Raw genomic sequence first — 57,671 nt, forward strand, 5'->3', positions numbered from 1 at the left:
GTTTACTATTTGATTGCAACTTAAAACCTTGAAAGAATTTACTATCTGGTTTAAGCATAAACACAACTTCATTTTTACCATTAAAGCTTTCTTTATATGAATTCATACTTTTTAAGAACTCGTACAATGGTATAGAGTTTGCATAAGCTGCTGTAAATATTTTTGCAGCTTTACCGTCAGCTTCTGCTCTTATAGTCTTAGATTCTTTCTCAGCTTGCGCTATAGTTACCGTAACTTTTGCATCAGCTGATGCTTTTATTTTCTCAGCTAATTGTACACCTTCTGCTCTTATAGAAGAAGCTACTTTATGACGCGAAGACTTCATTCTCTGGTATATAGAATCTGTGACTGTATCAGGTAAATCTATCTGTTTCACTCTCACATCAACTACAGATACACCTATTTGTATAGCCTGTTTTTGTACACTCTTAGTAAGTGCTATCATAAGCTTATCGCGATTATTATTTATAAGACTTTGAATATCATTATTACCAACTTCTGCACGCAAAGATGACTCTAAGAATTGCTTAAGCAATGTCTCAGCTCTGTCAACATTACCACTTGTACTTGTAAAGAATTTAGAGATGTTATCAATTTTCCATACAACATAAGCATTAATCAACACATCTTTTTGTTCTTTAGTAACAACTCTAGCCGAATCTGCTTCTAATATACGGTTACGCATATCATAAGTTTTAACGGTATCTAAAAGTGGAACTTTAATATGGATACCTGGTTCATACTCGATAACTTGTCCAGAACTATCTTTTTTAAGTTCACCAAGCCTTAGTATAACCGACTCACTACCTTGTTTTACTATAAACTTAGTACTTAAAATAACAATAGATGCAACAACTACAACCACTAAGAATATTTTTAAAATTTTATTCATTTTTTAGTTACTCCCTTGACTGTTTGCATCTAAACTTGGCATTAATGCTTTTTTACTGTTTTCACCTAAACCATAAAATATATTTTTCGCACCATCACCATCAATCAAGAAAATCTTATTATGCTGAAGTACATCTGAAATAGTATTAAAGTACATTTGGTTTGTAACAATGTCAGGATTTTTCTTATAGATCGGTAATAACTGCTCAAATTGGGCTGTTTCACCTTGAGCTTCAAGTACAATTTTTTGCTTATAAGCATTTGCTTGATCAATAATTCTTTGCGCTTTACCCTGTGCTACTGGTACAATTCTATTTGCATAGCTTTCAGCATCATTTTGCTCTCTTTCACGATCTTCACGGGCTTTAATCACATCGTCAAATGCACTTTTCACAGCATCTGGAGCTTGAGCTGGTTGCATAATCACTTCACTCACATAAATACCAGTATTATACGTTTGAAGAAGGTTTTCCATTTCTTTGCGTACTTGTTGAGTAATTACAGCTCTATTGGTTGTAAGTATTTCCTCAAGCTTATTTTCACCTACAACCTGTCTTACAGCACTTTCTAAAGTCTGTTGAAGTAGTTTAGTAGGGTTATTATTTGCAAACAAAAATTTCTCTAAATCAGATATACGGTATTGTACTGTAAATGAAATATGCACTATATTTTCTTGAGAAGTAAGCATATCTCTTTTTAAAGAAATAGTTTTTAACTCTTGAACATTTTCTTTATAAACACTATCAAAACCAAGCGGATACCAATGAAGTCCTGGCTCGACCATTTTAGAAAACTTTCCAAGTCGTAAGACTGCGGCTTGCTCTGCAGGTTGCACCACATAAAAACCAAAACCTACCCATGCAGCTATAATAACTGCAATAACTATACTAGCTATTTTTTTTATTGGGAAATTCTCTAATGTTGGTTGGTTTTTATCCGCATTTTTTGAATAAATACTTTCACTACCATCACCGCTATCTTTTTTCTTTTTCCCAAAGAACTTCTTTATCATTTCCTCTAAGTCTGGTGGGCCTTGCTCTGAGTTTTTATACCAAAACAACCTTTTTTTCATTTTTTCTAACATTAGTTATTCCTATAATCTATAAATTGATATTATTTTGTACCATTCATATTATATATAAAAATATCTGTAATTTTTAATTATCTACAACATAATATAGCAAAGCTAGTATATCTTTATTGAATAACTCTAAATATCATTCTACAATCTATATATAAAATATAAGTTTTATCACATTGAAGGAATAATTATGAAAATAGCAATTAATGGTGTTGGAATCGCTGGTCCTACTTTAGCATGGTGGCTTAAAGAATATGGTTTTGAACCGGTGTTATTTGAAAAAGCTCCTGAATTTAGAACCGGAGGTTATTTAGTTGATTTTTGGGGAGCTGGATGCGAAGTACTCAAAAAAATGGGGCTGTTTGAGGAACTAAAAAATAAATCTTATAAAATCAAAAATATTCATTGTTTTAATGGTAGAGGTAGAAGATCTTCAAAAGTAAATATCTCATCTCTTATAGAAGATAATTATGGCGAATTTCTAAGTGTTAAACGAGGAGATATTTCCTCCGTTATTTATAATGCTTGTGGTGAGATCGAAACTCGTTTTGGTACTTTTGTAACAAGCGTAGAAAATAATGATGATAAGGTTATCGCTCATCTCTCTGATGGGACGAAAGAATCTTTTGACTTAGTTATAGGCGCTGATGGACTACACTCACACACAAGATCTTTGGCTTTTAGTGATTCTGAATTTAAAGAACATGACCTAAATACTTTTGTTGCAGCCTTCTCATTAGAAGACTACAAGTTTCATGAAAACTACACCTATGGACTGTGTGTAGAAGACGATAGACAAATCTCTCGCGTAACATTAGAAACTGGGGAAACTTTAGTTATGTTTACGATGAGCTCTAATCTTGTTGATAAAATTCCTGCAACACTAGATGAAAAAAAAGAAATCATTAGATCAGTATTTAAAGATATTCAATGGGAAGCACCTGAGCTTCTATCAAGATTAAATGATGTTGATAATATTTATTTTGATAGTGTTACTCAAGTAAAGATGAATAACTGGTATAACAATAGGATCGCCTTAGTTGGTGATGCTGCATCATGTCCTTCCATACTTATGGGACAAGGAAGTATATTTGCTATTATTGAGGCTTATGTATTAGCTGGTGAGCTTTATAAAGCTAAAGGTGATTACAAAGTTGCTTTCCCAGCATGGCAAAATAAGCTAAAAGATATAATCGACAGAAAGCAAAAACTTGGGCTAATGAATCTTTCAACATCAGCACCTGAAGAAGTTTTCAAAAAATATCTTTCTACTATTACTGTAAATATCTCTTCGACGCCAATAGTATCAAAATTTATTGGTGCTGGAATATTTCATAATGAAATAGATGTTTCAGACTATAAATAATTTTAAAAAATCTAATATCTTTTATTATATGAAAACTGATCTTATAAATGTTGTAGATACTGAAACTTTGATATATTTGCAACAAACCTATAGTCAACTAGAATATTCTATTTCAGCGTCTAAAAAGAAATTACTTTATAAAAATAATCAATTATCACTATTAACTGATTCAAAAAAAATTTATATAGATTTTTCTGATAATGACATAGCTTCTAGGATAAACCCAAAATTAAAAAAATGTAGTGTTGTCCAAGCTGTAGAGGGAAGAAAAAAAGATAAAATGCTAATTCTTGATTCAACAGCTGGATTAGGTAGAGATTCATTTACACTTGCAGCAAGAGGACATAACGTAGTTTCTATTGAAAAAGACCCTTACATATTTTTACTCTTAAAAAATGCTCTAGAAAGAGCTAAACAGATTGAAGACTTAAAAAACATAGCAGATAAAATAACTCTTATAAACCAAGATGCTAATGATTATATAAAAAACAATAGCTCTCTAATTTTTGACTGTATTTATATTGACCCAATGTTCCCTGAACGTAAAAAAAGTGCCAAAGTAAAACAAAATATGCAAATTATGCATGATATTGCATTTATTGATGAAAAAGGAAACAGCCTTTTGGTTGAAAATTCAATACAGTCACAAAAGACTAAAAAGCTAGTAATAAAACGACCAGTTAATGCTGAATTCTTATCTGCTAAAGCACCCTCTTCACAAATAAAAGGCAAATCAAATAGATTTGATATTTATAGCATTTAGATTAAGTTTTTCTTAGCTCTTGTATATGCTACAACTAAAAATACTCCTGCCAAAATCATACAGCAAGCACTTACAAGAAAATATGGAGTAAATTCTTTTATATGTGCAGGAGCACTACTAATATCAGCTATAGTTTGGCTATAATAAAATGACTTACTAATAAACACTGTAGCTAGAATTATTAACCCTATCGATAATCTAAATGCGACAAATATACATCCCAATACAAACAGCATATATATAAGATAATCAAACCCAAATAGCATTTTTAAATTTAAGATATATGGGTTAACAAAAAAATACATTAATAGTACCCATATAACTAATATTAAGAGGCTTACAATAATTGCAAATATCAGTCTTATTTTATCAACAGCTTCAAACATAGGTTTAATAAACCAGCTAATACCTACTATAAGCACTGCAACTATCTGAGCTGACATGAAAATTAAAGCTGTTGATATACTATATTTTGCCGATAAATAAGTTATTATGAGAATATTTAGTATAGCAAATGACCATGCTAGCCTATTTTGTTTGTAAAGTAAGATGGCAAATATAAAAAACATTAAATTGCCAAAACATTCTAACATTACATCATTAAGTGTAATCATATAAATTTATACCCCGGTATGTTTTGTTTAATCAAAAGAATATATACTACTATTATCTGACAATATATAAAGTAATATTATGAAGTCTTTTAAAAAGCAGCTCACAATTTTTAGTTTATCACTGTTCGTAACTAACAGCTTATATGCTCTTGATAGCGTATACAGTTGGCAAGATTCTCGAGGCAATACTGTTTTTTCTCAAACTGAACCCTTGTTTGATAATGAGTTTGAAGAAATTGGAGTGCATGTTAGTCAAGATGATCATGAATCTTCTCCGATACTAGAACAGCTAAACTCAATAAAAGCTAATAACTTATATATTAAATCTGAAGAAACTCAAGATCAGCCTCAAAAAAGCTCTCAAAGTAGAGAGACTATTAATGTAAGGGTTATATCTCCTGCACAGGGTGATAAGGTATTTGCTCATGGAGCTAAACTACCAATAATACTTGAGCCTACTCTTACTGCTGAAGACCATCCTGTTTTCCTTATTAATGACATTTCCACTCGAGGTCATTATGAAAATGGCGTTTGGATGGTTTATAGACCTAACCCTGGAGGGGTTAGTATAAGTGTCCGAGGTACTACCCACGATCACAAGATCATAAATTCATCAAGTGATAGTCAAATCTACATAAGAAATGTTATGGGAAGATAATTTCTTTATTACTTTCATAACGCTTTCGTAAGCTAAGTATTTTCGTTATAATAAATTTACATAAAGTATAGGTTTATTATCATCTCATGAATAAAATAAATAAAATCTTAATAACTTTAACCATGGCTAGCTCATATTCTATCGCTCTTGCTGATTCTCAACAAGTTTATTCATGGAGATCTGAAAATGGTAATGTAGTGTTTTCAGAAGAAAAGCCCGCTGACAATGTAGACTATAAAACAATAAATGTTGGAAAACCAACCGTAGTTGATACAAAAGCTTCCAAAAAATCGACTAAAGATATTGAAATTGGTCAATCTGATATAGAAAAACTAGCGAACTCTAAGCTTGCTGAAAATAATAAGCAGGAACTAGATAGTGCTCAAAGTCAAATTCTTGAGGTAACAATAACCTCTCCATCAGAAACAGAAAACAAGTTCTCTAAAGAGGAGCAAATTCCTATTACTACAGATCCAGCAATTACTGCTGATGATCATCCTGAATTTCTAGTAAATGGTTCTAAAGTTCCTGGTAATTTCCAAAATGGTTCTTGGACAATACCTAGACCAGAGCCAGGTCAGAACAAAATTACAGTTGCTGGAACTACAGCCGGTGGTCAGCAAATAAAATCCTCAAATGAAGCAACTCTAGGCATATTTAACGGCACGATTCAACAGATGAAAAATACTGGCAACTACCGAAGAGCTGCTGCAAACTAAAAGCTTATTATTAGACAGTTTCAAACAATTAACTTTTTATATTTTATACCAATATGTATGACCATTTATCATGGATTTATATTGGAACTAACATTACTTCTAATTGAACCAATTAACCTCTATAAACTTCTCAGCATTTTTTTCTTTTAAATGATCCAAGTTAGGACACTTCGTAGTATGAATAACTACACCTTTAGATACACTCATATACCCCTCAATAGCATCTGGGTATTCTGGCTGACAACATTTTGCCATTTCATATTTCATACCATCAAAACCTGAAACTAAAATCTTTTTAACGTTAGACTTTGAGTTTGCATTTTTGTTTTGATTTTTCTTGTTTAAGGTCTCTTCTGCCGTATAAACATCAATTATATGATTAACAGCACTCTTAAGCCTAATATTACCATTCTCAATAGCTGCAAATAAACTCTCAACTGATTGAAAATTAAATTTTTGAGCAACTTCAAGGTAATTAACCTCTTCAACATCATAGCCTTTTAACTCTTTAAGAAGCCTCTCCTTTCCAAGAATCACATTATCTTCTTTATTCTGCTCATTAAACCACTTCGTTACACGCGAACGATTTTTAGCTGATGATAAATACCCCAATGATTCAGATGCCCACATTTTGCTTGGATTTGGTTCTTTCTGTGTAAGAATCTCAACCCTATCGCCTGTAACCAATTTTGTTGTTAAAGATACTATTTTCCCATTTATCTTCGCACCTTTAGTTCTATGACCAACCATTGTATGGACAGAATAAGCAAAATCTAAAACTGTAGATCCTTCAGATAAATCAATTAACTCATTTGCTGGAGTAAATACATAAAGTCTATTATTTAATTCTTTTGTAATATTGCTTTCTTCTTCATTGATCTCTTGTTCCCATTCAAGAAGAGATCTAAGCCAAGCTACACGAGCCTCATAAGAAGCATCAAACCTAACACCCTCTTTATAACGCCAGTGAGCGGCAAAACCTAATTCTGACTGCTCATGCATTTCATGAGTTCTAATCTGAATCTCTAGGTTTTTACCATTTTTTCTAACAACAGTATGTATTGATTTATAGCCATTTGGTTTAGGGTTTGAAATATAATCAGTAAACTCTTCATGTACCGGTGAGTATAAATTATTCACTTCAGCAAGAACTTTATAACACTCATCAATATCACTAGTAATAACTCTTACAGCTGTTATATCAAAAAGTGCATCAATGTCCTTATAACCTTTATTGCGGAGCTTTTTATAGATACTATAAATATGTTTAACACGACCTTGCACACCAGCATGAAAATCATATTTTTTGAGGGTTGTTTTTAAGTCTTTAATAACATCTATGAGAAACTGTTCTCGTTGTACCCGAGTCACACCTAGACTTTTTGCTATTTTTTTATACTCTTCTGCTTCAAGAAAGAAAAAAGCTCTATCTTCTAGTTCCCATTTGATACTACCTAAGCCTAATCTATTTGCCAACGGCGCATAAATATCTAGCGTTTCACGAGCTATAACTTGCTGCGTTTCGGCTTTTAATGACTTAAGGTGTCTTATGGTGCAAAGTTTATCTACAATTTTTACTAATACTATCCGTACATCTTCAATAATTGTTAAGAGCATTTTTCTAAAGGTATCTATCTGCTCTAATGATATAGAAGATGATCTATACATTCTAATCGCAGACATTTTACGCGTACCTTGTAAAATATGAAGCACAGTCTTACCACAAGAAGCTTCTACTTCTTCATCTGTTATATCAGCAAAATTATATAGCTCATATAATATGCCTGCAGCAACAGACTCTTCATCAGCACGAATTTTAAATAGTATATACGCCATTTCAATCGCGTATAAAAAAGAGCTAATTCCTGTTGGATGTCTTATACTTTCAGAACTTTTATCTTTGAGTAAATTTAATGCTGAATTTATAATTCCAAACTTATCATCAGAATAGAAATCACTTAACTCAGCTATAAGCAAATCATCCTTTATTTGGCCACTACTATTTAAAAGTTTTGAATCAATAACTTGCATAAATACTCACTAAGTAAAAAATATAAAGTTGGTCTATAAGCCGGGTTCTGTAGTAAACAGTCATTTATCTAGGTATGTTATCACTAACATACTCAAGCAACCTACCCTGCCACAGTACGAGCAGTACTATAGTGACGCTATTTGGTCTTGCTTTAGATGGGGTTTACAATGCCATTGAATGTTACCACCAATGCGGTGCGCTCTTACCACACCTTTTCACCCTTACTCTGCTATGCAAAGCGGTATATTTTCTGCTGCACTTTCCGTAGGCTCACGCCCCCCAGATGTTATCTGGCATCTTGCTCTATAAAGCCCGGACTTTCCTCACTCTCTAAACAAATAGATAAGCGCGACTGCCCGACCAACTTTATAAGTTTTAGCCTTCTCTAAGTCGGGCTAACTCTAACTTATTGTTTGATTTTACAGAATTATATTCTTCCTGCAAAGCAGTTATTCTAGCATTATAGTGTTTTTTTAATTTTATGACCTCTGATTCAAGGTTCATACGATCATTATTAAGCTTTTGCCTAGACTCATTATATAGTTCTTGAAAGTTAGTTCTATCATACCTAACTGCTTGAATCATTTTAAAAAGTTCAATTACATCACCTGATTGAGTTTGCAACTTTTTGTTATCAAACTCACTTGTATAGTCAACAACCGGCTTACCTTTAAAACGACTATTATTGTTATTATGGTATCTTTTCTTGTGTTCAGAATGTGGTTTTTTCATAGGAAATAAAACTATAGAAAATTATAAGTGTTAATCTACCAAAGCCTACTAGTAAATGCAATATTTGTATCCGTTTATATCTTGTTTATTAGTTACTTTTAGTAAAATTTATAGTTTTGAGTAAACATAGCACTTTCAAAAAGTTTAAATCAATAGGAAAAGAATGTATTATCTAACCTATTATATTTTCATAATATTTTATAATTAATGCAGTATAGAAAAGATATAGATGGATTGAGGGCTTTTGCTGTTATTTCAGTAGTTTTATTTCATCTTAATATCAGCTGGGTAAAATCTGGCTTTTTAGGTGTCGATATATTTTTTGTAATTTCTGGTTATTTAATAACAACTATTGTTATTAGAGATTTAGAAAATCAAATGTTTTCTATCAAAAACTTCTATTTAAGAAGAATAAGGAGAATACTACCTGCATTAATAGTTGTATTGTTCTTCTCAACTTTTTTTGCATGGTTAATACTTCTGCCTCAAGACCTAGTCAACTATTCAGAATCAGCTACTAGTGCAATTGCATCATTTTCTAACCTTTTCTTCTTTATTAAGCTTGATTTTGGCTATTTTGGAGCTGATTCAGCAACTATACCTCTCTTACATACCTGGTCATTGGGTGTTGAAGAACAATTTTACATCGTATGGCCAGTGATTTTAGCAGTTATGTATAAGGCTAAGATTTCTGGCAGAAAATCTCTACTTACTATCTCAACGATACTATTTATAATTTCTATATTATTTTTCTTATCAGTAAACTCAAACATCTATATTTTAAATTCTCAAAGATGGTACTATTTCCCTCTCCATAGAGCATTTGAACTACTTTTCGGATGTATATTATCGATAATACTAGTTAAATATAAATCCTATAGCTCAAACAAAATTTTACTAAATACTCTATCTGTAATTGCCGCTATTTGTTTAATCACTCCGGTATACTTTGTGGAAGTACCTTTCCCTAGTTACTGGACAATAGTTGCTTGCTTAGGTGCTAGTTTATTTATATATAGTGGCAGTGGCGAGGTTAAACCTTTTTGCAACAGGTTACTATCTTTTAAGCCTTTTGTAGCTATAGGTCTTATATCTTATTCCCTGTATTTATGGCACTGGCCAATCATAGCTTTTGTTAACTACCTAAGCATAGATAAAACATCTCTAGTTTGTTTTGCTATACTCGTTATTAGCATGCTTATTGCAACATTATCTTACTTGTTTGTAGAGAAACCTTTTAGACATAAATACAAGTTTAGTTTCTCCAAAAGTGTGTTATTTTTATGGATAGTTCCAATTATATTTTTTGCTGTATTTTGTTTGTCAGCAAAGTATCTTAATATTGGTTTTAATCAGCCAAAAACAAATCAAAATACACTAACTTATTCATATAAGTTTGACAGCATTGATAACAATAAATGTTTTTTGATGAGACAATCTGCTGAACTGTACTCAAAACAACTACCTAACCCTAAATACTGTACTTTTGGTGATGCTGATTCTAAACAGACCAATTATCTAATTATAGGTGATTCACATGCAAGATCTGAAGTACCAATGCTTCAAATATGGTTGAAAAATATTAATCAAAAAGCCTTTGTTGTGACTCAAAAAACGACTCCTTTTCTTTACAGCTTAGCTAATATTATTGAGGGCGTATCCGCCCCTGATAGAAATAATGCTATAAAGAACCTGATAAAATCAAAAAAATATAAATACGTTGTATTATCTGGAGAATGGTCTAAAGACATTTATTCTGATTATATAAGTTCATTAAAACAGTCTGTAAAACTAATTATAGATAATGGCTCAATACCAATACTAATACTAGATACTCCTATACTTTCCCCTAGCATGAATAATCTTTGCTCATTAGAAAAACAAAGCTTACCATTTCTTTTCAAAGAAAATGCTTGTCAACTTGATGTTAACTATGTATCTCAGCAACAACAATCTTTTATAAATTTGGTGGGTAAAATTAAAAAAGATTATCCCCAGCTGATAGTTATAGATCCTAAAAAAGCACTATGCAACGATAAATACTGTAATACTGAAATAGATAACACACCGGTATATGCTGACTCAAATCACCTTAACTATATTGGATCTGAATTACTAGGAAAAGAATATCTAAAAAAATTTGGCAATCCGTTGAAAAACCTTTAAACTAGAGTACAAAATTATTAAATTTTAATTAAAAAAATAAGGAAGCAAAATGTTATCAGATAAACTATTAAATGCTCTAAATGATCAGTTCAATTACGAATTAGAATCAGCGAATATTTACTTAGCTATGGCTGGATATACAGAGGACCTTGGACTGGGTGGTTTTACAAATTGGTTTATGGCTCAATATGAAGAAGAGTTATTTCATGCCAAAAAAATAATGAAATATATCAACGATAAAAATGGTCGCATTGAAGTGCAAGCAACTTCGGCACCTCAAAATCATTTTAACTCGCTACTTGAAGTTTTCGAAGAAACATTAAGACATGAGGAAGATATAACATCAAAACTTTATCACCTAATGGATATTGCTTTAGATGAGAAAGAGCATGCAACTAAAAGCTTTTTACAATGGTTTATAGATGAGCAAGTTGAAGAGGAAGCTACAGTCTGTGACATGATTAATAAAATAAAATTAGTGAAAGATAGTGGTTTATACTTACTAGACCAAGAAGCTGCTAAAAGATCTTTCTCTCCTGAAACTTTATAGTTTCACATCTATCTATATTTTCAAAAAACTTATTTCAATACTTATATTTAATACTAACCGCACCTACTATTAAACTAATAGTCCATGTTTTGCAGTATTAATAAATATCACTCAAAACATTGTTAAGGCTACTCTACTTCTAGCATAATTGTTATAATACTTCTCAAGAATTATTTAGCAGATTTAAAACATGAAGCTTTATGTATACCACCACTGTCCTTATTGCATTAAAGTTAGACTTATTGCAGATTTAAGTAGTCTAAGTTATGAGTTAGTCTTTCTAGCTAATGATGATGAAAAATCTCATATAGATAAAATAGGCTCAAAACAAGTTCCATTTATTGAGCTTAATGATGGTAGCTTTATAAAAGAAAGTGATAATATTTGCAAATATATTGCAAAACTTAAAGATTTTAACATTGAGAACTCAAACATTGATAATTCAGTAAAAGAAAACTTAGCATTATTACCAGAACATTATCGCAGAGTAGTATATCCTAGGATCCCTTATCATCCTGCAAATGAGTGTGATTTTCCTACCCAAAGTGCTAGAGAATATTTTATAGCTAAAAAATCTCAATATATTGGCGATATGGATGCATTACTTAAAAATCCTCCGTATGATGCTGTACTAGCTATAAATAAAATACTTAAAGAAATCGACCCTTTTATAAACACTCCCTTTATTAATGGAGATAATTTTTCTTGGGATGATATAAATATTTTTCCGACATTTTTTATACTAACAATGGCAAAAGGAATGATTGAATTTCCTGAAAACATAGCTAAATACATACAAAATATTGAAAGTAAAACAAACATAGAACTATACTAAGATGATAATATCCGTAGAATCAATAGATAAAATACTACCTCAAACTCAGTGCCAAAAATGTACTTACGATGACTGCTATAGTTATGCTAAAGCTATTACAAATGGTGAATCACATAACAAATGTATAACAGGTGGTGAAAAGACATTAAAAGAATTATCACAACTTTTAAACAAACCTGAGATTCCTCTTGATAGCTCTCTTGGAGAGCATAAAGCTCGTGCTAGTGCAGTTGTCGATGAATCAATGTGCATTGGTTGCGAAAAATGCCTTTTAGCCTGCCCTGTAGATGCAATAGTTGGCTCTAAAAAGCTTATGCATACAGTTATTGAAAGTGAGTGTACAGGATGTGAGCTGTGTATAGAACCTTGCCCGATGGATTGTATTTCATTAGTTGATATTGCAACTGAAAGACAACCAGAAAATTTAACCGATAACGAATACGAAAATCAAAAAGATCATTATCGTGATAGATATGTCTATCATAAAGATAAAGAAAAGCATCAAAAAGAACAAAAACGCCAAGCTTATACAAACATAGCAACTGCCAAAGATATGGATAAAAAAGCTTATATTGCTGCTTCATTAGCTAGATATAAAAACAAGAAAAAAGTTACTACTCGCAATGAATAAAGAAAAACGCACTAAAATATTTGAGATTTGGCGTGAAAATGACCCAAAACCAACAACAGAGCTAGAGTTTAACTCTACTTTTGAACTTTTAATTGCCGTGATACTATCTGCTCAAGCGACTGATGTTTCTGTAAATAAAGCTACTGAGGTTTTATATAAAGAGGCAAACACTCCAGAACAAATATTTGCACTTGGTGAACAAAAATTAGCTACATATATAAAATCTATTGGACTATATAAGACAAAAGCCAAAAATGTAATTGCTACCTGCAAAGACCTTATTGATAAATTCAATTCTCAAGTGCCTGATGATTTTGATAGTCTAATATCTCTAGCCGGTGTTGGTCGTAAAACAGCAAATGTAGTTTTAAATACTGCTTTTGGTAAACCTGTTATGGCTGTTGACACACATATTTTTAGGCTTGCAAATCGCATACCTTTAGCTAAAGGAAAGACTGTTAATGAAGTTGAGAAAAGATTAATGCGCGTAATTCCTAAAGAGTTTTTACAAGATGCTCATCATTGGATAATCCTTCATGGTAGATATATTTGCACTGCTCAACGCCCAAAATGCCGTAACTGTATTATATATGACTACTGTGAATTTAAAGATAAGGAAAAATATATATGATATTTTCTAATGATAGAGTTGAATTGCGAGGTATGATAATATCAAGCTGGCAAAAATTTATAGCTAATCAGCAACTTACAGCCATAGAAGAACAAATTGCTAGAATCATAGAGTTACACCCGGAGTATCATAATCAATTTACTATGCAAAATATTGACACTGACTACTCGCCAGATATGGGACAAGTTAATCCTTTTTTGCATATAAGCTTACACCTTGCTATTATTGAACAAGTACAAACAAATCGTCCCGCTGGTATTAATCAGGTTTATAAAGATTTACTGGTAAAATACAACCATGATGAGCATAAGGTTCATCACACTATGATAGACTATCTAGCTGAAGAAATGTGGAGTTCACAAAAATATAACTGCGCTCCTGATGAATCAAAATATTTAGCAAATTTACAAGGATTAATTACTAAGTAAATATGATGAAAAGATTAATCTCAAAAAAAATATCAAAAGCTAATATAGATTTTAAACAGCCTCAAGGCTTACATATTATCGCAATAATTACTTTTTGTATTTGTATGAGTGTTGCTCCATTTATAGCATTACAAACCCAGCATGGTGATATTAACTTTTTTTATAATCGTAATGACCAAATCTTTGTAATTTTCTTTGCTGGTATTTTTGGTTGTATAAGCAACTATTTTCTTGGCTCAACCAAATCCATAGTCCATGGGCTTCAATTTATAGTACTGGCATTATTGCTATCCTTTATTAGAAATATCGAATTATTTAGTTCTGCAGTTTTATGGGTTGGTCTAGCTATTGTAATTGTGAACTTACTTCTCAACCTTAGTTCTTTTTATCTTAAAACTGATTTACGTCGATTATATGGGTTTGTAGGTGTTTATTCGAGTGCCATACTTGGTATTGCATTTGGCATTTTACTTAAGTTTGTTCTGTTTAATAGTTTCTTTCATTTCAAGATATTTTATTTATTATTAACTATTTCATTGTTAATGTTCTTTTTAAAAAATAGTTATAAACTAAACACTTCTTTAACTAGCCAAACTGAAAGAATAGAAATAAGCTTTTATGGGGTATTTGTTATATATTTAACGTTTGCATTGACTCTTTTTTACCTAATGATTCACATAGGGTTATTTAGTATAATAAATCTTCTGATTTTACCTATTTGCCTCATTATCTTACATGTTTTAACCCGTGTAAATAATAAAGAAAATGGTTCAATATTGCTTAAATATGTATATTTTAGCTTAATTCTACTAATTGTTAATAAATTCTTGTTCTTAAGCTTTTTAAGATATGAAACTGGAATTGATCCAGACTACTTAAACTCACCAATTAGCACCTTCTTATTTTTACTTCTAACTTATGTATTATGTTTATGTATCTATGTAGGTTGGAGGTTTAAAATTATAACGCTAAAAGTAGAGTCTATAACAAATTCTAGTCTTATGAAGACTATGCTATATATAGAAGCTATAAGAATAGCAATTTTGGTAATATCAATCCTTACTATAAATGAGCTTGTAAGCAATATTATGATTATCTTTGCAACAGTTTTAGGGCTTATTTTAAATATTTTCATAACTCCAATTTATTTCTCACTAGGAAAAATATTAGCTGGTGGTAAAAATGAAATCTTCACAACCACCCTACTATTTATGATATTTTCATCATTAATATTTGTGTCTCTTCTCTATGATTTTTCATGTAGTGTAAATATGCCTTGTAATTTTTAGGTCTTTAACCCATATATGAATTAAATAGATATGATATAATGCTCATTAATAAGATTTCTAAGTAGTATAAAATGCTACTTAAGTATCTTAATGATTTTAAATGCTGAATAAAACAAAATACCTCAAAGGAGAAAAAAATGAATCAATTTAACAATAACACTCGTGTTATAGACTCACTAAGTCCAGAAATGGCTTTAAGAGCAAATAAAGTACTTAAAAATACTTACTTGCTACTTTCAATGACTTTACTATTTAGTGCTTTCACTGCTTATATAGCTTTTGTACAAGCATCTAATGGTGCTGGCGTTATGCTTAACCCAATCATCATGATTGTAGCTTATATCGGCTTACTATTCGGTATTAATGCAACTAAAAATTCTCCTTGGGGCATAGTGTTAACTTTTGCTCTAACTGGACTTTTAGGCTACTCATTAGGCCCTATATTAAATATGTACATCAAGCAGTTCACAAATGGTGCTGAGCTTATTATGATGGCATTTGGTACTACTGGACTTATCTTCTTAGGACTATCTGCAGTAGCAATGTCTCCAGCGAGAAACTTTAATCGTGTAGGTTCTTTCTGTGCAGTTGGTGCTATTGTTGCTATCGTTGCGATGGTACTTAACATATTCCTACAAATTCCAGCGTTAGGTTTTGTAATATCTTTAGTATTTGCATTTATCTCAGGTGGTTTCATCCTTTGGCAAACAAATGCTATCGTTAGAGGTGAAGAAACTAACTACATATTAGCTACTGTTAATATATTTGTTTCTCTATTTAACATCTTTATTACTTTATTACAAATCTTTGGTGCGGTTGCTGGCAACAGAGACTAATTTATATTAGAATCTAATCTAAACTACTTCTTTCTAATTATTCGCAAATGCTTTCAAATCAAATATCCGAAAAAGATACTATCGTATCTAATGCCTACGGTGCATCTTTTAGTATACTTTTAAATGAATATGCAAAGTCAAATAATGACTTTAACCTAATAATTACAGAAGACTCACAACAAAGCTACAAAGCTTATAAAGAATTGCAGTTTTTAGCTCAAGATTCTAAGCTTGAAATACTCTATTTTCCAGATTTAGAAATTCTTGCTTATGATAGATTTTCAACTTCAATAGATATTATCTCTCAACGTCAACGCATACTTTATAAGCTAACTAAAAACCCTAAAAAAACGATACTAGTAACAAGTATCGCAACAATTTTAAAAAAACTTCCTCCTGCAAACTTTATCAAAGAACATAGTTTTATTTTAAAGGTTGAGGATACTTTAGATATTACAAAACAAAAGACTCAACTTGTAGATGCTGGCTATACTCTAGTAAATAATGTTTTTGAAAAAGGTGAATTTAGTATTCGTGGGAGCATTATAGATATATTTCCAATCGGTGCAAAATGTGCTTACAGAATAGACTTATTTGATGATGAAGTTGATAGTATTAAAGAGCTAAACTTAGAGACTCAACGCTCTGCAAATGAAGTTAAACAGATTGATTTAATGCCTTCTCATGAGTTTATTTATAATAATGAAAACACGGAATTAGCCTTTCAACAATTAGAAAATTTATGCTCAACTGAAGCTCTTAGCTCAACAATATGTAGATACATCGAAGATAATGAGTATTTTAGCGGTATAGAATTTTACCTACCTTTATTTTATAAAGAGTTAGCGAGTATATTTGATTATATTCCAAATAATACAAAAGTACACTTACTTGGAAATACTACAAGCTCAATAAGTGCTTTTTCAGATGAGGTAAAACAAAGATATAATGATCTAAAATTTGATATTGATCGCCCTATTTTACATTTTGATAATCTGTATTTATCACAACAAGAAATTAGTCAATCTGTAGCTAGGTTCAGTCCGATAAAATGGCACATAGAATCTAAATCAAAATCAAAACAATTAGCAATAAAACCTTTAGAGAAGATTTCAGCAAATTATAAACTTAGTAATCCATTTAAAAACCTACAAGAACTTATTGCTAAATCAAAGTTTGAAAAAATAATATTTTCAACAGACTCGAATGGTCGAGCAGATTTACTTTTAGAGCATTTAAATAAACTACATTTAAACATAAAAACTGCCAAAAGTTTTGAGCAAGCGCTAAATAATAACAATCTTTACAACATGATAGTTTCACCATTTGAAGATGGTGTAATTATTGAGGATAAAGTTTTATTTGTAACAGAAACAGATCTTTTTCCAGAGCATATAACCAAATCAAAAGCTAGCGAGCATGATCATCACCCTACGGTTGATCTCAAAGATTTAGCCGAACTAAAACAAGGTATGTATATAGTACATATTGATCATGGGATAGGTAAGTATATTGGTCTTGAAACTATCGAACTCAATAACAAAAAAGATGAGTTTATACTGCTTCTATATGCAAATGATGCCAAGATTTATGTACCAATCACTTCACTAAACCTGATCAGTATATATAATTCTTCTGCTAATGATAGTATTGCATTAAACAGGCTTGGATCTGATAAATGGCGTAAACAAAAAGAAAAAACCATCAAAAAAATTGTCGATACTGCAGCAAATTTACTAGAGATCTATGCCAAACGAGAAATGCGACAAGGCTTTACAAACTCTCTTGATGAAGAAGAATATTTACGCTTTTGTGCTGACTTTCCTTATGATGAAACACCTGATCAATTAAAGGCTATATCTGAAGTATTTAGAGATATGATTTCTGCTAAACCTATGGATAGACTTATATGTGGTGATGTTGGCTTTGGTAAGACAGAGATTGCCATGCGTGCAGCTTTTTTAGCCACTCAAAACCAAAAACAAGTTGCGATACTTGTACCTACAACTATATTAGCACAACAGCATTTTAATAATTTCCGTGATAGATTTGCAAACACTGCTGTAAACATAGATGTTATTACTCGCTCAAAAACTACTAAAGCACAAAATGAGTTATTCGATAATCTCAAAAAAGGCACTGTAGATATAATTATCGGCACACATAAGCTTATATCATCAAAAATTGATTTTAAAAACCTTGGATTACTTATAATAGATGAAGAACATCGCTTTGGTGTAGCTCAAAAAGAGAAACTCAAAGCGTTAAAGGCTGAGATAGATATTTTGACAATGTCTGCGACACCAATTCCTCGAAGTTTGAGTATGGCATTTTCAGCTTTGCGTGATTTGTCGATTATTACATCGGCACCTGCGAAAAGATTATCAGTAAAAACATTTGTCAAAGAATATGACACCTCAATTATCCGTGAAGCTGTAAGTCGTGAAACTATTCGAGGTGGGCAAGTTTTTTATCTTTATAACAATGTTGAGACTATCGAAAAGAAAAAAGAGATTATTCAAGAGATATTTCCTCGCCTGAGAATAGCTGTAGCACATGGGCAAATGAGTGAAAAAGAAATTCAAAAGATTATGTTTGATTTTAAGCATAACAAATATCATATATTACTTTGTACTACGATTATTGAAACGGGTATCGATATACCAAATGCTAATACTCTAATCATTGAAAATGCTAATAACCTAGGTCTTGCCCAACTACATCAAATTCGTGGTAGGGTTGGTCGCTCTCATCACCAAGCTTATGCGTATTTGCTAACTCCTGAACTTGGTATAACTAAAGATGCGACAAAACGCCTACAAGCTATCGGAAGTACAGAGTCACTTGGTGGTGGATTTACATTAGCAAACCATGACCTTGAGATTCGTGGTGCTGGTGAAATACTTGGTAAAGAACAAAGTGGTAATATCAATGGTATTGGACTAAATCTCTACATGGAGCTTTTAGATAAAACTATTGAAAACCTCAGAACAGGTAAAAAACTAGATATTGAGCAAATTGTAAGCTCAAATACTTGTGAAATAGAGTTAAATATTCCTACACTAATACCTGACCACTATATTTATGATGTAAATACTCGTTTGAATGTTTATAAAAGAATCTCTAAAGCTGATCATCAAGAACTCATTAATATCAAAATAGAACTAATAGATAGATTTGGAAAACTTCCTCTTGAAGTATTATATCTACTTAAAACTTCTCATATTCGTCTTGATGCGTTAGCAATTGGCGTTGCTCAGATTAAGATGTTTGCAACAAGCGGCAAGGTCGTATTTGCTGATCCTGAAAAAGTTGATTTACAGAAACTTATTAAGCTAATACAATCAAAATCAACTGATTTTAAACTGACTAAAGATCACGATTTACAAATCACGAAAGCAACCAAAATTGCTGAACAAAGAATAGAATTTATCGAGAAATTTTTAAAAGAACTTAAGTAGTTACAAGTTTTTTAATCATAATTAAGAAAGACACATTATAGTAATTTCCTGATTTTAGTAAATTAAGGTTTTACTATAATAACTCTATATATTTTACTAAATACTATAGCTAACAGCTATAACCTTATGAAAATTTACATCTAGTCATATAGAGTTTTGATTAGCATTTATATTCGCAGCTAAAGATTTTTTAATAATAGTTTCGAGAAGTTCTTTATGTTTGTGTTCAGGGTTATGCCTTAGACAATCAAGAGCATATTGCTGTAATATAACCAGTGGCAAGGTTATATTATCTCTCATCCGAATAGATCTTTCCTTTATTGGATTAGCATGTAAAAACTTCTCATTTTTACCAGTTATTGTAAGTAAAAACTTCTTAGCTAGAGTATATTCATTATATATCTGTTGCCAAAAGTCTTTATATTTAACATCTTTACTTATATGTTTGGTAATATTAAAGTTAGTCTGTTCTATACTTTGTAGAGCATTATCAAAAATCCCCTTAATTATGAGTGAATTTTCATATATTTTCTTTAAAGCTATTAAGTTGTCATCATTTCTGTTTACTATTGTGTTTATAGCAGTGCCAAGACCATGAAATGCTAAAATACTTTGGCGCATTTGTGCCCAAGCTGCACCATACGGAATAGCACGAAGATCATCAAGTCTGATTTTCTCTCCGGAATTACGTTTTGATGGACGAGAACCAACTTTCATTTCACTAATATACTTTAATGGAGTAATTTCTGTAAGATAGTCGATAAATTCTGGATGATTTTTTAGGTCAGAATATGTGTCAAATGATAGTTTACCTAGCTCATCAATAAGTTCTACCTCTATAGGAGTTAATTTTGGAGCATTATGTAGATTTAGCTTTCCGTATAATCCTGAGGTTAAAATCTGCTCGAGATTATATTGTGCGCTATCAGTATTGCCAAATTTCGCAGATATAGTTTGGCCCTGAATAGTCACTTGTACATCATGGTTAGAAACTACATTTGATAGTCCTTTATAGAATAAAAACATATCTCCACCGCCTCGAGAAGGAGGTCCACCTCTACCATCAAAGAATATAGGCTTAATTCCTTTAGAATTAAAATATCTACTAAGCTCTCTTTTGGCTTCAAGAATAGACCAGTTAGCCATAAAATAGCCACCATCTTTTGTCCCATCAGAAAATCCTAGCATAATCGTTTGTGTATTATCCCAAATAATTAGGTTGTCGGTGTAAAGTTTTGTCTTAAGTAGTTCATCAATTATTTTAGTTGAGTTGGTTAAATCTTCCATTGTTTCAAATAAGGGAACAACTTCAATTTTGATTTTTTTATTATTTGTTTTAATATTTTTATTGAAGAGTCTAAATATTGTTAGAACTTCTAATATGCTTGCAGCAGAGTCTGCATTACTAATAATATATCTTTCAATAGCATTATAGCCATTTTGAAGTTGGACATATTGTATTGTATTAATAGTTTCTAGTAGTTCTTTAGCAAGATCACTACTAAAATCTAGTTCAACTAGACTTTTTTCTTTACTTAATTTTGTTAAAAGTTTAATTTTTTCAGCATCATTGAGTGTTTGATAATCAAGGTTATAGTTTTCTTTAAAAATTTCATTAAAGAATAAATTGTGTATTTTAGCATTTTGACGAATATCTAATTTTGTAAAATGAAATCCAAAGATTTTAACCTTTAAAATAAGGCTATCTAGCTTATCAACAAACAAAGAATCATATTTATCATCAACTACATTTTTTACTTTTTTAAGAGAATTTATAAAATCATTAGCGCTAATATATTTATTTTCTTTTAGTTTTTTTCTAATTTTTGTGAGTTCTTCGTGTACACCTTCAAAAGTAAGTTTTTTAATAAGTCTTTTTAGATCTTTATTGTAGCAGCTAAAAATATTGCTTCTTAAATGTTTAGAGACTTTCTTAGTTACATTTGCTGTAACAAATGGGTTTCCATCTCTATCTCCACCAGGCCAAAACCCTATTTCAATATTGGTATTGTTGTTTGTTAATTTATGCTGAACTTTAGGGATGATATTATAAAAAATATTGTTTAAGTACCATATAATAGATATAGCTTCACCTTCAGGAGTTGGTTTGGTTTTATTACTAAATCTAGTTTTTCCCATTTGTAGAAAAATATCTCTTATTTTATTTATATCGTTATCGATGATAGCTTTTTTAAGGTCATGAATGATAGGTAGTACAAGTTTTGCATAGAATTGAGTCGGATGAGCAGTAAGGACAAGTCTCGTTTTATATTCATTTAAAGCACTTGTTAGAGCATTTTCTTTACAATTTCTTTCGACTCTTCTTGTCAGCCTAGTAATACTATATTCACCATTTAAATCATGAGTTTTCGCATAAGCAGCTTCTTCAATAGCATCTATTAGAACTATTTGTCTTTCTATATAACGTATGAATTTTATAAATATTTGGAGTTTTTCTTCTTCGGGCATATCAGGATATAGACTTCTTATAATTTCTATTGGATCTTTACCTTTCGCTAATTCATTCTCACAAATATTAGAAAATGTTGCTAATCTTGAGGTTGCATTATGTTCTTTATCTAAAGGAGTACTTAAAAAAAGTCCATTTAGCATTTTATATTTAAGCTCAACTTCGGATTTATAGTTCTCTAGAAGCTTATTTTGGATAGAGTAGAATGACATCAAAACCTCCTTGAGTCAGGATAATCTTTTATTACTTTTCATGGATCTAGTTAATAATAAAGCTTAAAAAAAACTTATGAAATATATTCTAGCAAACATTTTGGTTAATGTATCAGAAACAGCTAGCAACCCTTATTCTTCTCAGCTAAAAGTTTATCGTAAATCTCTTGTATACCTTCAGCTTCATTTTCAATTTTATATTTTGAAGTAACTAAGTTATAACCATTTTGTGCTATTTGATTTCTTAAACTATCATCACTCATTAAGATTTCTAATTTCTCAACTATCTGCTCAGATGATTTTGTATCTACAAGATAACCATTTTCACCATCTGTAATAAACTCAGGCCAAGCTCCAGCTTTAGTTGCTATAACACTACATTTAGATGCCATTGCTTCTAATGCTGGTAAGCCGAAACCTTCATTATGACTAGCACAAACGACTATATCTATAGCTCTATACCATTTAGGAATTTCTGCAGAGTCTTTCAAAAATCCTGTAAATACTATTCTTGACTCTAACCCTGCTTTCAAAACTTTATCTTCGAGCATTTTTTTAAATTCTAAATCTTTTGATGTAGCTTCACCTATAACAACAGCACCCCAGTTATCACGATGTTGTAAAACTTTTATAACAGCATCAATAAACTCTTCTGTGCCTTTTGACTTTCTTATTCTTCCAAAAATGCCTATTATATTTTCACAAGGCACTACAATATTCTCCAACTGTTTATCTTCACTAGTTGATGGATAAAATATACTAGTATTAACACCATGAGGGACAATATTTGGCTTATGCTCTAGATATGATGCAGAAATATTTGATGGGCAGATAATCTCTGACATTTGATTTATGTAGAATTTAGTCAAACTCTTATGATAACGCTGTGCTACAGAAGTAAATACTAGGACTATCTTATATCTAAAAACATATTTTAAAATAATACCTGTTAACATATCTATATTTCTACGCGCATGCCAAATACGCCATTTATCTCGCCAACAACCAAATAAAAACTGTTTAAATGAAATTACTGGAACTTTATTAGAGTCAAGATTGAACCCAAGCCCTACGATACCAGTTAACTTGGTCTGTTCAGGAATTACTGCCATCATACTAGCATTTATACCAGAAAATCGACGCCCTAAAGAAGGGGCTATTACATCTATTTTTTTAGTGTCTACTTTACTCATTATCTTATATTTTAAGAGACTATTTATTCATTATATAAGATTTGAAACAATTTATTTACTGCTTTTAAAACATTTGTTTATCAAATACAAACTAGGTACCACAAAAAGTAAACTCTACATCTTCATCGTGTGATGCTGATTGATTATAAAATTTAGTTTTTTGATTAATTCCATAAGGTTTTTTTAAAGTCGCAACAAAGTTATTTAAAAAACTATAATTGCCATCTTCAGCAAGTTTTATGGCTTTATTTACTTGATGATTTCTAGGAATAATAGTTGGGTTAGAGTTTTTCATCACTTCCAAAATTGGTTGCCTCGTATGAGTTAAATCAATAAATGAATTTGTATAATCTAACTCTTGTGATTGCATTTTAGCTAAATACTCAGACACTTCTTTATCATCAAAACTTTCAAGACCAAATTTATTTGACATCATTCGTTGCCATTTTTTCGTATATAATCCAGCGTAATTATCTAAGCGTTGTTGAGCAGTTTCTACAGCTTTATCTTGGTTAGAGTCAATCAAAGGCAATACACTTTCTGCTAACCTTGCAATATTCCAACCCGCTATATTTGCCTGATTTGCAAAAGCATAACGCCCTCTTCTATCAATAGAGCTAAAAACTGTTTGAGGGTCATACTTATTTATAAAAGCACATGGACCATAATCTATAGTTTCACCTGATATTGTCATATTATCAGTGTTCATCACCCCATGAATAAAGCCTACTCGTTCCCACTCTGTTATTAGAGTACTTTGTTTATCAATTACAAAATCTAGTAAGCCTAAAGCTTTATTATCTTCATAAGGAATATTATGTCTTTTAATCGTATAGTCTAAAAGCTCTTGAGAGTGATTTTCGCTTAGTGTAGCTGCATATTGAAATGTCCCAACACGAACATGACTGCTTGCAACTCTTACGGCTATAGCTCCTTGCTCTAAAGTATTTCTTTGAATATTTTCACCTGTAGTGATTACAGCTAAAATTCTTGAGGTTGGTATTTCTAAATTATACATTGCTTCACTCACAATATACTCCCTAAGCATCGCTCCTAATGGAGCCTTACCATCTCCACCGCGTGAATATGCTGTTCTACCCGCTCCTTTAAGCTGGATATCTACACTGTCTCCTTCACTATTTTTACACTCTCCTAAAAGTATAGCTCTACCATCACCAAGAGTAGTGAAATGCCCAAACTGATGTCCCGCATAAGCTTGAGCTATTGGCTGTTTTGCAGAATATCCTAATAAAAAATCAAGTTTTTCTTTAGTACTATAATCATCAAATTTTATACCTAATTCTTTTGCAAGTTCATCATTAAATATTACTATTTTTGCATTTGGATACTTATATACACCTTGCGGAGTATAAAACTCTTGTGATAATTCTTTATAACTTTGGTTCAAATCAATCATAACTCTATTAAACTATACTAAATTGGTATAATTGTAACAAAATTTATAAAATCTGATAGTTTTAAGATAAAATATATTTATTGATAGTGCTTGGTATTGTGTATTATGGAATATCTTAAATTAGCTATTGTTGACTCTGAGAACTATAATAAGTTTGATGCTATTGCCGAAGGTAACTTTGATAGAGCTATAGTGTTTACTAATAGTCAAGAACTAGACCCAAACTTCAAAAAGACTCAAATCCATAATAATTTTGAACTTGTGCCTATTATTTATGGTGAAGGTAATAAGGACAACATGGATGGTTACATTTGTGCTAAAGTAGGTGAGTATGTTGAAAGATACAAAGATTATAGAACATACCTGACTATTACAATTTTTAGTAATGATAGAATTTTTAAAGGAATTGCAGCCTACTACACTCGTAAAGGCTTTAACATATCAACATCAGCGCCAAATGCTTGTAATATAGGTACAAGTAACACAAATCCAAAAGTTAGAATAAAACACTTCTTAGAATGCTTTAATGAGGTTGTAAATCAAAAGTTTAAAAGACAGACTAATGAAACTGAAAAAGAGGCTTTTTATAGACTTATCACAAGGAACCTTGATAAAGACATTCCTCAAGCAATAACAGATAGTTTCATTGATAGTGGTATAGTTACTTTTGCGGAGAGATCTCGAAGTATTGTTTTTAATAAACATAAATACTCAGTATAAAGATCCCTCTCAATATTTTATTTGATAATCCTATTATAAACCCCAGCAAAATAATCAAACAATAATAATCAAATAGAATATAATATACATTAATATTAATAAGTATACTCAAACAGTAATACAACATGGTAAATATTGATTTAATTAATAGTAGAATAATAAGAATACTAGGAAATTTAGTTAAGGGTATATCTATAGCTTTTCATAAAATATTTCCCAACAAAAGGTTTACAATTCCTGAGTATAGTGCCCCACTAATAAAATCAAAGAAACAAACAGCAATACCAAAAATCATATGGCAAACAAATTTCACAAATCAGGTGTCATTACCTATTTATGTTAATTATCTATTTAATAGAGTCATTGCTCCAAGTTATGAGTATAGATTTATTTTAGATATTGACCAGTATATCAAAGATAATTATTCATATGCATTTGATGCATACTCTAAGCTAACTGTTGGAGCATCAAAGGCTGACTTGTGGCGTCTTCTAGCTCTACATGAACATGGAGGTATTTATATTGATATGGACGGTTGCTTAGTTGCTAAACCATCAAAAATATTAAAAGGTAAAACTGAAATGTTTATAAAAGCAAAACAGTTATATATTACAAATTATTATTTTGCGGTTGCCCCTAATAATGAAAAAATTAAACAATGTATCAACACTATAATAACAAACATAGAAAGTGGTGATACAAGCTTAGGAGTATGGAACCTCACAGGACCAGGTGTAATGGATAAGATCATGAATGATGAAAATACAACATGGAGGTATGCTAGAGAAACTTGTGTTCAAGGGGCTTTCACCAATGAATATTTTCAATATATAGATAAGTCCGAAGGTAAATGGACAAGAGTAAAAAATGATGATATTTTAAAACGCTAGATATTTTCCTATATATCAAAGACTATTTATTTAACCATATTATTTAACAAAACAAGATGGCTGAGCTAAGTCGAAGCCTCGGAGTTCTTATACGAATCTCAATATAAAATAACACGTTTATCGCAAAAGAGTTTATACCTAATTTAATTTTTTGATATACAAATAATAGAGCAATAACTGTTAGCAGAAATCATAGAGCTAAAGAAGGTAGATAAATAGCAAATAATTTTAATAGGCTAAATAGACTTTTACGATTAAACCAACAGAACTAGGATTTTATAAATCTAATAGTGTAATTATCCACTAGAAACTAGCTTTATACTCACCTAAAACCTTAAAAATTTCAGATTCATTATCAAGCTGATTTAACTTAGCTCTGAACTCTCGTGAGTTTGGCATATCTTGTAAATAAAAACTAGCATGCGTACGAATCTCTCTAACAGCTACTTTTGCAGTTTTTAATTTAATAAGCCTTTTTAAATGCTCTCCTAACACATCAACTCGCTCAAAAGCCGTTGGTGGTGGGATTATCTCACCAGTGTTTAAGTATTCTGCAATTTGCTTAAATATCCAAGGATTTCCACGAGATGCACGCCCTACCATCACAGCATCCACACCTGTATGATCCATCATAGCTTTTGCACTTTGTGGGCAAAATACATCGCCATTTCCTATTACTACTGTATCTACAGCTTTTTTCACATCTCGGATAACATCCCAATTTGCTTTACCAGTATACATCTGCTCACGCGTACGACCATGTAGTGCTATAGCACTCACTCCAGCATCTTCGCAAGCTTTAGCCACCTCTATAGCATTTATACTCTGATCATCCCAACCAATACGCATTTTAATAGTTATAGGCTTATGTACTGCTTTTACTACAGTAGTCAAAATTTCATGAATTCTATCTACATCTTTTAAAAGTGCCGCACCAGCCTGAAGCTTTTTAGCAATTTTAGGCATTGGACAACCCATGTTTATATCAAGAAAATCACACTCAGTATTTTCAGCTATATATTTAGTTGCTTCAACAAAACTATTTAGATCTGTACCAAAAATCTGTACACCAAGAGGCTTTTCCGAGTCCTCCATATATAACATTTCCATGGTTTCCCAATGTTTGTCAACGACACCTTTATTATTTACCATTTCAGTGTATATCAATCCAGCACCATGCTCTTTGCAAAGAGTTCTAAAGGCACTATCGCAAAAGCCTGCCATAGGAGCTAACACTACATTATTTTCTATTTCAATATCAGCTATTTTAAAAGACATGATAAATTAAATACCTTATGGTTAATAGTGGTTTTTATAAATAAAAATTTGCATTGAGAAAGGTTAGAATATTTTGAAGAATTATAGTTTAACTATACATCTAGATTCATTACATTTAGAGCATTTGACTCAATAAAGTCTCTACGAGGCTCAACTTCATCACCCATCAGCGTAGTAAATAAAGAATCTGCCTCAACAGCATCTTTTACAGATACTTGTAACAATATTCTATTATCAGGATCCATAGTAGTTTCCCAAAGTTGCTCGGGATTCATCTCACCAAGACCTTTGTATCGTTGTATATCATGACCACGACGAGCCTCTTTAAGCAACCATGTAATAGCCATCTCAAAATTATCAACAAACTGCTTTTTATTACCTCTTTCAACAAAAGCACCTTCAAAAGATATATCCGATAACACTTCACCGTAAGTGATAAGATCTTCATAATCTTTTGTAGTAAAGAAACTATTTTTCATTACATAATCAGTATCGTAACCATTTATATAATGATTCACTCCATATGCAACTGTTTCAACACCCTCTTCATCAGTAGATCTATTTTCTATAAGTTTAAATTTTTCATAAGAAAGAGACTTTTCATTACATTTCTCAACAATTTCTGTCCACCATTGTGAGATATTATCATCAATAAACTTAGTGTTATAAGCCATTACCCTAAGCAATTTTTCTGGATAAATTTTTGCATACTTATTGATAACTTTTTCTGATTTTTGGTACAACTCATAATAGTTATTTAAAATTTGTCCAGATATAGCTGTATCTTTTGCTTGTATCACAGCACTTTCAAGGCCAATATTACCAAGATACTCTGCTAAAGCATCTTCATCCTTTAAATATGTTTCTTGCTTACCACGTTTTACTTTAAATAGAGGGGGTTGAGCAATATATAGATACCCTCTATCAACTAGCTCAGGCATTTGTCTATAGAAGAATGTCAAAAGCAATGTTCTAATGTGAGAGCCATCGACATCGGCATCCGTCATTAATATGATTTTATGATACCTAGTCTTATCAGGATTATAGTCCTCAACACCTATACCACAACCTAAAGCTTTAATAAGTGTACCAACCTCTGCTGAACCTAGCATTTTATCAAAACGAGCTTTCTCTACATTTAAAATCTTACCTTTAAGAGGTAGTATCGCTTGAGATTTACGATCACGAGCTTGTTTTGCTGAACCTCCTGCTGAATCTCCCTCCACCAGGTATAACTCAGAAGATGCTGGATCTTTTTCTTGGCAATCTGCTAATTTACCAGGAAGCCCTGCGATATCTAAAGCACCTTTACGGCGAGTCATATCACGAGCTTTACGAGCAGCTTCACGAGCTTTACCGGAATCTAATATTTTTTCACAAATAATTTTTGCTTCTTTAGGATTCTCTTGTAAAAACTCCTGTAGCTTCTCATTAACTTGAGATTCAACTGCTGATTTCACATCAGATGAAACTAGTTTATCTTTTGTTTGAGATGAGAATTTTGGATCTGGCACTTTCACTGATAGCACTGCAGCCAAACCTTCACGCATATCTTCACCAGTTAATGATATTTTTAATTTTTTATTGAAACCTTCTGCTTCTATATAAGCATTCATAGTTCTAGTTACAGCTGCTTTCAAGCCAGATAAGTGTGTACCACCATCTCTTTGCGGAATATTGTTTGTAAAGCAAAATATTGATTCTTTATACGAGTCATTCCACTGTAAAGCTAACTCAACAGTGATATCATCTTTTTCACCATTTACAGCAATTACATCTTCATGAATAGGTTTTTTAGCTCTATTTAAGTAAGATACAAACGCTTTAATACCACCATCATATTTGAAAGTTTCTGATCTATCAGCAATCTTATCAATAAGCTCTATTTTTACACCTGAATTTAAGAAAGAAAGCTCTCTAATTCTCTTCATCAAAATGTCATAATCAAAGTCTACAAATGAGAAAGTTTCTTTACTTGGCTTAAATGTAATAATCGAACCACTTTTATCAGTTTCTTCTAGTTGTTTTAATGGATATTGCGGCACACCATGAACATATTCTTGGAAGTATCTGTGACCACTACGACAAATATCTAGAGATAAAGATTCAGATAGTGCGTTCACAACAGATACACCAACACCATGTAAACCACCAGAAACTTTATATGAATTATCATCAAATTTACCACCTGCATGAAGTATCGTCATGATAACTTCCGCTGCAGAGCGACCTTCTTCCTTGTGAATATCTGTTGGAATACCACGACCGTTATCACTAACAGATACAGAGCCATCAGTATTTATAATAACTTTAATATCATCACAATGCCCTGCTAAAGCTTCATCAATTGCATTATCAAGAACCTCAAATACCATATGATGAAGACCACTACCATCATCAGTGTCCCCAATGTACATCCCTGGTCTTTTTCTTACAGCATCTAAACCTTTTAAGACTTTAATACTCGTTGAGTCATAAGCTTGATTTTCAGACATTACATAAACTCCAATTTATTTATGATATTTTAAAAAATAACTAGCAAATATTATACCACATCTTAGTACCCATATATAACAGACTTTAAGACCTCTTATAAACAAAAACTTTAAATTTCATTCAAAAATAGCTAAGATATCTAGTTAATATGGTCTGATAGAACATCACAATGATAAAAAAGAAAAATATTATAGTCATTTCTATAATATCTGTCGTAGTCCTTGGCAGTTTTTTGATAGGCCAAAAACAAGGCGTCAAAAAGGCGATAAACATTCATGAGAATGAGATAAAAATACTAAAAGAAAATCTTGAATCTCAAACACCTGAGAGCTCTATAAACTGTAGACCAGGTGTAAGTTCAAAAAGAACTAATTTTGTAATTGGCTATGGTAGTTTGATGAATAAAAATTCTCGTAATATTACTGTTCCTGATGCTACATATGCGGCTCCCATACTTGTTAAAAACTTTGAAAGAATTTGGGCGTCTCGAGGCAATAAATCAAAAGCCACCTTCCTTTTAGGGATCCCTAACAAAGGTTATGTAATGAATGCCGTGTATTATAAATCTACAGCTAAAGACATTTCCGCAACAGACCTTCGAGAAGCCTCTTATTGCAGGGTTAAAATCCCTAGAAAAGACTTATTACCATTAGGTGTAAAAAGCTTACCTAAGGGTGACTACTGGATGTATGTGAAAGACTTCAAGGATGCTGAGTTCCCTACAGAAAAATTTCCAATTTTACAAACTTATGCAGATGTTTTTATGACAGGCTGTTTACAAACACAAGCTGACTTTAATCTTACTGAGTTTGGTAAGCTATGTTTTAAAACCACCTACAACTGGGATTTAGCAAATTGGGTTAATGATCGACCAGATCCACAATATGCTAGGTACTCTAAAAACACTGAAAAATATCGGAATCAAATTGATAATATAATACATCGACTCGGCTACGATGATGATCCACTTTAAAACTTAAACTTCTATGAATATATCTTCTCGTAAAATTTGTATCGCACCAATGCTTGATTGGACAGATAGACACTATCGCTATATGATGCGTTTAATTACCAAACACACTATGCTTTATACTGAAATGATAACCTTAAATGCAATCATTCATGGTAATAAAAATTTTTTACTAAATTATAATGCCGAGGAGAATCCTGTAACTCTTCAGCTTGGGGGCTGTGTTCCTAAAGACTTTATCTATTGTGGTAAACTAGCTCAAAGCCTAAACTATGATGAGATAAATATAAATGTTGGATGCCCTAGTGAACGAGTCAAAAAAGGTAATTTTGGACTTTCACTAATGGCAGAACCTGATTTAGTAGCTGATTGTGTTAAAGCCATGAAAGATAATCTTGATATCCCAATATCCGTAAAAACACGTATAGGCTATGATTATAACGATAACTATGAAGAACTTTATAACTTTGTCGAAAAGCAAGTAAATGCCGGTGTTGACTACTTATGCTTACATGCACGCAAGGGATGGTTAAGCGGGTTATCGCCTAAAGAAAATCGTACTATTCCAGAGCTAAAATACGATACTGTTTATAACATCAAAAAAGATTTCCCAAATCTTGAGATCGGTATAAATGGTGGTATAACAACTGTTGAGCAATCTCACGAGCATTTACAGCATGTTGACAGTGTTATGATTGGTCGTGAAGCGTATCATAACCCTATTATTTTTAAAAATTTTGATAATGAATTTTATAATACAAATATCCAGCCAACTACACCTTTAGAGGTTGCTCATAAAATGGTTGAGTATATAAAAACGCAAATGAAAAATGACTCTAATCTTAAATTAAACAATATTACGAAGCATACACTAAATTTATTTAATGGTTTACCAAACGCTAAAGTATACCGTAGATATTTAAGTGAAAATGCCAACAAAAAAGGAGCAACTGTTGATGTGTTTTTAGAAGCTTTAAAAGTTTTTGAAAAATAAGGTTTTAATAAAGTAATAAATAGAACCGCTAGACTAGACTAGAAATATCATCCAACTCATAATCATTATATTTATCAAAAATTTCCATTAGCTTTTGAGGTATTTTAGCAGGTCGTGATTTTGCAAGGTTTATCATTATCCATAAAGTTTCAGCTTTACACAAAAGCTTCTTATCTGACTTTTTGTATATATGATACTTACGCAAAGTAGAAATCTTTGTCGCACTTTCAACCCATGTAATAACTGTAATTTCATCACCTAAAAACCCTTGGGACATATATTCAATAGTATGTTTTTTTGCAAACCATGTAAGTCCTAATTCTTCAGTAATTTCAAATACTCCGTTAGCTTTGACATGCTCAATAGCAATATCTTGCATCCATTGTAGATAAACAATATTGTTTAGATGGTTATTTGGGTCAATATGTTCTGGTAAAACTTTTGTTGGACATACAAAGTATTTCAGTTGATTTTTCATTTATTGCCTATCAGCTCAAGTAACTCACTATAACCACCTATTTTTTCGCCATCAATAAGTATTAATGGTGTTGTTTGCAGGTTATGCTTAGCTTTAAACATATCTGTTTCTGCTCTAGTTTTAAGAATAACATCATCAAAACTAAGATTTTTATCTTCTAGTAATGCCTTTGCTTTTAGTCCATATGGACAGATTTTTTCTGGAGTTACCATGCGGTATAATTTTATATTTTGGAAATTTTTTATCATTTTAGCTATCTAGTTTTAAATTATTAAGACATAAAACATTATATAACCCTATAAGGTAAGCACCAAATGTTTTTACTCATCATGCTTTATACTTTTCCATTTTGTCAGGAGTTAAATATAGCTATTCAAAACCTCACAAACCTCCTCAGCCACTCTACTAGGAAATATCCCAACATAACCACCAAGTTTTTTAACCAGATTATCACCAGCTAACCCATGCACATATACTGCTAATCTGCTTGCTGACAATGTATCTAAACCTTGTGCTAAAAATGCTCCTATAATTCCAGATAGCACATCTCCTTGACCTGCTACTGCCATGCCTTGATTACCCGTGGTATTTATGTGGATTTCATCATCTTTACAAATTAAACTACCAGCGCCTTTGAGTATTACCGTTGCATTATAGTCTTTTGCTAATCTTCTTACAGCTTCAAACCTATTATCTTGTATTTCTTTGGTAGTACAATCAAGCAACCTTGCAGCTTCCGCTGGATGAGGTGTTATTATTTTGTTTTTCAGCTTAATAAATTCTTGTTTTATCTCTTCATTTTCAGCAATTATATTTAAAGCATCTGCATCAAATATAGCTACTTGATTTAAACTCTCAATTATTTGCTCAAGAATTTGTTGGGATTTCTTGGTAGTATCAAATCCAACTCCAACAGCTAAACATGAATAAGAATCAATATTCTCAAACACTTTTTCTAAAAGTTTTACCATAAGCTCTGGCAGAGCCATATTAGCTTTAAAACTTTGATCTAAAGGTATCATTGAAACTTTACCACATCCGCTATAAAGAGCCGAAGCACCTGCTAACTGCAATGCTCCATTCATGCCCGCATTACCACCGACAATACCAAGATTGCCGTAAGTACCTTTATTAGTGTTTTTCTTTTTTCTAAGTATAGTAGTCAAATCAATATTTTTTACTGTATTTTTATCAACACAATAATCTGATTCACTAAGCTTGATTTTAGAGCTATCGATGAGTTTAGACACTGTAACCATACCAGCATGATCTAGGCCCGCACCTGTATGCAAACCTTGTTTATTTGATAAAAATGTAATGGTTTCATTAGCTATTATTGCATTACCATAAACCTTCGCATTAAAAGCACCTAACCCACTTGGCACATCTATTGCTAAAGTGTATTTTGACTGTTTATTTATAACACTTATCAACTCTAACATCTCTGTATCTAGATCTCTGTTAAGCCCAATACCAAATAGTCCATCAATCACAACATCATACTTACTAACTTTAGGCAGCTTAAGTAAAGGTTGTTTCAGCTGGCAATATTCATGGTAATATATGTTATTAACTTCACTTGCCTTCTCACCGTAACGATATAGGTCAGCACAGTAGTTTTTATGAATTAATTTAATAGCTGTTGCTATTGCATCACTGCCATTATTACCTGTGCCTGCAACCAGAAGAATTTTGGTTTTTTTATTAAATTTATTCTTTATAAATTTTACAATTTCATCTGAAGCTAGATCTATAAGATTAAGATTTTCACTAATAGCGTAGTCTTCTATTTCTCTATTTTGTTTTTCTGTAAGAAACATTGTATGAAGCAAGATTTATATAACCATTACCGTATTATCGCAGATTTTAAATAACCTTAACAACTCATAAAACAAAATCACCAATAAAATATATGAAAAAACATTCATAATTAAGATAAGCTGGCAAATTACTACATCTAGCGTTTAAATAAAGAATCTTACAAGAAGAAATAAGTTTATCAACAAATAATAAACGTATCGAAAAATTTTTAGAATATATTTTAGTGATAGAAGTTAATAAGATTTAGTTTCCAATCTTATTTAATGTCCTTGTAATTTCTTGACCTTCCCACTTAGCTATGCCAACACTGTCTAAGCCTTTCTTTTCAGCATCTCTATGTGAAATAACAAAGATATCTTTTCTTATGCTATCAGCATTTTGATTTAATTCTGCTTGACTCATTCCAGCAAGCTTAGTAGGCATAATAATAATATCATGAGGACCTTTAAAACCAATTGTTTTGCCAAGTTTTCTTGTTTGTAACTCTTCTGTTTTGGCTTTTTCTAATAGTTCTTTTTTATCAAAATCTATACCCAGATGTCCAGCTACTCCATCAACATCAGACTCTGTAAGCTTACCATTAGCAATGCGCTGATCGAAGATAGCCTTATCATATGCCATAAACAACTCTGATCCACCTTGAAGATATGCTTCACTTGCAATTAGTGATGCATAGTTAGGAACTTTTGCATCTCTTTTTGGTGACGGATATGCTTTAAAGATAAATTTAGTATTAGGATGCTCTTTCGTAAGCTTTGCAACCTGCTTAGAGATTTGAGCACATGTTCCACAGCCAAAATCAAAAAAGACAACAACTGCTTGTTTTGCATCTTTAGGTCCAAATGTTGGAGTTTTTGGATCATTTAGGATTTCATTAATAACTACTGGTGTTGCAATTGTCTCTACAAATCCATTTGCTTGAGTTTGTGTATATGCTTCTGGTGCTACTGGTGGCTCTGATTTATTTGAGCAGCTCACTAATGCTAATGCAGAAACCCCAATAATTGCTGAAAGTATTTTTTTCATACTAAAAACCCTTATCTTAAATTATAAAAATGTTTTCAAGAATGATGATCTTGATGGATGCTTAAGTTTTCTAAGAGCTTTTGCTTCAATTTGACGAATTCTCTCACGAGTTACATTAAACTGCTTACCAACCTCTTCTAAAGTATGGTCTGTGTTCATACCTATACCAAAACGCATCATTAAAACTTTTGCTTCTCTTTCTGTAAGCCCAGTTTCAATAAGCTCTTTTATAGCTTCACGAAGATTTTCTAGGTTTGCTGCTTCTATTGGAGAATAGTTGTTTTTATCTTCAATAAAATCACCAACAGTAGAATCTTCATCATCGCCAATAGGACTTTCCATAGAAATAGGAGTATGTGAGATGTTAAGAATTTTTTTAAGCTTCTCTTTAGTCATATTTGGAGTAAACTCAATAATCTCTTCTTCCGTTGCTTCACGTCCTTTTTCTTGTAAAACTTGGCGTTTAATACGATTAACTTTATTGATAGTCTCTATCATATGTACTGGCACACGAATAGTTCTAGCTTGGTCAGCAATAGATCTTGTGATTGCTTGACGAATCCACCAAGTAGCATAAGTTGAAAACTTAAAACCTTTACGATAATCAAATTTATCAACGGCCTTCATTAGACCAATATTACCCTCTTGGATAATATCTAAGAAGTGTAAACCTCGGTTTGTGTATTTTTTAGCTTCAGAAACAACTAATCTTAAGTTTGCTTCAATCATCTCTTTTTTAGCTTGAGTAATTTTTGCTTCACTCTTAGATATTTCTATATTTACTTTTTTAAGCTCTGCAATATCCATCATCATTAAATCTTGAAACTGGATAACTTGCTTAGTTAAAAGTTCAATTTCTCGAACTATATTATCAGTAAACTTATATTTTTTAGTCAACGGAGCAAGCCAATCAGTCTTACCAATAGTATAAACTTTTATAAACTCCGCTCTAGGAGTTTTTGCTCGTTCAACACTTAGTCGCATAATCTTTCTTTCAAACTCTTTTACTCGCACAAAAGGTTGCTTGATATAGTCAACGAGTTTTTGCAAATGAGTTGTTGAAAGTCTTAGACAATCAAACTCTTTAACTATTTGAGTATATAATTTTTTAGTAGGTTTTTTACGGTACTTATCAAATTGAGTTTCAAGATCAATAAAGAAATTATAAGCCCTTTGTGTATCAATCTTCTCATCATGATCATCTTCAGCAACTTTTTCCTCAGAAACTTGTTCATCACTAAAGCCTGCCATAATTTCATTAAAACGAAGATATTTAGCTACTGGTTCATCCTCTATATCTTGAGAACTCATATAGTCTTTAGCTTTTTCTTCTATCTCACGAAATCTTTCAATATATGTTTTGATAACTATAGGGTATTCTAAAATTGTACTAAAAACCTCTGTCGTACCCTCTTCAATTCTAATAGCAATCTCTGTTTCACCTTTTTTATCTAAAAGGTCAACAATCCCCATTTCACGCATATACATACGGATAGGGTCAGAAGTTTTTCCTTTAAGGTCATCAAGATTAGCCTCACTAACCTTTCTTTCATCTTCTTCTTCTAATTGTGGAGTTCTATCATATACTTCGATACCAGCATCTACTAATATTGCTTCAATTTCTTCATATTTTTTAGGGTCGTCTGAGACATCGCCTGGTAGAGCATCAAGGATATCGGTTCTAGTCAAATAACCTCTTTCTTTACCATCAACTATCAGATCTTTTAAGTCCGAGAGTAAGTCTTCTTTTGTCATTATAATACTCCAATAGGATTTTCTATATTTTATATAATAGGTTTTTATCTTTTATATTTTAAACTAATTACTCATTTTTGCTACCAAATATTTCCTCTCCATCTCCTGAACTTCTGTTCTAAAAGGCAATGTCCCTAGATATTTAAGTCTTTGTCTAATACTACGGCTTTCAGCAACTTTTAAATTACTTAAAAGCTGATGATTATAAGAGCTTTCACAGTTTTTCTTAAAACTATGCTCTAACCCATAACTCATCAATTCAAAAAAATAATCTCTAAAATCTGGATACTCTTCACACAAAAGTTGAATCAATATTACTGGTTGCATATCTATAGATGAGTCTTCTTTTAATATTTTCAAGGCCTTTGATAATATTGCTAATCTTTTTGAGCCTTCAAAAACCTCAACATCTTTGCTTTTTATAGTTTCAATCACATCCTGTGTATTTACAAAAATCTCAGCAAGTAACTTCTCCTCTAACAAAAGATTTTGAGCTATTTTTTTCTGTACTATTTTTGGATGATTTGGATGATTTTCATCGTTCACATCTACGAATTTTTTACGCGATTTTAAAAGCTTCTGTACTTGCTCCACCTTTAAACCGATCCTCTCTGAAATAGTAGCTATAATGCTTTCAGAATATATGTTTGCTTCAACCTCAGAAACAAAATCTTTAAGGCTCTCAACAACTTCAGCCTTTGATTCAGCTTTTGATAAATCTTTGTCAGCAATAAAACTATTAACCAAAAACTCTGCTACTGGTTCAGCATCCTCAATTTTCTCTTGAAACATACTTAAACCATGACTTTTGATAAAATCATCAGGATCTTTACCATCTGCTAAACTAAGTATTTTAAGCTTTTTATTTGCATCTAAAATTGGTAATACAATTTTGATAGTTCTAGTCGCAGCCTTTTGTCCAGCTGAATCACCATCAAAACACAATACAACTGAGTTTGTTTCTCTAAACAATATTTTTGCATGATTCTGTGAAAAAGCTGTTCCTAGCGTTGCAACAGCCCCATAAAAACCAAAGCCGGCCAAACCAACTACATCCATATAGCCCTCAACAACTACAAGGCTTTCACTAACTTGGTGTTGTTTTTTTAATTGGCGATACTCATAAAGCCCGTACAGCACGTTGTTTTTTTGAAAAACTAGTGTCTCAGGTGAATTGATGTATTTAACTCCTTCAACATCTTCAATAACTCTGCCACCATAAGCAATCACACTACCCTGAATATTACGAATTGGAAACATAATCCTGCCGCGAAAACGATCATAAACCCTACCGCTATCATTTTTGATAGCTAGACCACTTTCAAGTAATATCTCTTGAGATATTTTAATACTATTTGCAAAATCCGTAATATATGTCCATCCTTCTGGTGCATATCCAATACCAAAAGTCTTAGCTAAAGCTCCATCCACTTCTCGTTCTTTAAGATATCCAATTGCTTTATCTTTTGTAGGTGCATTACCTAAATTCCAACGATAACATTTCTGTGCTGTTTCTAAGAAGCTTATACATTTTTTATAAAGCTCGTCTTTTTGAATGTCTTCTTTTGAGTAGTTTTCATACTCTATAGGTTTTCCAACTATTTCAGCAAGAGTCTTTACAGCATCTATAAACTCAAGATTATTTATCTTCTTAACAAACGTAAGTGCATCACCAGATTCTTGACAACCAAAACAATGAAAGAAGTTTTTAGAGGCATTTACAGTGAATGATGGTGTTTTTTCATTATGAAAAGGACAACAAGCTTTATAATTTTTACCTGCTTTTTTTAAATTCACAAAACGAGAAACAACTTCAACAATGTCAGCACTTGAAACTAGCTCTTTAATGAAGTTGTTTTGAATCCGCTTTGCCATATATTAGAATTATCGGTTAAACTAAATTTGATTTAACTATAGCGCTTACTTTGCTCATATCTGTTCTGCCAGCTAGCTCATTTTTTACTGCTGCCATAACTTTACCCATCTCTTTCATAGATGTAGCTCCTGCTGACTCTATAGCTTTTTGAACTATCTCGATAACCTCATCGTCACTTAACTGTTTAGGCATATATTTTGTAAGTATTTCTATCTCACTTTTTTCACCTTCAGCTAACTCAGACCTATCCGCTTCAATAAACTGTTTATATGAATCTTGACGTTGCTTGATCATTTTTGTGATTATTGCAATAGTAATATCATCTGTAATCTCAACTTTTTCATCAATCTGCTTTTGCTTGATTGCAGACATTGCCATTCGAATAGTTGTAAGTCTATTTTTATCTTTATTTTTCATTGACTCTTTCATATCTTGAGTCAATTGCTGATATATTTGTGACATTTATTAAAATTGATTCCTAAAAGTAGTAGAAAGAGCTTACCATAAGTAAACCCTTAAGGTCGATTAAATTATTATATTCTTGCTATTATATTGCTTTTATAGGCTCTTTTAACAGCAGCTTGTTTTTTCCTTTTACGCTCACTAGTTGGCTTTTCATAGTACTCTCTTTTGCGTACTTCTGTAACCACTCCAGCACTTTCGCAAGATCTTTTAAATCTTCTAAGCGCTATATCAAAAGGCTCTCGTTCTTTAACTCTAATGCTCGGCATATCTTATCACCTCACTTAAAAATGCCTATATCTAAGTTAATCAAATTTTAGACCATATCTAGCCTAAAAATCATAACTCATGATTCTACCATATAGCATTAAAAAAGCAATTTCTAATTCAGATACAGCAATTTTGATTAAAACCCATAGGTTTGCTATAATGATGACTTCATTAAAACATTTCTAAGCCAATAAAATATTTATGAAATTTAAACTCTTTGACAAGACCTTTCAAGCTGGTGAGTCTGCTACTCTTGCGATGCCTTTACCTAGTATGTATTCATGTGCACCTATGTATTTACCAATAAAAATACTAAATGGGACAAAAGAAGGTCCATGTATATTAGTCTTTGGTATGCTTAATGGCAATGAATTTAACAGCATTGAAATCATAAATAATCTACTTGATGAGGTTAATCCTAAAAACTTAAGCGGTACAATTATTGCTATTCCTGTTTTAAACATATTTAGCCTTGTTCAAACAGTAAAGCATAATACTCCATTAGAACATGCCTTTCCTGGTGATGAAAACGGCTCATATATGCATAGATATGCCAACAGAATCACTCAAGAAATTATTAAAAAGGCTGACTATTCTATCCAACTAAAAACTGGTAACTTAGATTCTGAAATTCTTCCTCAAGTTTACTATAATGACGATGACGATGTTTCTTTGAAGATGGCTCGAGCATTTCAAACACCCGTAATTACAAGTGTAAACATGTCAAGAACCAGTGTTCGCAAGATTCACCAAGATTTAGATATTCCATTCATCTGTTATGAAGCTGGTGAGGCAAATAAGTTTAATGAAGAAGCTATAAACATTGGTGTTTCTGGTGTTAAAAATGTATTTAGAAAACTTGAAGTACTTGATGATGAAGAGTATAAACAGCTAGTCAAACCAGTCGTATCTGAAGATACAGAGTGGACTATTTCTGATCAATCAGGCATTTTGCGTACCGAAATAGAACTAGGAACTAGAGTCAAAGAAAATCAAAAAATTGGTAAATTAATAGACCCTTTTGGTAATAATGAACCTGTAGCATTAAAATCTCCAATCGACGGGATAATTGTTGGTATAAATAACTATCCTCTTATCAAAGAAGGTGATCTAGTTTTTAAAGTTTCATCATTTCATGATGATGAAAAAGCTGAAGCTAAACTAGAAGACTGGGAAAAAATAGCAGAAGAAAACTTCAACGATGAATAATAAATTATCAATACTAAGTATATCAATATGGTTAACTTGTGCCATATTCTTTATGTACGAGTTTTTACTAAGGACTATTCTTGGTACATTTGAACACCAAATTATTTCTGACCTTGATTTAAGTATTCTTACATTCAGTATACTTAGTTCAACTGCGTATCAGCTTACTTACGGTATAATGCAAATACCAGTAGGAATTATCACGGATAAGTTAGGCTTAAAGAAAGCTCTTACTCTAGCAATTTTAGTGTGCGCCTTAGGTGTTGGTTTATTTGGTTTATCAAGTAGTTTTACAGCAGCTCTTGTTTATAGAGTGATGATTGGTTTTGGTGCATCTTTTGGTTTCTTATGCCTTTTAATCGCTGTATATGATTGGTTGCCTCATAGGCACATAGGCCTATTCATAGGATTATCTCAGTTTATTGGAGTATTAGGTCCTATGATGGCGGCTGGGCCTTTAGATTCGTTATCTCAATCTGGCGGTATTGACTGGCGTTATGTCTTTATTATACTTGCTATTGTTGGTGTTATTTTAGCAGCTATCACTATTTTCATAGTTAAGAACAATGATGAATCTACCGATAAATTTGTCATCGTTGAAAGCTCATCAGGGCTTATAGATGGCATTAAAACTTTAATTAAAGATAAGCAAGTATGGTTAATAGCAATATTTTCTGCAACAACATATCTTGCTATAGAATACCTTTCTGAAAATGCCACTAAATCATTTTTACAGCTTAACGGCTATGATGCTAAATTAGGCTCTTATCTTATAACTCTAGCTTGGTTAGGTTACGGTATAGGTTGTCCTACTTTAGGATTCATTTCAGACAGCTTAAAAAGAAGAAAGCCTGTAATGATTGGAGCTGTATCATTAGCATTTGTTTCATTAGCTACTATTATTTATTTACCTATTAATGAATTTATACTTTATACAGCATTTATATGCTTAGGCTTAGGAGCTAGTGGACAAAGCATCGGTTTTGCGATTATTGCAGAACAATGTAAGCCTAATTATAGAGCAGCCGGCCTTGGTGTGAATAACTTCTTAATTATGTTCTCAGTAGCGATAGGAGCCCCATTGGTTAGTAGTGTTTTAGATACATTGGCTGGTGGTAAAAAGGCTTGTATCCATGATTATGAAATAAGTCTAAGCATTTTACTTGGATTTACAGCTCTTGGGATAATCATAAGTACTTTCTTAGTTAAAGAAACTTTTTGCAGATCAACTAAAGAAGTTATAATAGTAGAGTAGTTATAAACCTTTTATACACCTTTTTTATATTTATCTAGAATCAGCTTACTCATAATTATAGTACTAACTAGAAGAGGAAGTAATAAAAATATAAATGCTTTATCAAACACTTTCTCACTTATTTCTCCTGTTAATGGTCCTCCATTAATATAGACACTTATATAACTTATAAAGTACTGGAAAATAGCTCCACATAAACCAATAACCATATTTACAATTGCCAATGCTGTAGCTTTGACTTGGGTTGGGAAGATTTCTTCAACTACTGAAAAAGCTAAGAGCATACTAGAAACACTAAAACCTATTAAAAAGAATATCACATACAGAAAATCTTGAGAGATGAAGTTATTTGCTAAAATCACAGCTGAAAATAAACCAAGCGTTATTATATTACATATAAGCATCCAAACTCTTTTTTCTCCAAATAAGCTTGCTATAAATCCATGACTAGGTCCACCGACTGCTATTCCCACAAACATCATTACACTTATTTTTGCAGCAATATGAGCACTAATACCATAAACTTGCTCAAGAAATAATACATCGTAAAGTTCAGAAAAAGCATTAACAACAATCCCAACCATTAAGCCTGCATAAATAGCCAAAAGCCATAATCTCTTGTTTAATAACAATTTCAAGCTTTCTCCAAAACTCAAATATGTTTTTGAAAGTTTAGAGTCTTGTGGAACTGAGTACTTAAGAAATGCAAGAATGATAATACTCCAAAACACTCCAAAGTATCCAATAACTGCTAATGCTGACTGCCAACCATATATATTAACAAGCTGATGAAGATAAACTTGTCCAAATATACCACCAAGAACACCTATGGTATTTGTAAGTCCCACAGCTATTGGAAATACTTTTTCGGGCAAGACATCCGCAGCGACTTTAAGCGTACCAATAAAGGCTACAGCGGAACCAATAGCTATTAACACCCTACCAATAAGCATTGTATTTAATGATGGATCATATACAAAAAACAATATCCCTAAACTCATTACAAGACACGAAAAGCTCAGCATGACTTTTGAGCCAAACTTATCTAATAAAATACCTGCTGGAACTTGAGATATAGCATAAATGGGAAAATAAATACTCATGATATAAGCAATATCTTCAACACCGACTCCCATTCCATCAGATATAGGTTTTATTAAAACACTTGGTGCTGTATGCTGAAAATAATCCAAACCATAGAATACAGCAGCAATAATCCATATTGCCCAACCAATTAAGAGAGTATGTTTTGTTGACTTCATAATTCAAAATATAACTAAAGACTATTGTATAAGTATATAGCATCTAGAGCTGTTTTAATAATACAGACTTATAAAGTAATTTTATATTTTTAAAAGTTGAAGAAATGACCTAGTAAAAGCCTCATTTTAAATTTCATAATATTTATTTAATATGTCTAGTTTTAAACAACAAGAAATCTTTTACTTCTTGTTCTTGTACTAATGGCAGTACTTCTTTACGAATACGACTATAATAATTATTTATAGTTTTCTTTTCTGTATAAGTGAGCATCCAAGTTTCTATAAGTTTAAACTCATAAGGAATAAGAGTTAAGTCCTCAAAACAGTAGAAAGGTCCATGTCCTGTTGGTGAGTCTTGTTTGCGTTCTTTCACATAACATAGGTTTTCTATTCTAATACCAAATTCACCAGGAAAATATGCTCCAGGCTCATTACTTAAAATCATTCCTGGCATCAATGGTACCTGAGCTTTTGGCCCAATTGATTGTGGTCCCTCATGCACTCCCAAGAAACTACCCACTCCATGACCTGTGCCATGACCATAGTCACTACAGAAATGCCATAGGTGTTCACGTGCCAATATATCTAATTGCGAACCAACTGTTCCTTGTGGAAAAACAGCTCTACCTAACCCTAAGTGTCCTTTTAAAACTAAAGTATAATACCTACGGTGCTCCGACTCTGGACGACCAAAATGTAAAACTCGAGTAATATCTGTAGTACCTTCATTATACTGACCTCCTGAATCACATAGCAAAGGCGCTTTATCGTCAATAGTTTTTAGATTTTCATCATCTTTAGCATTATAGTGAATCACAGCCCCATTTGCACCGTGACCTACAATATATGAAAAACTGTCTTCAACATAACCTTTCTGCTCAGCTCGACATTCTCTAAGTTTTGCCATTGCATCAAGCTCAGTTTTGCCTTCAAAATTATTTTCCATCCACCACCACCATTTGATAAATGCAGCAGCATCTTTTCTATGAGCTTCTTGAGAACCATTTAGTTCCATAGAGTTTTTAAGTGCTTTACTTAGTGTAATCGGCGATTTATCTACTGTTATAGTGCTATTATTATTTTGTGAAATAGCTTGCTTCATCGCAAAATTAGCACTCCGATTATCCAACAAATATTTAGCTTCATACTCTGCCAAATCGATAAAAAACTGACTATAATCCTTTACTGTTATAGCATTTTCACTTAGATAATCTTTAACTTCACTGGTAAGCTTTTGCTCATCCACATAAAAGTAAGTCTGATCTAATGTTACGACTAAATAACTAATACTTACTGGAGTGTTTTGAGTATCTCTACCACGAATATTTAAACTCCATGCAATATCATCTAAGCTTGAAACTACTAATGCCGTTTGATTGTTTTCTTTTAATTCCTTACGAATGTTGCTTAGTTTTGATTTTGTAGACTGTCCTGTATATTGTATTTCATGTAGGAAAACTTCTGATGCTGGAATATCTTTAGTGTCTTTGAGCTCTTGTTGCGCTAAAACAACTAAGTTTTCATTATCAAACACAACTTTAGCATTATGCTTTTCAGCTAACTTTAAAAGATTCTCAGCTCTAGTAATATTTATTTTCTTAGGATCAACCGCCAAAGTTTTACCTGTAAAGTTTTCACCTAACCAGGCTTCTATTTCCGAAGCATATGCCTTTTGCTTTAGTAAGCTAAACTCTTTATTATCCAGCTGATCTAATGCTTGAGTAAAATATCTACCATCTGTGGATAAATACGCATGATCTAAAGTTACTAGCACATCACCAGCAGATCCATCAAATTCGCTTACCCACTCTCTATATGCCCAACATTTTGGTACATATTCGTTATTATGATCATCAATTGATGGCACTAGATAGAAATCATAAGCTTTATCAGTCATTAGCTTTCTTAAAGTATTTAATTTAATAGACATATTTTCTCCAAAATTTTTTAGACATAAAATTAGTTAGAACAGGCATTTGTAAGCCCAACTTAATAACAACTCTAATATTATCCTTTAATAATACTGTCAAATAAGCTATTTTTAAACATAGAAATTAAAATAGATGTCGTTGTTAAATGTATAATCAATTAATAGCCTGTTGTTTGCTGCTAGTATTTTCATCAAACATATATGCTGAGAGCATAAGATATTTTTGCCCATCACCCCATGATTTCAAGCAAATCAATGGTTCTCTAAAAGCAACAACAAACTATAATGGCTTCAAACATGATTGGAATGGTAAAGTCAAATCACCATCACAATATCCGGAGTTTCCAATCACATTTGCTGGAGCAAATCTGACTAACTGTAAAAATAATATTTGTGATGTGAAATGCTATTACTACTCAAATATAGAAAACCACCTTATAACGGCAGATATAAACTCAAATAAACTAATTCAGATATATGAACAACCCAACATTTTCATCAAGAATCTTAACTGTCAATTCTTTGAGCATATTGACTGCCCTTTTTACATAACCTCAGTTATATAACCTTTCATTCTATTCAAACCAAATAAAGCTAGCTTGTCTGCCTGTTTTACCATCTTTACGATACGAGTAAAATTTTTTATTAGAATATGTACATAGTTTTGAATCTACAATATCAACACAGTGGTTATCATTTAAAATATGTTTCGCAATAAACTTCATATCAAATAAATATTTATTATTACCTTTAGGTATAAATGCCTGGGCAAATGATCCATTTTGAGCTGTGAATTGCTCAAATACATCTTCACCAACTTCATAGTAGGTTTGGCTTATACAAGGACCAAACCAAGCGACCATATCTAAACCAATAAAATCTTTAAGAGTCGCTTCAACTATACCTTGAGCTAGTCCTTTCCAACCAGCATGTACTGCAGCAACTTTTGTTAATTTTTTATCAAATATTAATATTGGCAAACAGTCTGCTGTAAGCACTGCACAAACTTGGTTAGGCTTGTCTGTCATTATAGCATCACAAAAACTACCATCGTATTCATCAAAAGCTCTAGCTATATTTGTGTGATTTTGATTCAACCACTTTACTTCATTACCTACATAAGAACTAAAAAGGTTACGGTTTTTTTCAACAGCTAAAGGATTATCTCCAGCCTTATCAGAAAGATTTAGCTTCGCAAATTCACCATTACTAAACCCCTGAGCAATATTGGTATACCCTAGTTTCAAGCCTTTAAACGGTGTATTTATAAAAACTACTGACATCTTATCTTAAACTGCTATCTATTGTGTATATTTGTTTTTGACATAACTCTCAACTATTTCGATGAACTCACCTGAGATATTTTCACCCCTCAGGGTATGAGCCTTTTTACCATCAATAAATACAGGAGCTACAGGAGACTCTCCACTACCAGGCAAACTAATACCTATATCCGCATTTTTTGATTCTCCAGGACCATTTACAATACAGCCCATCACTGCAACCTTCATCTTTTCTACACCTTTGTACTCTTTTTTCCAAGAGTGCATTTTTTCATCAAGATGTTCTTTAACTTGTTGTGTAAGCTCTCTAAAGTATGAGCTTGTAGTACGACCACAACCTGGACAAGATGTCACACTAGGAGTAAATGCTCTAAGCCCTAAACCTTGTAGTATCTCACGGCAAACTCGCACCTCTTCCGTACGCGGTGCATTTGGAGCAGGTGTTAGAGATACTCGTATGGTATTACCAATACCTTGTTGTAAAAGTATGCCAAGACTTACCGCACTAGCAACTATACCCTTAGTACCCATACCTGCTTCTGTAAGCCCAAGATGTAGAGCATAATCACATTCTTTCGCAAGCTTTTGATATACCGTAACTAAATCCTGAACTTCACTGACCTTACATGAGATTATGATTTTATTTTTTGCTAATCCAAGTTCTTCTGCATATTTGGCACTTTCTATCGCTGATGTTATCAAAGCTTTGTGCATAATTTGTTGTAATGGTAGTGGATTTTCTAAAGCCTGATTTTCATCAATCAATTTAGCTAATAATCCTTGATCTAAACTTCCCCAATTTACGCCTATTCTTACAGGTTTATCATTAGCTATAGCTATATTAATTATCTCTGCAAATTGAGTATCTTTCTTCTTACCAAAACCAACATTACCTGGATTTATACGATACTTAGCAAGAGCTTTTGCACACTCTGGATATTTAGTCAAAAGCGTATGACCATTGTAGTGGAAATCTCCTACTAATGGCACATGACAATCATGTTTAGCAAGTTCTGTAACTATAGTTGGTACTGCTGCAGCTGCGGCTTCATCATTTACAGTTAATCTTACTATTTCACTACCTGATTTATGTAGCGCTAAGATTTGCTTTACAGTCTTTTCAATATCGGCCGTATATGTATCAGTCATTGACTGAACTACAACAGGATTTTCACCACCAATTAAGACATTACCAACTTTTACAGTATTTGTTTTGTACATATTAAAACCTAACCAATTGTTCTTATTCAAAATTTTGACATAAATTATATAGCGTAATTATATCATTTTTAAAACAAATTATGAGATGCTCATACATTTATAATTAGATTAAAAAGCTTAAAAACCTATTGAACAACCTGCCAAAACTTTATAGACTCAATAATGACGATAGGTCAACTTGTATAATTTAAAAAGGATATATAACCATGAAAAAAACTTACCAACTTATATTATTAGCAGCGACTTGTATGATTTTGTTAGCATCATGTGGTAAAAGTAAACAGGAAATTGCGTTACAAAACCTAGAACAAGAGCAAACCAACTATTCACAAGATGCCAAGTCTGAGCAACTGGAGTCTGAGACTGCAAAGACTAACGCTAGCAACTTAGATAAAGAGTCTAAAGAAAGTAGTTCAGAAGCCAAATACGATGAAGATAAAGCTGATGTTCTTGAAGCGAAAGCAACTCAAAATTTATCTAAAGCAGCAAGCTTAAATTCTGAAATTGATAAGGCTAAAGTAGCTGCTGGAGAAGAGTAATTATTTTATGGGTATATAATATAACCCTTGCAATATATCATTTCTAGACTCTAACTCATGTTTCTTTATAAGTTTATTTACAATAACATCTGTTTTTTCTTGAGACATTATTGGTAAATTCAACAAAATATATGCTCCATATTTACAACCATTATTGCGAGCACCTTCAACTATTTGTGGTATTTGATCCTGTAACCAACCACCTTGACTAATCCTATCCATATAGTCTGCAAGAAAAAAATTATACCTTACTGGCTGATCATTTGTATAAATAACAACACAACTATCACTTTTTGATAAGATATTCGCTAATGGCTTACCTGTAACTGCACCTCCACCAACTACTGACTGACTTTTTTCTTGGAGTGAATAAATAAAATCATCTGAATTAACTAAAGGGTAAATTGCCCCACATAAAACTATAGCAATAAAGACCTTAATATATCGATTTTTTAGTGAGCTTATATTTAGCTTACTATCAGAAAGCAATATTTTCTGATTAGATCTAAAGCTTTGCGCATACATACTCAATGATAATATTCCAAACATCTGAACCCAGATACTATTGCGGATATCATATGAAAAAGCATATAACCAAATTATTAAACCTAAAATATAACAGTACAGAAATACTGCTTCTAATTTATATGCATTTTTAAATGACTTTTTAACTGAGAAAATAAAAGATATTGGCAATAAAACTATAACTATCGTGTTTGTGATCGCAATTATCCCACTATTTCCTGAAGCGAATTTCAATAGCCTTTGAGGTATATTTTCTAAATTTATGTTTGTTAACTCAACCAGGTAGTCTAGATTCCCTGTAAAATCATTCGCATGATTATAAAAAATAACCAAAAATGATAACTCATAGAGTAAAGATACTAGAGTTAATAATATTGCTATAATAAGCTGTTTCTTTGAAAATCTTTTAATATTAAAAATAGTGTAACCTATAGTAAATAGGTAAAAGAATATGCCTGGTTGTTTGACAATCATAGATATACCAGAGATAACTATCGCAGCATAAAGGTAAGCAAAAAAATATTGGCTATTTATTTTCTTATAATTTTCTGCACAATATATACACATAATGGATACTAACCCGACGTATGCAACAGGATAATCCATATAGCCACTAAATGATTTTGGAGAAACCATATAGCTTATTATCAAAATAATAAAAACTATTGAGAACGACTTACTTATCTCTTTATAAATATTGATTGCAAATAATAAAATTATAATTGAAGGATAAAATAAAAAGGCTTTTGCAAATATATTTATGACAAAATTCCCTTGCATCTTATATATCAACGACCATATTGCAGGAAACAATATTGGATACCCCGTGTTCATTGGATAATATTTATTAGAATAAAGCTCTATTGCCCATCTATTCCATGAAACCAAAGCATCCCAGTCTACAAAAGCTTTAGTGTTAGATATAAATACAACAAAAAATAATAATAAAATCAATAAGGTTTTTGATACTTGACCTATAGTTGGCTTTAGCCTAAAACTAATGATTAAAGCTAAACCTCCAAGTAAGTATATTAAAAAGTGTAATAACTCTGATCCAAACTGTAAGTTTATAGAGAATAAAATTACAAATAAAATCCACGCAAAAGATAGAGTGATTATAAACGAATAAACCAAAGATAAACTTTGTGGTTTATTTTGAAACAACTTCGATGACAATAATCCTGGCAGCACAACTATAGCTAATATAAAAAATATGTTACTGATAAGCATTGTTACTAGTATTCCCCTTTTCTACGAAATAAAAGTCTTACCACACTAAAACCTATAAAAAATAATATTGTTTCGACAAATATCTTAGAAAACAAGAAATTAGCTCCAAGATCTTTAACCAATAACTCCTGGAGAATTACTGATATCGCCCCACTAAAATAAACATACGAAACAAATAGTAAAAAACTATATTTATTCCCTGAGCTTTTAAAAACTATTTTTTTAGAAGCATTATATTGAAATAGTATCGAAGCAGTTCTTGCCAGAAAATTTGCTAACAAAATATTTGCTCCAAGATTAAATGAAAAGACAAACACGGTTATATCTATTAGAAATGTTATTATCGAAATAGAAACATAACGAAGAAGTATAAAATATATTCTTAAAGAATCTTTCAATGGGTTGAAATTACTGCCTGAATTATTTTCTATATAGATAGTTTCTATATCTATCTCATGAATATTTATATTATTTCTTATAGCAACCACAAACTGCTCTGTTTCAAACTCAAATCTATTTGATTTAATACTTAGACAATCAAGCATAAATTTTTTACTCAGTCCTCTAAGACCCGTCTGTGTATCTTTAATCTTCCTACCTAATAAGAACTGATATACTTTTTTTGAGATTTGATTACCAACATAAGATTTCAAGGGAATATCTTTTGTAAAATTACGACACCCTAAAACAAAATCATCCCCATCAGATAAACATTTTAACACTCTTAGTGCATCATCTATACTATGTTGACCATCACTATCAAGCGTAACACTACCATCAATTTCAGGGTATTTTGTAAGAATCTCATTAAATGCTGTTTTTAGTGCTGCACCTTTACCAAGGTTTATTGCATGTCTTAAAACTATTATATTTGATGCTTTTTCAATCTCAGAAAAAAATTCAACTCCAACATCGCTACCATCATCTACAACAAAAATAGGAAATTCTGACTTTTTTCTCAACTTACTTATTAATTTAGGGAACTCACTTGTTGGGTTCTTAGTTGGGATTATGAAGCACTTCTGAGACATTGTAATAAATTTTCTTAATAAAGTTAAATGAGATTATATCACTCTTATAACAAGAATAAACCATGTTCAAACGCCTACTTCAAATATATACTATTTTATATCGCTAGTTATAAAATAGATAAACTCCATATGCACTTTAAAGATTTAGAAAAATACCTAAACGAATATTTTCAAGTTGACTTATTTAAAGATTACGCACCAAATGGTTTACAAATCCAAGGTGATCGTAATATTAAAAAAGTAATTACAGGTGTGACAGCTTGCCAAGAGCTAATAGATAAAGCTATCTTAGAAAATGCTGATGCTATCATTGTACATCATGGCTACTTTTGGAAAGGCGAAAGTTATCCAATAGTTGGCATGAAATACAACCGCATCGCAAAACTTATCAAAAATGGGATTCACCTTTTTGGTTATCACTTACCGCTTGATGGCCATTCTGTTATTGGTAATAACATTTTATTAGCGAAAAAATTAGGTCTTACAAACTTAGAGTTTTTTGATACAGGCTCAAAACCAGATATATCAATTATTGGAGATTGCAACATTGATTTAGATGGATTCACTGATAAGATTAAAACAGAACTAGAGCGTAAACCGATAATTATAAAAGCTACCGATAAAAATCAAAAAGTAGCAATCTGCACAGGTGGGGCTCAAGACTATATTGAAATGGCTTTTGAAGCTGGTGCTGATACTTTTATATCTGGGGAAATCTCAGAACGCACAACTCATACTGCTCGTGAATTAGGTATAAACTACATCGCAGCCGGACATCACGCCACAGAAAAAGAAGGTGTAAAGGCTATAGCTGATTTACTTAGAGAAAAATTTGGGATAGATACAAAGTTTATAGATGTAGATAATCCTGCTTAAAATCATTTACTAGAAATTTCTTTTTTAGCTTGGATAATTAATTGTCTAAATTGATCATTAGCATTTAATGCTGAAAAAACAGTACTACCAACAATATATCCAGCTTGCACATCACTTGGCCAGTGTGCTCCACACACTACTCTACTTTGACCAAATTCATAACCTTTCTTTAGTATTTGTTCTTGATGGTTAGGGTTTATTTCCGCAAGCATAAGTGCTATTGCCCACCCTTCTGTAGTATGCCCTGAGGGATATGATGCAAACTTACCTAAATGTTTTTCTTCAGCAGGGTTACAAGTTTGCTTGTTATAATAAACAAATGGTCTTATACGCTTATGTTCTTTTTTTGCATCTGCCGTAGCTTTTGATGAAACTTTTGTAGCTAAATCTATTAAGCTATAAATAATAGGAGTATTTTCTTTTGATATATTATACCCGAAACTCTTAGAGAAGTTTTTAGCTAAGCTATTTGCTGAATAACCAGTATCAATTATTGCTTGTTCATATCTTTCACTATCTTTTCTTCCTTTTAAAGCAGACTCAGAAATAGCTTTATCATTTAAAAAACCAATACTATTAGCTGTAGGAGGCTCAGGTAAAAGTTTTAGACTATTAGGAATTTTTATTTCCTCTACAGATAATACTTTTTCTGCATAACTATTTGTGATTAATATAACGGATACAACTACCACTGATATAAGTTTAAACATTCTTATTCTCTAAATTATAAAATTTGCCTGAGTATAATATATTTTAGAAAAAAAATCAGATGTTTATATAGCAACAATTATAGAGTTAGCATGAAAAATTATTTCATAAACTCTTTTTCAATATCTTCTAGTGATCTACCAGAAGTCTTTGGTACAAATTTAAATACTATAAAGCAATATAGTAAAGTACAACCACCACAAATAAAGAAAACACTACTATCTCCAAACGCTACAGTAATTGGTAAAAATACCGATGCTAAAATTGCTGATGCCATACTGTTTAAAAATAACGCTATGCCTAAAGCTTTACTTCTAATATTGTTAGGTAACAGCTCTGACATAATAACCCAAACATAAGCACCTGGACCTATAGCAAAAAAGAAAATAAAACTAATAAAGCCTGCTAATAACACACATCCTTTAAGCATGCCCACTGGTAGAACTAAAACCATGAAACCTGTCATAATTAAAGTCAAAGCAACCATCAGTGTCCCAAAAACTACAGTAAATTTTCTTTCAATTTTATCCGCAATAAATACAGCAAGTATAGTTGCCATAAAGTTTATTGCGGTGATAGTTACCCCACCTAATATCGCCACATAATTAGATCCTAAACCGGATTCTTTTAACAAAGTTGATGAAAACTGTAAGATACTATTTATTCCTGTCATTTGAGCTAGTATTGCTATTGCAAATACAATTAATACTGGCATCAAATAATGCCTATTTTTTAAACTAGCTAAAAGACTACCCTCATCATCAGAACTCTTTACTACTTGCTTTATTTTATCAGCTTGAGATTTTGCATTTTCATTACCTACTGTGACCTCTAGCATCTGCTCTGCTTCTTTATCTTTGCCGACCATTATTAACCATCTAGGCGATTTTAATAAGAGGAAACTTCCTGCAAAAAATATGACCGCAGGTATTAATGATGTTAAGAACATTGATCTCCAATCACCGGTACTTTCAAAAAGTAGACCAATATAATTTGATATCAAAATCCCTGCGGTTAAAAAAAGCTGAAAACAAGTTACTGCAACACCTCTAACACTGTCAGGAACTGTTTCTGTTAAATAAAGAGGTACTGTAACCGTAATAAAGCCTACTGAAATACCTTGAACTAGCCTAGAAAAAAGCAACATTTCATAATTATCTGAAATATAAATCAACCCTACAGAAACTATAAATATTAAACCCGCCAATATTAATGTCTTTTTTCGACCAATAGCATCTGCAATTAAACCAGCTACAAGTATCGCAAAAGCTCCACCAAACAGGACTGAGCCACCTAGTAAAGATGTTTGAAATGCGGACATAGGAATATCATTTTCTATAAACAGAAATGCCCCGTTTATTATCCCAATATCATAGCCATAGAGCATACCGCCCATAGCTGCAAAAAATATAATCAAATAAACTCGCGTCTTATTATATTGCATTATTAATCCTCTTTACTTTAATTATTCAAGTTATAGTCTATTATTTATTAAAAGTGGTACAAAACGATAATGAATTAATTCCTGAACTTATTTCAGGATCTCCACAAAATCAATACCTAAAATAAATTCAGTATTTCATTTTCACATGTAGCCGGCTATATTTTACAAACTAAACCGTTTCTGTAACTTTTTTAAGATTGACGGGGCTATCTGGGTCAAACCCTAATTCAACAGCTAAATTATTAACCATTAAATAAAACTCTTGAAGTAAAACGATAGGCTCTAAGATTGGGTGTGTTCTTACATCAACTGCTAAGTGAACTTTAGCATCAGCACAATTTTCTGTACTTGCGAATATGGTATTTACTCCTAGCCCAGTCATTTTTGAGACAATCTCACAAGTACCTTTAGCACTTACATCATTTTGCATAATAGTAAATGTGGTAAAATTTTTATTCATAAGAGCAAATGGACCATGAAGTACTTCTGCTCCACTGAAAGCCTCTGCATGTATTCCACAAGTTTCTTTAAGTTTAAGAGCCATTTCCTGTACGACAGGGAAACCAAACCCTCGACCAATTATAAACATACTTTTGCTTTTTTTAAGCACTTCGACTGCAGTTTGCCAGTTTGACTCTAGAGCTTTTTCTAATACATTTGGTAATAATTGAAGACTATTTAAGAGTTCTTTATCTTGCTTATATTCTGCAATTATATTTACTAAAGCTATTAAAGATGTAATTACACTTTTAGTTGCCGCAACAGCTTTTTCTTCATCAGCTCTTACAGGTAATACTAGATCGGCTACTTCTGCCAAAGGAGAGGCTTCTTTATTAACAATAGCTAATGTTGTACATCCTGCTTTTTTACAACCCTCTAATGCTAAACGCAAATCAGGAGATCCACCAGATTGAGAAATTGCTATTGCAAGAGTGTTTTCATCACCAATATTTTTACCATAAATGGTACTGATTGATGGTGGTAAAGAAGATACGCTAAAACCTAACTGCGTTTCAAACAAGTACTTCGCAAAGTTTGCAACACAATCTGAACTACCTCTAGCTATAGTAATAACTCTCTTAATATTTCTCTGTTTTAATTGAGAAATTATATTTTTGATTATCTCTTGATTGAGGTTAAGCTGATTAGCAACTTTTTCAAAGCTACTACTAGCCTCTTGAAACATTAATGTGTTTTTCATGATTTTGACTAAAATTTACAGGATGTAAGATGATTATATTATTTGAAATCAGTTTTTACACTTTTTTTTACAAAAAAATTGTTTTCTAAATATTCATCCAAATAGATGCACTTTTTTCATCATGAAAAGTTTTAACATCTGCAGATACAATACCTTTAAAAATATTAAGCCCTACCTTCATCCAATCTGCTTCTGTAACAACTGCAACTTTTTCAAAATCTTTTCGATGTTTAACCGCTGTTTTTAGATCATCAAGCATTGCTTTGACTTCAATACCTTCAAAGTTAGACATTATAACTAGTACTTTTAATTTACCTTTACCTGCTAACTCTTCAAACTTAGGGATTAATGTCTCGACATAATCTTTGTGAGTAAGCTTACCTTCAACTTCAATTTTGGTATATCCGCTTTCATCTGTGATATTAAACATTGCAAATCTCCTTTTGTTAGAAACGATTTTCTATATCTAGTATGGCACAAAAACTCTGCTCTCTCAATGCTAGTTTAATACTATACCAAATTAGTAAAGTATGCTATAATCCTCGGATCTTTTTGATATCAATTATCATACTTACAAACTCAAAACATTTAAAAGGTGAGTACATGTTAATAACCCTACTAATCGCATTAGCCCTGTTAATATTTCTTCATATCAAAAAATATAGCTTTAACCTTAGAACTGTTTTAGCTTTAATAATAGGTATATCAATAGGAATACTTTATAACTATACAGGTTCTAAAGATGGTGCTTTTATACAAGCAAACAATATCTTAGCTAACGGATATATTTCTCTATTACAGATGCTAATAATACCAATAGTTTTAACATCCATAATTCATTCTATAACTAGTTTAAGAAACCATAACAGCTCATATATTATAAAAATAGCTGTAAAGACTATCGTTATATTATTAGTACTAACAGGTATAAGTGCTGCAATAGGATCATCTATAGCTATTTTCATGAAACTTGGTCAAAATATAGATATCAGCTCTATTGGCGAAGTTACTAAAGAGATGAAGTCTGCAACAATTTCTGAAAATATTCTTAGCTTTTTACCTAACAATATAGTCCACCAAATGGATAAGAATAATGTCATTGCTATTGTTGTATTTGCAATATTGATTGGTTTTTCTATGCTTATTGCTTACCGTGAAGATAGTAAGTTGGCTAGCCCATTTATAAACTTCATTGATTCAGCTTTTTTTGTGATTAAAAAACTAGCTAGATTAGTGATTGCTACTACTCCTTATGGCGTACTTGGTTTGATGATCCAGATGAGTATTGAGCTAGATAAGGGAAGTATCTCGACTGTCTTTTCATTTATTTTAGCTTGTTATATAGCTATGTTTATAGTTTTGCTTATGCATATAGTATTACTTCTAGTTTTTGGTACAAATTTAATCAAATTCTACAAAAGTATATGGAGAGCTATGCTAGTTGCAGCAACTTCTAGATCCAGTATGGGAACTCTACCGTTATCTATAAATGGTCTTAATAGATACGGCTTATCTGAAACTGTATCTACATTTGCTCCTACTATGGGTACAACTATGGGTATGAATGCATGTGCAGGTGTATTCCCATCAATCTTAGCTATAATGGCTATGGCTGCTACAGGTATGGACATTACATTTGTTACGGTTATATCTATATCTTTAATCTGTATGTTTGCTTCACTTGGAGTTTCAGGCATACCTGGTACGGCTTATGTTGCTGCTGGTGTTGTGTTTACTTACTTTAACTTACCATGGGAAATCATTGGGCTAATACTTGGTGTTGATGCTCTTATTGATAGTTTTAGAACTCCTCTAAATATACATGGAAGTATGACTACTGCTGTGATTGTTGATAAGACTACAAAAACTTAATTGTTAGCTTAACACCTCTACTATAGACTTAGAAAAACTTTCTTCTTCATACTTTACTCCTACAAAATATAAAC

Annotated in this window: 52 protein-coding genes and 1 other RNA gene (2 of these 53 only partly in view); 23 read left to right on the forward strand and 30 right to left on the reverse strand. The window is 31.8% G+C overall.

The window, feature by feature from the left end:
• Together hflC and hflK are read right to left on the reverse strand one after the other, a co-directional pair.
• Nucleotides 1–892, reverse strand: the 5' portion of a protein-coding gene (gene hflC, locus FLM55_RS02520; RefSeq protein WP_112869712.1) for a protease modulator HflC. Its footprint begins 29 nt before the window's first position; the window shows 892 of its 921 coding nt (coding positions 1–892); the start codon lies at nt 890–892; its stop codon lies beyond the left edge, outside the window.
• A 3-nt stretch (nt 893–895) separates the two neighbouring features.
• Nucleotides 896–1,975, reverse strand: a complete 1,080-nt coding sequence (gene hflK, locus FLM55_RS02525; protein ID WP_178947869.1) for an FtsH protease activity modulator HflK — start codon at nt 1,973–1,975, stop codon at nt 896–898.
• Between the two features lie 184 nt (nt 1,976–2,159).
• Here hflK and FLM55_RS02530 point away from each other — a divergent pair, with 184 nt between their 5' ends.
• Together FLM55_RS02530 and FLM55_RS02535 are read left to right on the forward strand one after the other, a co-directional pair.
• Nucleotides 2,160–3,338, forward strand: coding sequence for an FAD-binding domain (locus FLM55_RS02530; protein WP_178949044.1), 1,179 nt, complete (start codon nt 2,160–2,162; stop codon nt 3,336–3,338).
• 43 nt (nt 3,339–3,381) lie between these two features.
• Nucleotides 3,382–4,101, forward strand: coding sequence for a class I SAM-dependent methyltransferase (locus FLM55_RS02535; protein WP_373193969.1), 720 nt, complete (start codon nt 3,382–3,384; stop codon nt 4,099–4,101).
• Here FLM55_RS02535 and FLM55_RS02540 read toward each other — a convergent pair.
• On the reverse strand, nt 4,098–4,715 hold the full coding sequence (locus tag FLM55_RS02540) for a hypothetical protein (RefSeq protein WP_178947871.1): 618 nt from the start codon (nt 4,713–4,715) through the stop codon (nt 4,098–4,100). The genes FLM55_RS02535 and FLM55_RS02540 overlap by 4 nt on opposite strands.
• A gap of 79 nt (nt 4,716–4,794) precedes the next feature.
• Here FLM55_RS02540 and FLM55_RS02545 point away from each other — a divergent pair, with 79 nt between their 5' ends.
• Both FLM55_RS02545 and FLM55_RS02550 read left to right on the forward strand, forming a co-directional pair.
• Entirely contained in the window at nt 4,795–5,373 is a 579-nt protein-coding gene (locus FLM55_RS02545) for a DUF4124 domain-containing protein (protein WP_178947872.1), read from the forward strand.
• Nucleotides 5,374–5,459: 86 nt separating this feature from the next.
• Nucleotides 5,460–6,092, forward strand: coding sequence for a DUF4124 domain-containing protein (locus FLM55_RS02550; RefSeq protein ID WP_178947873.1), 633 nt, complete (start codon nt 5,460–5,462; stop codon nt 6,090–6,092).
• A 99-nt stretch (nt 6,093–6,191) separates the two neighbouring features.
• On the opposite strand, the gene FLM55_RS02555 is transcribed toward FLM55_RS02550, so the two are convergent.
• The 3 genes from FLM55_RS02555 to FLM55_RS02565 all read right to left on the reverse strand — a co-directional run bounded on the left by FLM55_RS02555 (nt 6,192) and on the right by FLM55_RS02565 (nt 8,856).
• On the reverse strand, nt 6,192–8,123 hold the full coding sequence (locus tag FLM55_RS02555; RefSeq protein ID WP_178947874.1) for a bifunctional (p)ppGpp synthetase/guanosine-3',5'-bis(diphosphate) 3'-pyrophosphohydrolase: 1,932 nt from the start codon (nt 8,121–8,123) through the stop codon (nt 6,192–6,194).
• 20 nt (nt 8,124–8,143) lie between these two features.
• An RNA gene (gene rnpB, locus FLM55_RS02560) (RNase P RNA component class A) lies at nt 8,144–8,492 on the reverse strand.
• Between the two features lie 7 nt (nt 8,493–8,499).
• A complete protein-coding gene (locus tag FLM55_RS02565) occupies nt 8,500–8,856 on the reverse strand; it encodes a hypothetical protein (RefSeq protein ID WP_178947875.1) in 357 nt (118 codons plus the stop codon).
• A gap of 207 nt (nt 8,857–9,063) precedes the next feature.
• On the opposite strand from FLM55_RS02565, the gene FLM55_RS02570 reads away from it, so the two are divergent.
• From FLM55_RS02570 to mfd, 9 genes are all read left to right on the forward strand, one after another.
• On the forward strand, nt 9,064–11,022 hold the full coding sequence (locus FLM55_RS02570) for an acyltransferase family protein (RefSeq protein ID WP_178947876.1): 1,959 nt from the start codon (nt 9,064–9,066) through the stop codon (nt 11,020–11,022).
• 49 nt (nt 11,023–11,071) lie between these two features.
• Complete coding sequence (locus tag FLM55_RS02575; RefSeq protein ID WP_178947877.1) at nt 11,072–11,572, forward strand: ferritin; 501 nt, start codon at nt 11,072–11,074, stop codon at nt 11,570–11,572.
• A gap of 190 nt (nt 11,573–11,762) precedes the next feature.
• Nucleotides 11,763–12,407, forward strand: a complete 645-nt coding sequence (grxB, locus tag FLM55_RS02580; protein ID WP_178947878.1) for a glutaredoxin 2 — start codon at nt 11,763–11,765, stop codon at nt 12,405–12,407.
• Nucleotide 12,408: 1 nt separating this feature from the next.
• Nucleotides 12,409–13,038: an RnfABCDGE type electron transport complex subunit B gene (locus tag FLM55_RS02585; RefSeq protein ID WP_178947879.1), complete on the forward strand. Its 630-nt coding sequence runs from the start codon at nt 12,409–12,411 to the stop codon at nt 13,036–13,038.
• A complete protein-coding gene (gene nth, locus FLM55_RS02590; protein WP_178947880.1) occupies nt 13,031–13,669 on the forward strand; it encodes an endonuclease III in 639 nt (212 codons plus the stop codon). Before FLM55_RS02585 ends, nth begins: the two co-directional genes overlap by 8 nt.
• On the forward strand, nt 13,666–14,097 hold the full coding sequence (locus FLM55_RS02595) for a DUF1841 family protein (RefSeq protein WP_178947881.1): 432 nt from the start codon (nt 13,666–13,668) through the stop codon (nt 14,095–14,097). The genes nth and FLM55_RS02595 overlap by 4 nt, the downstream gene beginning before the upstream one ends.
• Before the next feature lie 5 nt (nt 14,098–14,102).
• A complete protein-coding gene (locus tag FLM55_RS02600) occupies nt 14,103–15,386 on the forward strand; it encodes a hypothetical protein (protein WP_178947882.1) in 1,284 nt (427 codons plus the stop codon).
• Between the two features lie 137 nt (nt 15,387–15,523).
• Complete coding sequence (locus FLM55_RS02605) at nt 15,524–16,222, forward strand: Bax inhibitor-1/YccA family protein (protein ID WP_112869698.1); 699 nt, start codon at nt 15,524–15,526, stop codon at nt 16,220–16,222.
• 47 nt (nt 16,223–16,269) lie between these two features.
• Nucleotides 16,270–19,683: a transcription-repair coupling factor gene (gene mfd, locus FLM55_RS02610; protein WP_178947883.1), complete on the forward strand. Its 3,414-nt coding sequence runs from the start codon at nt 16,270–16,272 to the stop codon at nt 19,681–19,683.
• Between the two features lie 144 nt (nt 19,684–19,827).
• Here mfd and FLM55_RS02615 read toward each other — a convergent pair whose 3' ends face one another.
• The 3 genes from FLM55_RS02615 to FLM55_RS02625 all read right to left on the reverse strand — a co-directional run bounded on the left by FLM55_RS02615 (nt 19,828) and on the right by FLM55_RS02625 (nt 24,975).
• Nucleotides 19,828–22,365, reverse strand: coding sequence for a phosphoenolpyruvate carboxylase (locus FLM55_RS02615; RefSeq protein WP_178947884.1), 2,538 nt, complete (start codon nt 22,363–22,365; stop codon nt 19,828–19,830).
• Between the two features lie 122 nt (nt 22,366–22,487).
• Nucleotides 22,488–23,558: a glycosyltransferase family 4 protein gene (locus FLM55_RS02620; RefSeq protein ID WP_178947885.1), complete on the reverse strand. Its 1,071-nt coding sequence runs from the start codon at nt 23,556–23,558 to the stop codon at nt 22,488–22,490.
• 91 nt (nt 23,559–23,649) lie between these two features.
• Nucleotides 23,650–24,975, reverse strand: a complete 1,326-nt coding sequence (locus FLM55_RS02625) for a YdiU family protein (RefSeq protein WP_178947886.1) — start codon at nt 24,973–24,975, stop codon at nt 23,650–23,652.
• 105 nt (nt 24,976–25,080) lie between these two features.
• Between FLM55_RS02625 and FLM55_RS02630 the strand changes: the two genes are divergently transcribed.
• Together FLM55_RS02630 and FLM55_RS02635 are read left to right on the forward strand one after the other, a co-directional pair.
• On the forward strand, nt 25,081–25,695 hold the full coding sequence (locus tag FLM55_RS02630) for a hypothetical protein (RefSeq protein ID WP_178947887.1): 615 nt from the start codon (nt 25,081–25,083) through the stop codon (nt 25,693–25,695).
• Between the two features lie 125 nt (nt 25,696–25,820).
• Nucleotides 25,821–26,585: a glycosyltransferase family 32 protein gene (locus FLM55_RS02635; RefSeq protein WP_178947888.1), complete on the forward strand. Its 765-nt coding sequence runs from the start codon at nt 25,821–25,823 to the stop codon at nt 26,583–26,585.
• A gap of 303 nt (nt 26,586–26,888) precedes the next feature.
• Here the strand turns inward: FLM55_RS02635 and dusB are convergent, their stop codons facing one another.
• Both dusB and gyrB read right to left on the reverse strand, forming a co-directional pair.
• A complete protein-coding gene (dusB, locus tag FLM55_RS02640) occupies nt 26,889–27,863 on the reverse strand; it encodes a tRNA dihydrouridine synthase DusB (RefSeq protein ID WP_178947889.1) in 975 nt (324 codons plus the stop codon).
• A 92-nt stretch (nt 27,864–27,955) separates the two neighbouring features.
• Nucleotides 27,956–30,358: a DNA topoisomerase (ATP-hydrolyzing) subunit B gene (gyrB, locus tag FLM55_RS02645; protein ID WP_178947890.1), complete on the reverse strand. Its 2,403-nt coding sequence runs from the start codon at nt 30,356–30,358 to the stop codon at nt 27,956–27,958.
• A gap of 173 nt (nt 30,359–30,531) precedes the next feature.
• Between gyrB and FLM55_RS02650 the strand changes: the two genes are divergently transcribed.
• Both FLM55_RS02650 and dusA read left to right on the forward strand, forming a co-directional pair.
• Nucleotides 30,532–31,332, forward strand: coding sequence for a gamma-glutamylcyclotransferase family protein (locus FLM55_RS02650; protein ID WP_178949045.1), 801 nt, complete (start codon nt 30,532–30,534; stop codon nt 31,330–31,332).
• Nucleotides 31,333–31,345: 13 nt separating this feature from the next.
• On the forward strand, nt 31,346–32,323 hold the full coding sequence (gene dusA / locus FLM55_RS02655; protein ID WP_178947891.1) for a tRNA dihydrouridine(20/20a) synthase DusA: 978 nt from the start codon (nt 31,346–31,348) through the stop codon (nt 32,321–32,323).
• Nucleotides 32,324–32,351: 28 nt separating this feature from the next.
• On the opposite strand, the gene FLM55_RS02660 is transcribed toward dusA, so the two are convergent.
• The 8 genes from FLM55_RS02660 to rpsU form a co-directional block, all read right to left on the reverse strand.
• Complete coding sequence (locus FLM55_RS02660) at nt 32,352–32,801, reverse strand: thioesterase family protein (protein ID WP_178947892.1); 450 nt, start codon at nt 32,799–32,801, stop codon at nt 32,352–32,354.
• Nucleotides 32,798–33,049, reverse strand: coding sequence for a glutaredoxin domain-containing protein (locus tag FLM55_RS02665; RefSeq protein WP_178947893.1), 252 nt, complete (start codon nt 33,047–33,049; stop codon nt 32,798–32,800). Before FLM55_RS02665 ends, FLM55_RS02660 begins: the two co-directional genes overlap by 4 nt.
• Nucleotides 33,050–33,160: 111 nt before the next feature.
• Complete coding sequence (locus tag FLM55_RS02670; RefSeq protein WP_178947894.1) at nt 33,161–34,621, reverse strand: NAD(P)H-hydrate dehydratase; 1,461 nt, start codon at nt 34,619–34,621, stop codon at nt 33,161–33,163.
• 244 nt (nt 34,622–34,865) lie between these two features.
• On the reverse strand, nt 34,866–35,648 hold the full coding sequence (locus tag FLM55_RS02675; RefSeq protein ID WP_178947895.1) for a thioredoxin domain-containing protein: 783 nt from the start codon (nt 35,646–35,648) through the stop codon (nt 34,866–34,868).
• A 21-nt stretch (nt 35,649–35,669) separates the two neighbouring features.
• Nucleotides 35,670–37,403, reverse strand: a complete 1,734-nt coding sequence (gene rpoD, locus FLM55_RS02680) for an RNA polymerase sigma factor RpoD (RefSeq protein WP_112869685.1) — start codon at nt 37,401–37,403, stop codon at nt 35,670–35,672.
• Nucleotides 37,404–37,466: 63 nt separating this feature from the next.
• On the reverse strand, nt 37,467–39,278 hold the full coding sequence (gene dnaG / locus FLM55_RS02685) for a DNA primase (protein WP_178947896.1): 1,812 nt from the start codon (nt 39,276–39,278) through the stop codon (nt 37,467–37,469).
• A gap of 16 nt (nt 39,279–39,294) precedes the next feature.
• On the reverse strand, nt 39,295–39,741 hold the full coding sequence (locus tag FLM55_RS02690) for a GatB/YqeY domain-containing protein (protein ID WP_112869683.1): 447 nt from the start codon (nt 39,739–39,741) through the stop codon (nt 39,295–39,297).
• 71 nt (nt 39,742–39,812) lie between these two features.
• Nucleotides 39,813–40,010 (reverse strand): 30S ribosomal protein S21, encoded by a 198-nt coding sequence (gene rpsU, locus FLM55_RS02695; RefSeq protein ID WP_112869682.1) that lies wholly within the window; start codon nt 40,008–40,010, stop codon nt 39,813–39,815.
• A 202-nt stretch (nt 40,011–40,212) separates the two neighbouring features.
• Here rpsU and FLM55_RS02700 point away from each other — a divergent pair, with 202 nt between their 5' ends.
• Nucleotides 40,213–41,220, forward strand: a complete 1,008-nt coding sequence (locus tag FLM55_RS02700) for a succinylglutamate desuccinylase/aspartoacylase family protein (protein ID WP_178947897.1) — start codon at nt 40,213–40,215, stop codon at nt 41,218–41,220.
• A complete protein-coding gene (locus FLM55_RS02705; protein WP_178947898.1) occupies nt 41,213–42,475 on the forward strand; it encodes an MFS transporter in 1,263 nt (420 codons plus the stop codon). Before FLM55_RS02700 ends, FLM55_RS02705 begins: the two co-directional genes overlap by 8 nt.
• 11 nt (nt 42,476–42,486) lie before the next feature.
• Here FLM55_RS02705 and FLM55_RS02710 read toward each other — a convergent pair whose 3' ends face one another.
• Both FLM55_RS02710 and FLM55_RS02715 read right to left on the reverse strand, forming a co-directional pair.
• Nucleotides 42,487–43,737: an MFS transporter gene (locus FLM55_RS02710; protein WP_112869679.1), complete on the reverse strand. Its 1,251-nt coding sequence runs from the start codon at nt 43,735–43,737 to the stop codon at nt 42,487–42,489.
• A 142-nt stretch (nt 43,738–43,879) separates the two neighbouring features.
• Nucleotides 43,880–45,667: an aminopeptidase P family protein gene (locus tag FLM55_RS02715; protein ID WP_178947899.1), complete on the reverse strand. Its 1,788-nt coding sequence runs from the start codon at nt 45,665–45,667 to the stop codon at nt 43,880–43,882.
• Nucleotides 45,668–45,813: 146 nt separating this feature from the next.
• Here FLM55_RS02715 and FLM55_RS02720 point away from each other — a divergent pair, with 146 nt between their 5' ends.
• Nucleotides 45,814–46,233, forward strand: coding sequence for a hypothetical protein (locus tag FLM55_RS02720; RefSeq protein ID WP_178947900.1), 420 nt, complete (start codon nt 45,814–45,816; stop codon nt 46,231–46,233).
• A 9-nt stretch (nt 46,234–46,242) separates the two neighbouring features.
• On the opposite strand, the gene pgeF is transcribed toward FLM55_RS02720, so the two are convergent.
• Nucleotides 46,243–46,950, reverse strand: a complete 708-nt coding sequence (gene pgeF, locus FLM55_RS02725) for a peptidoglycan editing factor PgeF (RefSeq protein WP_178947901.1) — start codon at nt 46,948–46,950, stop codon at nt 46,243–46,245.
• 18 nt (nt 46,951–46,968) lie between these two features.
• Nucleotides 46,969–48,171: a flavodoxin-dependent (E)-4-hydroxy-3-methylbut-2-enyl-diphosphate synthase gene (ispG, locus tag FLM55_RS02730; RefSeq protein WP_178947902.1), complete on the reverse strand. Its 1,203-nt coding sequence runs from the start codon at nt 48,169–48,171 to the stop codon at nt 46,969–46,971.
• A gap of 206 nt (nt 48,172–48,377) precedes the next feature.
• On the opposite strand from ispG, the gene FLM55_RS02735 reads away from it, so the two are divergent.
• Nucleotides 48,378–48,710: a hypothetical protein gene (locus FLM55_RS02735; RefSeq protein WP_234393372.1), complete on the forward strand. Its 333-nt coding sequence runs from the start codon at nt 48,378–48,380 to the stop codon at nt 48,708–48,710.
• On the opposite strand, the gene FLM55_RS02740 is transcribed toward FLM55_RS02735, so the two are convergent.
• Both FLM55_RS02740 and FLM55_RS02745 read right to left on the reverse strand, forming a co-directional pair.
• Nucleotides 48,711–50,465: a hypothetical protein gene (locus tag FLM55_RS02740; RefSeq protein WP_178947903.1), complete on the reverse strand. Its 1,755-nt coding sequence runs from the start codon at nt 50,463–50,465 to the stop codon at nt 48,711–48,713.
• 5 nt (nt 50,466–50,470) lie between these two features.
• Nucleotides 50,471–51,496, reverse strand: a complete 1,026-nt coding sequence (locus FLM55_RS02745; RefSeq protein ID WP_178947904.1) for a bifunctional glycosyltransferase family 2/GtrA family protein — start codon at nt 51,494–51,496, stop codon at nt 50,471–50,473.
• Nucleotides 51,497–51,625: 129 nt separating this feature from the next.
• Between FLM55_RS02745 and FLM55_RS02750 the strand changes: the two genes are divergently transcribed.
• The gene (locus tag FLM55_RS02750; RefSeq protein WP_178947905.1) at nt 51,626–52,372 is read left to right on the forward strand and encodes a Nif3-like dinuclear metal center hexameric protein; all 747 of its coding nucleotides are present in this window, start codon (nt 51,626–51,628) and stop codon (nt 52,370–52,372) included.
• Nucleotides 52,373–52,374: 2 nt separating this feature from the next.
• On the opposite strand, the gene FLM55_RS02755 is transcribed toward FLM55_RS02750, so the two are convergent.
• The 4 genes from FLM55_RS02755 to FLM55_RS02770 form a co-directional block, all read right to left on the reverse strand.
• On the reverse strand, nt 52,375–53,082 hold the full coding sequence (locus FLM55_RS02755) for a phosphatase PAP2 family protein (RefSeq protein ID WP_178947906.1): 708 nt from the start codon (nt 53,080–53,082) through the stop codon (nt 52,375–52,377).
• 98 nt (nt 53,083–53,180) lie between these two features.
• Nucleotides 53,181–54,524 (reverse strand): sugar porter family MFS transporter, encoded by a 1,344-nt coding sequence (locus tag FLM55_RS02760; RefSeq protein WP_373193964.1) that lies wholly within the window; start codon nt 54,522–54,524, stop codon nt 53,181–53,183.
• Between the two features lie 169 nt (nt 54,525–54,693).
• Entirely contained in the window at nt 54,694–55,725 is a 1,032-nt protein-coding gene (locus FLM55_RS02765; RefSeq protein WP_178947907.1) for an SIS domain-containing protein, read from the reverse strand.
• 85 nt (nt 55,726–55,810) lie between these two features.
• Nucleotides 55,811–56,155, reverse strand: coding sequence for an STAS/SEC14 domain-containing protein (locus FLM55_RS02770; protein WP_178947908.1), 345 nt, complete (start codon nt 56,153–56,155; stop codon nt 55,811–55,813).
• A gap of 173 nt (nt 56,156–56,328) precedes the next feature.
• Here FLM55_RS02770 and FLM55_RS02775 point away from each other — a divergent pair, with 173 nt between their 5' ends.
• A complete protein-coding gene (locus FLM55_RS02775) occupies nt 56,329–57,597 on the forward strand; it encodes a dicarboxylate/amino acid:cation symporter (protein WP_178947909.1) in 1,269 nt (422 codons plus the stop codon).
• A 3-nt stretch (nt 57,598–57,600) separates the two neighbouring features.
• Here the strand turns inward: FLM55_RS02775 and truA are convergent, their stop codons facing one another.
• On the reverse strand, nt 57,601–57,671 hold the 3' portion of the coding sequence (truA, locus tag FLM55_RS02780) for a tRNA pseudouridine(38-40) synthase TruA (protein ID WP_178947910.1). The gene runs 706 nt beyond the window's last position; the window shows 71 of its 777 coding nt (coding positions 707–777); its start codon lies beyond the right edge, outside the window; it ends in the stop codon at nt 57,601–57,603.

Source organism: Francisella sp. Scap27 (assembly GCF_013394105.1).
GTDB lineage: Bacteria > Pseudomonadota > Gammaproteobacteria > Francisellales > Francisellaceae > Francisella > Francisella adeliensis.

Excerpts from the sequence above, each read along its gene's own strand:
- hflK (WP_178947869.1), bottom strand. The coding sequence starts at position 1,975 with ATGTTAGAAAAAATGAAAAAAAGGTTGTTTTGGTATAAAAACTCAGAG.
- FLM55_RS02540 (WP_178947871.1), bottom strand. The coding sequence starts at position 4,715 with ATGATTACACTTAATGATGTAATGTTAGAATGTTTTGGCAATTTAATG.
- FLM55_RS02545 (WP_178947872.1), top strand. The coding sequence starts at position 4,795 with ATGAAGTCTTTTAAAAAGCAGCTCACAATTTTTAGTTTATCACTGTTC.
- FLM55_RS02550 (WP_178947873.1), top strand. The coding sequence starts at position 5,460 with ATGAATAAAATAAATAAAATCTTAATAACTTTAACCATGGCTAGCTCA.
- FLM55_RS02555 (WP_178947874.1), bottom strand. The coding sequence starts at position 8,123 with ATGCAAGTTATTGATTCAAAACTTTTAAATAGTAGTGGCCAAATAAAG.
- FLM55_RS02565 (WP_178947875.1), bottom strand. The coding sequence starts at position 8,856 with ATGAAAAAACCACATTCTGAACACAAGAAAAGATACCATAATAACAAT.
- FLM55_RS02570 (WP_178947876.1), top strand. The coding sequence starts at position 9,064 with ATGCAGTATAGAAAAGATATAGATGGATTGAGGGCTTTTGCTGTTATT.
- FLM55_RS02575 (WP_178947877.1), top strand. The coding sequence starts at position 11,072 with ATGTTATCAGATAAACTATTAAATGCTCTAAATGATCAGTTCAATTAC.
- grxB (WP_178947878.1), top strand. The coding sequence starts at position 11,763 with ATGAAGCTTTATGTATACCACCACTGTCCTTATTGCATTAAAGTTAGA.
- FLM55_RS02585 (WP_178947879.1), top strand. The coding sequence starts at position 12,409 with ATGATAATATCCGTAGAATCAATAGATAAAATACTACCTCAAACTCAG.
- nth (WP_178947880.1), top strand. The coding sequence starts at position 13,031 with ATGAATAAAGAAAAACGCACTAAAATATTTGAGATTTGGCGTGAAAAT.
- FLM55_RS02595 (WP_178947881.1), top strand. The coding sequence starts at position 13,666 with ATGATATTTTCTAATGATAGAGTTGAATTGCGAGGTATGATAATATCA.
- FLM55_RS02600 (WP_178947882.1), top strand. The coding sequence starts at position 14,103 with ATGAAAAGATTAATCTCAAAAAAAATATCAAAAGCTAATATAGATTTT.
- FLM55_RS02605 (WP_112869698.1), top strand. The coding sequence starts at position 15,524 with ATGAATCAATTTAACAATAACACTCGTGTTATAGACTCACTAAGTCCA.
- mfd (WP_178947883.1), top strand. The coding sequence starts at position 16,270 with ATGCTTTCAAATCAAATATCCGAAAAAGATACTATCGTATCTAATGCC.
- FLM55_RS02615 (WP_178947884.1), bottom strand. The coding sequence starts at position 22,365 with ATGTCATTCTACTCTATCCAAAATAAGCTTCTAGAGAACTATAAATCC.
- FLM55_RS02620 (WP_178947885.1), bottom strand. The coding sequence starts at position 23,558 with ATGAGTAAAGTAGACACTAAAAAAATAGATGTAATAGCCCCTTCTTTA.
- FLM55_RS02625 (WP_178947886.1), bottom strand. The coding sequence starts at position 24,975 with ATGATTGATTTGAACCAAAGTTATAAAGAATTATCACAAGAGTTTTAT.
- FLM55_RS02630 (WP_178947887.1), top strand. The coding sequence starts at position 25,081 with ATGGAATATCTTAAATTAGCTATTGTTGACTCTGAGAACTATAATAAG.
- FLM55_RS02635 (WP_178947888.1), top strand. The coding sequence starts at position 25,821 with ATGGTAAATATTGATTTAATTAATAGTAGAATAATAAGAATACTAGGA.
- dusB (WP_178947889.1), bottom strand. The coding sequence starts at position 27,863 with ATGTCTTTTAAAATAGCTGATATTGAAATAGAAAATAATGTAGTGTTA.
- gyrB (WP_178947890.1), bottom strand. The coding sequence starts at position 30,358 with ATGTCTGAAAATCAAGCTTATGACTCAACGAGTATTAAAGTCTTAAAA.
- dusA (WP_178947891.1), top strand. The coding sequence starts at position 31,346 with ATGAATATATCTTCTCGTAAAATTTGTATCGCACCAATGCTTGATTGG.
- FLM55_RS02660 (WP_178947892.1), bottom strand. The coding sequence starts at position 32,801 with ATGAAAAATCAACTGAAATACTTTGTATGTCCAACAAAAGTTTTACCA.
- FLM55_RS02665 (WP_178947893.1), bottom strand. The coding sequence starts at position 33,049 with ATGATAAAAAATTTCCAAAATATAAAATTATACCGCATGGTAACTCCA.
- FLM55_RS02670 (WP_178947894.1), bottom strand. The coding sequence starts at position 34,621 with ATGTTTCTTACAGAAAAACAAAATAGAGAAATAGAAGACTACGCTATT.
- FLM55_RS02675 (WP_178947895.1), bottom strand. The coding sequence starts at position 35,648 with ATGAAAAAAATACTTTCAGCAATTATTGGGGTTTCTGCATTAGCATTA.
- rpoD (WP_112869685.1), bottom strand. The coding sequence starts at position 37,403 with ATGACAAAAGAAGACTTACTCTCGGACTTAAAAGATCTGATAGTTGAT.
- dnaG (WP_178947896.1), bottom strand. The coding sequence starts at position 39,278 with ATGGCAAAGCGGATTCAAAACAACTTCATTAAAGAGCTAGTTTCAAGT.
- FLM55_RS02690 (WP_112869683.1), bottom strand. The coding sequence starts at position 39,741 with ATGTCACAAATATATCAGCAATTGACTCAAGATATGAAAGAGTCAATG.
- rpsU (WP_112869682.1), bottom strand. The coding sequence starts at position 40,010 with ATGCCGAGCATTAGAGTTAAAGAACGAGAGCCTTTTGATATAGCGCTT.
- FLM55_RS02700 (WP_178947897.1), top strand. The coding sequence starts at position 40,213 with ATGAAATTTAAACTCTTTGACAAGACCTTTCAAGCTGGTGAGTCTGCT.
- FLM55_RS02705 (WP_178947898.1), top strand. The coding sequence starts at position 41,213 with ATGAATAATAAATTATCAATACTAAGTATATCAATATGGTTAACTTGT.
- FLM55_RS02710 (WP_112869679.1), bottom strand. The coding sequence starts at position 43,737 with ATGAAGTCAACAAAACATACTCTCTTAATTGGTTGGGCAATATGGATT.
- FLM55_RS02715 (WP_178947899.1), bottom strand. The coding sequence starts at position 45,667 with ATGTCTATTAAATTAAATACTTTAAGAAAGCTAATGACTGATAAAGCT.
- FLM55_RS02720 (WP_178947900.1), top strand. The coding sequence starts at position 45,814 with ATGTATAATCAATTAATAGCCTGTTGTTTGCTGCTAGTATTTTCATCA.
- pgeF (WP_178947901.1), bottom strand. The coding sequence starts at position 46,950 with ATGTCAGTAGTTTTTATAAATACACCGTTTAAAGGCTTGAAACTAGGG.
- ispG (WP_178947902.1), bottom strand. The coding sequence starts at position 48,171 with ATGTACAAAACAAATACTGTAAAAGTTGGTAATGTCTTAATTGGTGGT.
- FLM55_RS02735 (WP_234393372.1), top strand. The coding sequence starts at position 48,378 with ATGAAAAAAACTTACCAACTTATATTATTAGCAGCGACTTGTATGATT.
- FLM55_RS02740 (WP_178947903.1), bottom strand. The coding sequence starts at position 50,465 with ATGCTTATCAGTAACATATTTTTTATATTAGCTATAGTTGTGCTGCCA.
- FLM55_RS02745 (WP_178947904.1), bottom strand. The coding sequence starts at position 51,496 with ATGTCTCAGAAGTGCTTCATAATCCCAACTAAGAACCCAACAAGTGAG.
- FLM55_RS02750 (WP_178947905.1), top strand. The coding sequence starts at position 51,626 with ATGCACTTTAAAGATTTAGAAAAATACCTAAACGAATATTTTCAAGTT.
- FLM55_RS02755 (WP_178947906.1), bottom strand. The coding sequence starts at position 53,082 with ATGTTTAAACTTATATCAGTGGTAGTTGTATCCGTTATATTAATCACA.
- FLM55_RS02760 (WP_373193964.1), bottom strand. The coding sequence starts at position 54,524 with ATGCAATATAATAAGACGCGAGTTTATTTGATTATATTTTTTGCAGCT.
- FLM55_RS02765 (WP_178947907.1), bottom strand. The coding sequence starts at position 55,725 with ATGAAAAACACATTAATGTTTCAAGAGGCTAGTAGTAGCTTTGAAAAA.
- FLM55_RS02770 (WP_178947908.1), bottom strand. The coding sequence starts at position 56,155 with ATGTTTAATATCACAGATGAAAGCGGATATACCAAAATTGAAGTTGAA.
- FLM55_RS02775 (WP_178947909.1), top strand. The coding sequence starts at position 56,329 with ATGTTAATAACCCTACTAATCGCATTAGCCCTGTTAATATTTCTTCAT.